The following is a 57,671-nucleotide window of genomic DNA, read 5'->3' on the forward strand; positions in this document are numbered from 1 at the left end:
TGTGCGACTTCTCGTCGTCCCTAAATGGGACTCTGTCGAAGTGACTATCTCCAGTCATTTCGACTGCTAAGGAGAAATCACACAAGTAGCTCAACGAAGTTTTGAAAGTTATCCGCGATGTAACTACCACTATGAACATGAAATATAGGATACCAAAATTAAAACCAAAACCTGTGCGACTTCTCTATCGTTGAGAAAAAGCAACTCATGTCGAAGTGACTGCACGATTCATTATTGTAATCCAATTAAACAATCTGATTATTCAAGGATTCCCACCTAGGATTAAAAGCTGAAATAAGAGTATTCTTCTTATCCCTTCGCCACTTTTTAATTTCCTTTTCCCTCCCTATGGCATCTTTTGGGTTTTCAAAACCTTCGTAATACACCAAATAAATGCAGTTATATTTGCCCGCAAAAGATTTCTTGGAATTTTGACTATCGAAATAGTGCTGGGATAACCTACGCTGTATATTATTGGTCACTCCTATATAGAGGGTTGTACGATGTTCGTTTGTGGTTATATATACAAAATGATTGTAAAACAATTAGAAGCTCGTGTTAGTGTTACCCAAATTTAGTTCATTATTCATAATTATTCGATAAACTCCTCATAGCAAAATGACCTCCCCTGTCATTTCGAATGAGCGATAGCGAGGAGAAACCGAAGGTTCACGAATACCCCTTAAATAAAATGTCATGAGCTAAATCGCACTGATAGCTCGACTTGAACTTGAATTATGCGCTGCAATTCACTCCTAACAACAATAATGAAAATGTGCCCAAACCATAACCAATATGTGCGACTTCTAGTCGTCCCGAAATGGGACTCTGTCGAAGTGACTATCTCCAGTCATTTCGAATGAGCGATAGCGACAAGAAATCTCACTTGTAACTAAACCAAAACATCAATTGTGTGCATAAATTTTCAGCATTGAACTATAAAAAATATGCATTGATTAAAACCATTGTATGTGCGACTTCTCGTCGTCCCAAAAAGGGACTCTGTCGAAGTGACTACTACAGTCATTTCGAACGAAGGTGAGAAACCGAAGGTTCACGAATACCCATGAAATAAAATGTCATGAGCTAAATCGCATTAGAAGCTAACGTGAATTTGAATTGTGTGCTTAACTTCAACCACAATTTGAAATATAAACTGGCCAAAACCAAGCATGTGCAACTTTCAATCATTGGGAAAAAGCAACTCATGTCCAAGTGAATGCCCCAGTCCTTCCCTATCCATGTAACAAATCCTCCCTATCTTCGTCAAACAGAGAACGTATTCCCGTCGGAATTTTAAAGAATAGTATGGACATTGCATTGTTGATTATTGGATTTGTTTTAATGTTCGTTGGCGTATTGGGAAGTTTTCTACCGGTACTTCCGGGAACGCCTATAAGTTGGGTAGGCCTACTCCTCCTCTACCTTACCAAAGCCATTCCTGATGATTGGGTCTTTTTGGGAATAACCTTGGCCATTGCCATTTTGGTCTTTACCCTGGACTACATTATTCCGGTTTGGGGAACCAAAAAATTCGGGGGAAGCAAATGGGGTATGATAGGTACCACAATTGGACTTTTGGCAGCCCTAATATTTCCTGTTCTAGGGTTTTCAGGCATCATTGTTTGGCCCTTTTTAGGGGCATTAGTGGGAGAGCTTATTAACAAAGCAGACCAAAAAACGGCCCTAAAGGCCGCCTTTGGTTCTTTTTTAGGGTTTTTAACCGGTACCTTCCTGAAATTTATGGTCGCCATAATGTATTTAGGCCTATTTATATTTAAAGCTTGGGAATATAAATCGGACTTATTTCCTTTTTTTAATTAACCTGCATTTCTACATCCATGTTACTTTCTCCTGCCACGGGCCTTTGCTGACCACCGGAATTTCTTCATCATAATAGCCCATATAGAAAAAGCCTAGGCATACCTCTCCAGAGTTCAGCTCAAAAAAATCGTCCATATATTTAATCAGCCCCGGGGAGCTCCAATAGCTACCTATGCCGATCTCTGTACAACAGAGCCACATATTTTGTACCGCCATGGCGGTTGCTGCAACCTCTTCCCATTCTGGTAAACTCTCTTGGGGATCTCGTTGCATACATATTGCTATAACAGCCCCAGCTTTTTTAGGATTTTGAATCAACTTTTCTACCTTGAACTGCTTGGGTTTGGGGTCGGTTTCCATATATTTTAAAGAAAGGAACAAGCCTAATTTTTCTTTAGTCTCTCCCTGTAGCACGCGGAAACGCCAAGGTTCCGTTTTTTTATGGGTTGGTGCAAAGTTGGCAGCCTCCAAGACCTTCTCTATAGACTCCTTGCTAATGGGTTTGTCATTATATTGTGCCGGAAAAACCGAGCGGCGCCTCTTAATTATATCAAAAATCATAATCTCTCTGTTTAAATATTACAAACTAAGGTTTTAAATCCCCTAGCGCGATTGGTTTAACAATAAATTAATACAATGCCGCAGGGCAGGGTTCCTATTATCCTCCTTCCAACAAACGAATAGCACTGCTCTTTGAGGAATGTTCTTTAGCTCAATAAACTTCACCTTCATCTGAAACCCGTATTGTAAGGAAGTGGGTATTATGGCTATACCCAAATTATTCTCCACCAGCTTAAAAATAGTCTGGGCATGCACAGATTTATGGGAAACCTTGGGGGTAAATCCGGCATCTTCACAAATGCTCATGACTGTATCAAAGTACAACGGACTATAATCTTGGGCGAAAAGAATAAAATTCTCTTCCGCCAATTGCCCTACATCCCGGAATTCCCTGGTCAATAATGGATATAGTTCCGGCAAAACAACAGAAAAAGTATCGGTATAGACCGGTTGAAGATTCAATCCTTCAGGTACTCTGGCCGTACGTACAAACCCCATATCCAATTTATCCTTTACAATGGCATTGATCTGGGCATTGTTGGACAACTCCTCCAAATTGGTCTGGATTCCCGGAAATCTATCCTTTAACTTTATCAAAAGATCGGGAATCACTTCTTGCATGGCAGAACCCAAAAAACCTATTCGGACTTCTCCAAAATTGCCATCCCGAATGTGCCTCAACTGCTTTTTGGTAACTTCCAAATGATTTAAGATGAACTCAATTTCACTTTTCAGATATTCCCCCGCTGCTGTCAGGGCTACTTTCTTTTTCGTCCGAATAAATAGCTTTACGTCCAATATCTCCTCCATTTGCTTAATCTGTCGGCTTAAGCCAGGTTGGGAAATACATAATTTTTCGGCAGCCTTTCTGTAATGTAACTCTTCTGCTACCGCTAAGAAATATTTAAAATGTCGGAGCTCCAATTGATAACCCATGGTTATTAAGTGTGTATATTAATAGTATTGGTGATTATCAAACTTAATCAATAAATTTATATTGATAAAAATAATCCCATGACTACTTCAAAAAAAATATTTTTTTTCGGGGAAGATCATCTAACTGCAGGTCTAGCTCTGGGCCTTACTAGGGGAACGATCCATGGACAAATCTCAGAAAAGGCAAGAAAAAAAATTCGGGCCAGTTATGAAGTCGTGGCCCATATAGTGGACCAAGGCCAACCTGTTTACGGCATCAATACCGGATTTGGCCCCTTATGTACCACCAAAATCTCCAAAACCGAAACCAAAATATTACAGACCAATATACTTCAAAGTCACAGTGTGGGGGTTGGACAACCTATTGAAAACGAAATTGCCAAATTAATGCTTGTTTTAAAGGCCCATTCCTTGGCACAAGGTTATTCTGGCATTGCAGAAACTACCATCGACCGAATAATCTGGCACATAGACAATGATGCCATTCCAATAGTACCCTCCCAAGGTTCGGTAGGAGCATCTGGTGACCTTGCTCCCTTATCCCATTTATTTTTACCACTAATAGGATTAGGAAAAGTCAGGTATATAAGAAAGGTAATTTCCACAGCGCAACTCCATAGAATTTATGGTCTTGAACCCTTGGAATTGGGCCCCAAAGAGGGACTAGCGCTAATAAACGGCACCCAATTTATTGCTGCCCACGCCGTAATGGTCATAGACAAAATGCACGCTTGTCTTACCCACGCCGATATTATTGGCGCTATGATGATCGAAGGGCTTCAAGGAAGTGTAAAACCCTTTTTTAAGAAACTACATGACCTGCGGCCATTTAAAGGAAATATTCATGTGGCGACGAGAATCCGTTTCCTATTGGAAGATTCCGAAATAATGCAAGACCATATCGATTGTGAACGGGTACAAGATCCCTATTCACTTAGGTGCATACCTCAAGTACACGGTGCTTCCAGAAATGCTTGGTTACATTTAAAGGAACTGTTGGAGGTAGAATTGAATTCAGTTACAGACAACCCCATAATCATAAACGAGGAACTAACTATCAGTGGAGGTAATTTTCACGGACAGCCTTTGGCCATGGCCTTGGATTATGCCTGCCTGGCCGCCTCCGAACTGGGAAACATCTCGGACCGCCGCATTTATTTGGCTTTGGAAGGCAACAGTCAAGGAGTGCCCAAATTATTGATGAAAGATACCGGAATCAATTCGGGTTATATGATCCTACAATATACCACGGCGGCTTTGGCCAGTGAAAACAAGGGATTGTGTTTTCCCGCCAGTGCCGATAGCATCCCCACCTCCTTAGGACAGGAAGACCATGTAAGCATGGGATCTATCAGTAGTAGAAAAGCCCTGCAGGTCCTGGAAAACGTGGAAAAAATCTTGGCCATAGAACTCCTTACAGCAGCACAGGCCTTTGAATTTAGAAAACCCATGAAATCCGGAGTATTATTGGACGAAGTCCATAAAGAAATTCGTAAAAAAGTGGCCTTTGCCCTTAAGGACAGGGTGTTTTCAGAGGATATTGAAAAAGGAATAGATATAATCAAAGGCCGCAGTGTTATCAGGACTGTGCAAAAAACCATGAAGCGGAACAAACTGAAAATGAACAGTCCGTATGAAATGGAATTTGAAGAATATTAGATTGCAGGTAGCGGGCCTCGGCAATTGGACTTTAGAAATAAGACAAAAATGAAAAAATACACCCTAATAGGACCTTTCAAGCAAATCTTGACGATGAGTGGAATGCCCCTTAAGGGTTCCTTGATGGACGAGCAATTGAACATAATAGAAAATGGAGGCATTATTATGGCTGATGAAAAAATATATGCAGTGGGACCTTATTCGCAAGTATCAGAAGAAGGAAATAACCTAAATGCAGAGAATTTACTCATCCTTTCCGATATGGTATGCATTCCAGGATTTATTGATTCCCACACCCACATATGCTTCGGAGGCAGCCGGGCCAATGACTATGCCCTTCGCAATTCCGGTAAAACTTATCTAGAGATTGCCAAAGCTGGTGGCGGAATCTGGGATACCGTTACCGAGACAAGAAAAGCGACAACTTCCTCTCTAATTGAGGGTGTAAAAACAAGGGCGGACCGACATTTGACCCATGGAGTGACCACCATAGAAGTAAAAAGTGGCTACGGACTTTCGATACAGGAGGAACTAAAAATGTTAAGGGCCATTGCATTGGCCAACGAACAATGCCAGTCCGACCTGATCCCTACCTGTTTGGCGGCACATATGGTACCTAAAGACTACAATGCAAGTCCAGCCGATTATCTCCTGGAAATAAGCACTTCACTATTTCCAATTCTAAAAAAGGAACAGTTAGCCAATAGGATCGATGCCTTTATAGAGGAAGGCGCCTTTTCCCCAACTTCAATAGCTCCCTATTTTGATAGTGCCAAAGAAATGGGCTTTGACATCACCGTACATGCCGATCAATTTTCTACAGGTGGAAGTGCCGTGGCGGTAAAATATGGTGCTATCAGTGCGGATCACTTGGAAGATAGTGGAGAAAAAGAAATTCAGCTTTTGGCCAATAGCAATGTAGTGGCAACCGCCTTGCCCGGCGCTTCCATAGGGTTGGGATGCCACTATGCGCCTGCTCGAAAATTGTTGGATGCTGGAGCCGCCGTGGCGATTGCCAGTGATTGGAATCCAGGATCTGCCCCCATGGGAAACCTATTGGTCCAAGCTGCAATTCTGGGCACCTTTGAAAAACTGACCAATGCCGAAGTACTGGCCGGGATTACCTATAGGGCTGCAGCAGCTTTGGGCTTAAGGGATCGTGGCAAAATTGAAACCGGACTTTTGGCCGATCTTATTGCTTTTCCTACCAAGAATTATAACGAAATTCTTTACCAACAAGGCATGTTGCTACCCTCCTTAGTTTGGAAAAAAGGAAGATTGGCTGTAGATGTATAAAACCTCAAAAAATGAATGGAACGATGACGACCGAGAATTTTAAAGCTCAAATATTACAGGGTATTCCAAAAGAATTACCAGTAAAAAGAAACTATCCGGAGAATACAAATAGGGCTCCCAAACGCAGGGACATCCTTTCCTTGGAAGAAAAAAAATTGGCCATCAGGAATGCCCTACGATATTTCCCCGTAGACTGGCACGAAACCTTAGGCAAGGAATTTGTAGAGGAATTGAATACGCTGGGCAGAATATATATGTACCGATTTAAACCAGATTACGCAATATACGCCAGACCCATCAATGCGTATCCGGCAAGAACTGCCCAAGCGGCCAGTATTATGCTAATGATTCAAAATAATTTGGATCCAAAGGTAGCACAACATCCCGAAGAACTCATAACCTATGGTGGTAATGGGGCTGTTTTTCAGAATTGGGCACAGTATCTAATTACAATGCAGTATTTAGCTTCTATGACCAATGAACAAACCCTGCATATTTATTCCGGGCATCCCATGGGACTATTTCCCTCTTCCAAAGAGGCCCCAAGAGTGGTAGTAACCAATGGCATGATGATTCCCAACTATTCCAAGCAAGAAGACTGGGAGAAATATAATGCCCTGGGAGTGACCCAGTACGGGCAAATGACCGCAGGCTCCTACATGTACATTGGTCCGCAAGGAATAGTTCACGGTACCACTATTACCGTACTTAATGCCTTTAGGAAAGTCTTGAAAAATGACGAATCAGCCAAAGGAAAAATATTCCTCACCTCTGGTCTAGGGGGTATGAGCGGAGCCCAGCCCAAGGCCGGAAATATTGCCGGCTGTATTACCATATGTGCGGAGGTAAACAAAATTGCCGCACAAAAAAGATACCAGCAAGCTTGGGTAGATGAGCTTTTGGAAGACTTGGACCAGTTGGTACAACGAACTAGAAAGGCCATCCAACAACAAGAAGTTGTTTCCCTGGCCTACATTGGTAACATTGTTGACGTATGGGAAAGCTTTTACCAGGAAAACATATTCATTCATTTGGGATCCGATCAGACCTCCCTTCATAATCCGTGGTCCGGGGGGTATTATCCGGTAGGGCTTACTTTTGAAGAATCCAATAATTTGATGCGCGATAATCCTGAAGTTTTTAGACAAAAAGTACAAGCTTCGTTAAGAAGACAGGTTGAGGCCATTAACAAACACACCGCCAATGGGACTTACTTTTTTGATTATGGCAATGCTTTTTTATTGGAAGCATCTAGAGCGGGTGCGGATATAATGGACAGTAATGGCAAAGATTTTAGATACTCGTCTTATGTCCAAGACATCCTAGGCCCTATGTGTTTCGATTACGGATTCGGGCCCTTTAGATGGGTATGCTCATCAGGGGACCCTAAGGATTTGCAAATAACCGATGATCTTGCACTTCAAATTTTAAAAGAAATTAGCGCTAATGCACCTTCAGAAATCCAGCAACAAATACAGGACAATATAAAATGGATACGGGAAGCCGCTTCCAATAATTTGGTAGTAGGCTCACAGGCGCGCATACTATATGCAGATGCAGAAGGAAGGACCAAAATTGCCGAGGCCTTTAACAACGCCATCAAGTCGGGAAAAATAACTTCACCTATAGTTTTGGGAAGAGACCACCATGACGTGGGCGGTACGGATTCCCCTTATAGGGAAACCAGCAATATTTATGACGGCAGCAGGCTTACCGCAGATATGGCAATCCAAAATGTTATTGGCGATAGTTTTAGGGGTGCCACTTGGGTATCCATTCACAACGGTGGTGGTGTAGGTTGGGGCGAGGTTATCAATGGAGGTTTTGGATTGGTTCTAGACGGTTCCACAGATGCCTCAAGACGTTTAAAAAGCATGCTTTTTTACGATGTAAACAATGGTATATCCAGAAGAAGTTGGGCCAGAAACAAGGAAGCAATATTTGCCCTAAAACGAGAAATGGCACGTTCTCCAGAATTAAAGGTAACCTTGCCCAATTTAGTGGAAGATGACATAATCAACGATTTGTTCAATTATTGATATCTGGATCAACAAAAATTGATGCTAAGGAATTGTTAAGGGAAGGTTTTCCTTTACCCAAACAAGATTACTTTTTGCTCGTTCAAATGCCGGGTCAATTTGCAATGCTTTGGTTAAAGCCGCTATGGCTTCTTTACGCTTCTTCAAGGCCATATAGGCACTTCCTATATTATTATAGGCAAATTTATTTTCTGCGTCCAATTCTAGTGCTTTCTCTGCTGCAAGAATACAATTTTCATATAGTTGATGATTATAATAGTCCAAACTTAAATCAATATAATTTTCAACAGAAGGTGTTTTTTCTGCCAACTCTTCAGCTAATTTTAACGAATACATCTCTATGTTTTTATTAGTCAAATAGAAGTTGGAGAATGAATCTTCGGGTGCGATTTCCAAAGTTTCTTTAACCAAAGAATCCAATTTTTCATAATCGCCCAAACTGTTATATATTTTCATTAATAAATGTCTAGTTTTCAAATCGAGTTTACTTAATGAAAATGCTATTTCTGCATTGGATAAGGCCTCCTGTAAGCGACTTTTATCAAAGAGAAATTGGGCATAATAGTGGTAGACTCGAGGATTCTTGGGCCCGTATTCAATTGCTTTTTTATAATTGATTTCAGCTTCATCCGGTTTATTCATTGCTTTATTAACTATGGCGAGGTTTGTATATAAAGTGGAATAATAAGGAGTATAGATAAGGGCTTTTGTAAAATAATCCAAAGCTATATCGTATTTACCTATTGCCATTTGAGTTAAACCATAGTGCATTAGTCCCCTCCCGTTTTGTGGGCTTTTAATAGTTACATCTTTCCATAGGCTTTCTTCCGACAGCCATACTCTATTTCGTTGCCTTGTTCCTATCATAAGAGCAAATAGAATAATAATTCCTAACAGTATTACGCCGTATTTGTAAATAGGCTTTCTATTTACAGTTGATTGACGGTTGATTATAAAAACCCCAATTGACCATGCAACACTTAGAGATAATCCTACAAAAGGAAAAAACATACGATGGTCATTTGTAACCTCAGCAAGCGGAACAAAACTCGAAGTAGGTATCAGAGAAATAAAAAACCAAATAATACCAAAAGCTATGGGTTTGGTCTCTTCTTTTTTTGATGTCTTGAATGCTATGACGATCATAGCAAAAACAAAAGCAAGGCCAGCATAAATCCGTTCATCAAACAGATTTGAAAATGCCAACCAGTCAGTGTCTGCAGATAAGTTAGTTGGAATGAAGAAGGTAAAGAAGTAACGGAATAAAACCCAAGGTTGTGTAATCAAATAATTTAATATTGAAGTTCCCCCTGGTTCAAATGCTGAATTTTGCATTTTTACAACAAAAAGACCCAAAAGGCCACAAACGATAAAAGCTGGCAATGTTTGAAGAAATGCTTTCTTGATAACAGCTATTCCTTTTTTGCTAAAAATTTCGAACAAAGAATTTTTCGACTCAAAAAGCAACACGTAGAAAAATAAAATCGGAGCGAACATCGTGGCGGGTTCCTTGATAAATATTCCGATTGCTACTGGAATTAAATACAAAAACCATTTTCGTTTTCCAGGATAGACAACATACACATAGAATGCCAAAACCACACTCAGCGTAGATAAAGAATCGCCCCGCTGATAGATATAATTTATAGTTTCCGCAATTGCCGGATGAAGTCCGTACAAAGCCACGGCAAAAAGGGCAAAATAATCAGACCATTGGTGTTGGGTGGCTTTGATCAAAATTTTTCTGAACAGAAAAAACATGAATATTAATTGAACTAAAAACCATAGAAATGTACTCAAGTGAAAATAAAAAGGGTTGTATCCTTTCCCTAGGTAATAATCAATCGCCAAAGATGTCATTGTAAGTGGCCTGTATGTTTGATGGGTAACCAAAGTGGAAGAGGTAGTGGCGTCTTTGAAAAAAGATGGAACATGTTTTAGGTCCTGTACATACGGATTATCTACTATTTGATTAAAGTCATCAAATACAAAACCATTGTCAAAGTGGTTTGTGTAGGTGAGTGTTACTGCAATTAATATTAGCAATAAAATTAATAAACTTTGTATCTTTTTATTCATGAAAACCTATATTGTCAGTAAACGATAAAAATGTGCCATATGATATTATCTTAGGATTCTTTTTTCCTTAGCACGGTTATAAAGTGTAAATCTCTACCAAATATTAAATTAAATGGAAAAGGATAAATAGGAATTTTACAGTTTAGAGTTTCAATTTCAATTCCTAAATCATTGAAAGTAGCTTTCCAAAAATCTAGATTTTTAAAATTGTAAATAACTTTGACACCATGAGGTGCGTTTCCAATCCAATCCATAAATTTTAATATGCCAAAATCAAGGGCATTATTATAGTGATGGTCTTTAATAATAATATACTTTCTACTTACTCTTGACGCTTCGACAATTAATTCTTTAATATTTGTTGTATGGTGTAAAACATCTACAAATAGAGTAGCATCAAACTCATTATTAGCATGAGGAATTGTTTTACCATCAAATATTTTAAAGGGTATAGCACAACTTTCACGCGAAAAAACATCTAGACCCTCTATTGTAATGTTTTTTTTCTTGTCTAAAATCAATTTAGAAATAGTTCCATCACCGCAGCCAATATCCAATACTCTAATATTATCTGGAATTTGCGCCGCTATTTGATTAGAAAGCACATCTATTCTTCGTAAGAATACATATTTGTTGTGTAATTTTTTGAATAGTTCAAGCATGTTTTTTTGTTAATATTTAAATTTTAATACTGTTAGATTCGACACATGGGTCAATTAATTTACCTCGTCTAAAAATTTAATCTTCTGGATAGTTCCGATAATACTTGAAAGGAAGCTCAAAAAAATTGTTTGAATGCCTATAATTATCATCACTATAGATGGAATCAAAGTTCTGAACGATGCACTGAGATCGGTTATGCGTCCATAATCTTCCTGCCGCCAGTTCATAAATAAATTTAAACTCATTATAAAACCTAAGATGAATATGAATAAACCTAGAAGTAGGCCTTTTTCAAGGTTAAAAAATTTAAATAGATTCAAGAACTTTTTTTCAACTGGAATCAAACCTTGATTGATTGCATAAATTCTACTTAGAAAGGAGAAACTCAGTATCTGATAACTTAATATTATTCCAGCCCCACAATAGGTCAATGTATGTAAATCAAATGTCAATTTCTTGGCATGGATGGGATTGATGCCTATTATTACAAATAGTATTGTTGAAATTAAAAACAAGATCAATCCTGGGTAAAAGAACAACCATTTTGGGCTGTACATCAATAAAAATTTCAAATGCCTCCAACCGTCTCTCCACGTTCTTAAATGGGGAGGTCTGCTTCTACCATCTTTCGATAATATTGTTGGCACTTCTGTAATTTTTAATTTAAAAATGCTTGCCTTGACAATCATTTCAGAAGCGAATTCCATTCCTGTGGTCCTCAGTTCAAGTTTTTGAATACTTTCTTTTCTGAATCCTCTTAATCCGCAATGAAAATCCTTTATTTTAATTTTAAAAAAAAGCCGTCCAATGAATGAAAGAACCGGATTACCTAGGTATTTGTGTAAAAAAGGCATCGCACCTTTTTCAATGCCCCCTTTGAACCTATTGCCCATCACTAAATCATTCCCCTCTCTTAATTTTAAAACAAATGGCATCAGGTTAGAAAAATCATAGCTGTCATCGGCATCTCCCATAATTATAAATTCGCCTTTTGAACCTTTAATTGCCCCCATTAATGCAGCCCCATACCCTTTTTCATCAATATATACCACGTGAGCACCATTCCTCTGGGCTATTTCAATTGAACCATCTGTACTTCCATTATCGCCAATTACCACTTCGCCGGATACATTGTTTTCTTTTAAGAAATTTCGTGCCTTATTTATACATATTTCTATCGTTTCCGCTTCATCTAAACAAGGAATCACTATTGATAATTCTACATTTTTATTTGACTCGGTCATAGATCCTCTTTTTTGAAAGTTTGATACAATTTATTTTGGTTGCTAAGATGAATAGATTCCTTCTTAATTAAAAATTATCGGGTTCAAATAGTTCAAAAACTAACAAATTTTATGGTGAATTTTTTTAATAAATTGCAAAGCATGTAGTGTGTTCTGTTGATTCATAATCTTTGCCCTATAAATCTGGCCAACGGCCTGTAAAATATCATGTTTATACAAATAGAAAGCTATTTGCGCATTTGATTGTGTCATCTTTCCAATTAGCACTAAAATTCATTTAATAGTTGGACTAGTCCAATACTCGGTATTTAAAATCCAATATTCAATCATCTACAGTCTCATTCAGAAAATGAAGATTTTTATCAGCAGTTTCTATATCCGAACTCTTTCTGAAACCATAATATGGAGCCAAAATTATGACCGGAAATCCAGTCTTCCATCTGCTATCCAATATTACCTCAGCTATAATCAAGTTTTACGCAACGCTAAGATTAAGGATAAATTTAGACCTTATTTCAAGTGAAAACCGCAAAAAAATTCATCTTCCCTTTTTTCCTTTTTGAATTGTTCGACTTGACCAAAACTCAAAATAACAAATAAATTTTCGACAAACAAAGCGGCGACTTACAATCATTGATGAAAGAGGCTAGTTTCAAAAACCCATCGACTCAATTTATCGTCCTATTGACCTTGTACGAGAAAAGCATATTCCTTTCTAAAAATCCAATTCTGAATTTAGGAGATTTATAGAGACCTAGAGAGTCTCAATTTCGTCTATTAAAAAACTATTGAATCCTTTGAACACTCATTGAAACTCAAACCCAGATGAACATGGGCCAATAATATTTTTATGGAGTTATTTACGGGAGGAACTAAATAATTTTGGAAAACAAACGATTGCCATAGATATTCTATATTACATTACTTCCATAAATACCTTTGCCCCTACAGGAACCATAATGATCGTTACCCTGTCCATTATATTGGGATTTCAACTTATCCTTCAAGCTATCCAATACGACATTATAAATGCGCCAAAAGCGCAATAAAAAACCGCCAAGTATCTTAAAAAATACTTGTTCACATTTGTGCGCAAGAAAGGGAAAAACACTAATATTGATATAGGAGTTTTCACACTTATCAATCGCTTTGTTCCGTTCATTATCGACCTGGAACAAATTCATCGGTTAGTTAGGCCATCAACCTATAAAATTCAATAAGAATGCACACCTATTCCAAAACCGACTCATTGCTCTGGACAGGCCGCAAGTCTGGTCAACAATTCTACCTACATGAAAAAGTTGTTTTCATAGAACTTAATTATGATAAATTTCCCAGTATCAATACACCGGCTTGGGCAATATTGGGTTATGCCTGCGATGAGGGCGTTAAAAGGAATGAAGGGCGAATTGGTGCCGTCCTTGGCCCAGATGCCATAAGAAAGCAACTGGCCAAGCTGCCCAATCACCTGTCAGAAAGCACTTTATTAATGGATGTGGGAACCATAGATTGTAAAGACGGGGATTTAAAAAAAACACAAACGGTTTTGGCGCGTACCGTTACACAAATACTAATGCAAAATACATTCCCAATTGTTATTGGAGGCGGACATGATATTGCCTTTGGCCATTACAACGGAATAAAAAAATATCTAGAAGCGGAAGGCGGGAAAAAAACCATTGGCATCATCAATTTTGATGCCCATTTTGACCTTCGTCAAAACGAATCCAACAATAATTCCGGAACACCTTTTTATCAAATTGCCCAAGAATGCAAACTGGACAAGTCCAGATTTAAATATATGTGTTTGGGGATTCGTGAAGATGCCAATAGTAAAATCCTATTTGAAACCGCAAAGGAATTGGGGGTTTCCTTTATTGAAAAAAAACACTTCAATCTTTTACATTTCAATAAAATAAAGAAGGGGATAGAGGATTTTATAGCAGACGTAGACCACATCTATACAACTATTGATATGGACGGGTTTTCTTCGGCCTATGCTCCTGGTGTTAGTGCTGCCTCTCCAATGGGCTTTTCCCCGGAAATGGTTTTGGAATGCTTGAAAATTATTATCGATTCCAAAAAGATGATAAGTCTGGATATTGCTGAAATGAATCCTACTTATGACATTGACCAACAAACGGCAAAATTGGCAGCCTCGTTAATTCATTTTGTAATCCACAACTACCACTAATACCCAAATTTTTAGAATTTATTTCTAATTTCAACATAGCAACGGCATTATTCCAACCATGATCGGTAATACTTGCCATCATCAATATCCATAGCTGCCTTGGTTATTTGCAAAGGTCTAAAAGTGTCTATCATTACAGCCAACTCCTCAGTTTTGGATTTTCCTATACTAGCCTCATAAGTCCCTGGATGTGGCCCGTGGGGAATACCCGCCGGATGCAATGAAATATATCCCTTATCTATATTCTTACGGCTCATAAAATCGCCATCCACATAATATAACACCTCATCGGAATCTATATTGGAATGATTATATGGGGCAGGTATGGACTGGGGGTGATAGTCGTACAAGCGCGGAACGAAGGAACAGACTACAAAGGCGGTAGTTTCAAAAGTCTGATGCACAGGAGGTGGTTGGTGTACGCGTCCTGTAATGGGTTCAAAATTATGTATGGAAAAGCCATAAGGATAATTGTACCCATCCCAACCTACCACGTCAAAAGGGTGCGAGGCGTAAACCAAATGGTGCAATTGTCCCTGTTTTTTTACTTTGATCACAAAATCGCCCAACTCATCATGGGTTTGTAAATTCTGCGGAAGTTTGAAATCCCGCTCACAAAAAGGCGAATGTTCCAAGTGCTGTCCAAACCAGTTCCTATATCTTTTCGGCGTGTAAATTGGATGATATGATTCGGCAATCAACAACCTATTCTCCTCACTATCAAAGCTAATTTGGTAGATCATTCCGCGGGGAATAACAAGATAATCCCCATACTCGAACTTTATTTCCCCCAACATAGTTTTCAAAACTCCTGTGCCTTTGTGAATAAACATCAATTCATCGGCATCCGCATTTTTATAAAAATATTCGGTCATGGATTTTTTGGGTGCTGCAAGCGAGACATGTACATCCGAATTGAATAACATAACTGTTCTACTTTCCAAAAAATCGTTCATGGGCTTCACTTCAAAACCTTTGAACAATCTGGACTTTATATTATAGGATACCATAGCTTTAGGGGAAAAGTCAAAGAACTTGCCAACTTCCTTTACCATTGTAGGTCTATGCAGATGGTACAAAAGAGATGACATACCGTCAAAGCCAATAGTTCCGAACAGTTGTTCATAATGTAAACTGCCGTCCTTTTTCTTAAAAATAGTATGTCTTTTGGGGGGAATTTTACCTAAATTATGATATAAGGGCATAACAGTAACGTTATTAATGATTCCTTACTAAAAATACGATAAAATAAGGAGTATCTAAAATTATAGCTTCAATTAAGGAGCGGATAAAGGATAGACAACAGCCGTGCTAAACAAATAGTTCTGAAAATAGGGCTGTTCTAAACGATGGTAAGGGAAGTAGAATGTTAAAAGGCTTTAACTCCAACACTATGAAAACAAAAAAAGCCTCCCAATATGGAAAGCCTTTCATCGGTTCTTGTCGGTCCAAATTTACATCTGAACGGTTCGACAAATACAACCTTGCCCCAATTTACATTGAGACACAACACAACACGACAAAGATAATAAAGGTTTTTAGATTTTCACTGTTTGGAAGATCTTATTTGGACAATCATCCCATCGCCTATTCTAATTTGGTTAGAGTACAAAATTGAATCCTGATTCTTCCAGTCTTTTGTACTTTTCATAATCGAACCTATATAAAAAAGCTCCCTTTTTTGAGGTAGATTTATCCTTTTCATCCAATTTTATAAGCAAATTGAAGGATAATAATTTCTTTCTAAAATTGCGATCATCCAATTTGTTCTGATAAATGGCCTCGTATAATGATTGAAGCTGTGGAATAGTAAATTTTTCCGGTAGGAGTTCAAATCCGATAGGTCTAAGTGTGGTTTTCTGCTTTAATCGCTCCAAAGCATCAGCGATCATTACGTTGTGGTCAAGGACCAAATCCGGGATATCTTCCAATGCAAACCATTTGGCACCATGCAATTCCACCTGCTCCCTATCATAATCGCTAATTCTTATCAGGGCGTATTGGGCAATGGAAATACATCTTGCCCCTGAATCCCTGTCAACATCGCTATACACCTTTAGCTCTTCCAAAAAAATATTTTCCAAGCCTGTAAACTGGAGTAGCACACGCCTCGCAGCATCGGAAACACTCTCCTCCTCATCCACAAAACTGCCGATTAAGGACCATTCCCCCTTAAATGGGTCTATTCTTCTCCTAAAGACCAGAAGCTTCAATATGCCTTCATCAAAACCAAAAACAATGCAATCTGTTGCCACAAGTATTTTAGGCTGCGCAATATAAGTCCGTCTATTCTCCAAAGCCTTCATTTCATCTATAATTCACTAAAATATCAAAAATAAATTTCATATCAACAAAAGCCCATATTTTATACCCCATAAACCTAAACATAAAAAACAATGATATGAGGCCATAGTCAAAAATGATTTTATTCAATAAAAACCAGTAATTACCTCAATATATTTAGCAGTCATTTAACATCAAATCTCCTTGATTATAAATAACTTGTAATAAAAATATGAGAAATATAGCTATGTTTTGGGTGGCCGCAACAACGATGGTTTTAATTTCTCTTACCATCATGGCCGCAATGAACTTTCCTTTTAATTGGATTTTTTATATTACAGTCCTAGGACAGATAATGCTTGTATATATGGTTTTTAAGGTACTTACGGACAATTATACCACGGACAAGACCTTTGAGGACTTTTATGAAGATCATCCGATAAAAAATGAAATTAGTTAGAGGTTGATACTTCCCTGCCTTTTTTACTGTTGGGCGGAGTTCCCATACCCAATTCCGGTATTACCAATAATGGTATTTGGGTGTGAAAAGCCAAACGTTTAATGACAGGTTCACGGGTCATTTTCTCCATATAGCTGTGCTGATAATTGAGCATGGCCAACAAATGAATGTCCAATTCATTTGCAAAAACTTCCAAGGTCTGGGAAACGGAATTTAATTCTGAAATCGTATGAACGTAATGTTCTACCTCACCTATGTACTTCCTTAACATATTTAGGTTGAATTGCTGTACCTCCGTAAGGGATTTAATCTCGTATTGTACATGTACAATCCTAATGGCCGCCTTAAAGGATTTTGCCATTTCCAATAATGGCCTGAGTTCGGAAGTTGTATAAAAACGGTTAAAATCTGTTGCAAAAGCGATTTCCGAGGGAGTTCTAAACTTAAAATGTTGTGGTATGGCGAGAACTGGGCAGTTCTTTATCGATTTTATTATTCTAACGGTATTGCTTCCCATGAACACCTCCTCCAATCCGGATGCGCCCTTGGTTCCTGTAACCACTAAATCTATTTGATGGGTTTCTATAATATTCTTTATTTCATCTACCAAGAGACTAAAGGAGGAAATGGTTACAAACCTATGTTTGGGATTGTGATATGTTTTCTGAATCTGCTCCAATAGCTGCTCCAAACCTTTTTCAGAATTGGACTTTACTACATCCTCACAAGCTTTCCCAACGGCACCTGTCGCCATAAATCTACTATGGGCAATAGTGGGTGTATAAGTATTTAAAATATAGAACTCGCACTCCTGATGCTTATAAAGTGAAATTGCATATTTGGTTGCATTCCAAGCATTGGGAGAAAAATCTGTAGGCAATAATATCTTTTTCAAACTGGTCTAAATTTTATAATTGCCTTTGTGGAGGCATAAACTACAGCGTAAAATTATAGCAAGTTAAAAACCTGTACTATGACATTTATCAGCTTTTGGGTATGGTAGCGAATAGTTGAAAAAAGCGGATATATGCAAGATAAAAAGCAGCTTACAGTGGAATTACAACATAAAGAAGAATAATAAAAATGAAGAATTACCCAAATTCGGATATTAGTAGGTCCAGGTTACGCGGAATACCATTATGGCAACAGCTAGAAATATGGCAAAATTGGAATCAAGCCCCTTTTGCAACATCATTAAGGCCCTGTCTATTGGCAATGGCCACTTTTTTTCCAGATGCCTTTATCAAACCCAATTTTTTGAATTCAGAAATAATACGGATTGCAGATTCTGTCGCTGTACCAACTACATTGGCAATATCTTCCCTTGATAATGTTAGGGCCAAATAGCCATTTTGATCCTCGCCAAAATTTGTCTCCAAATAAATAAAAGCTTCCGCTATCCTTTGTTTAACTGTTTTTTGGGACATATTAACTATAACATCATCTGCCTCCTTTAGATCATGGGCTATGTGTCTCAGAACTTCCACGGCAAAATTGGGATTGCTATTTAAGGTATCTACAATAGCATCCTTAGGAATAAAACATACCTCCATATCATTTACTGCAATGGCACTTAAGTTGGCCACTTCTTCGGTAATTACGGAACGCTGACCCAAAACGGCACCTTTTGTTGCCAGTTTTACTATTTGATCTTTTCCGTTGGGGCTTAATTTGGATAATTTGGAAACTCCACCCTTTACACAATATACACCATTGAGCTTATCTCCTTCCCCGAAAATGATTTCCCCTTTTTTTAAAAATTTGGTAGTTTTAGTATCTGAAACCCTCTTCAACTCCTCCTTGTTCATTGCGCGTAAGGAATTGAATTGGCGAATAATACAATTTTCACATCTGCCCATTTATTTATTATTACCTGATGTGACAAATTTAAAGGTTATATCTTGGGAAAAAACTGACAATTGTCATGTTTTAGATTGGCAATCATGGCCATCTTTGCAACCAGGTATTAAGCAAATATTCTATGGATAAAGAAACTTGCTATCATTGTGGTGACGATTGCGGGAGAACTCCCATAAATCACAATGATAAAAACTTCTGTTGTGTTGGCTGCAAAACTGTCTATGAGATTTTTGCCAATAACGACTTATCCTACTATTATGACCTACAGTCTGCAGCGGGCGCCTCACCAAAGGAAATTGAGGGTAAGTACGACTTTCTGGAATCCAAAAACATTATAGAAAAACTTATAGAGTTTAACGATAATGGGACCCAAATTATAAATCTATATATACCGCATATACATTGTAGTTCCTGTATTTGGATATTGGAAAACTTAAATAAACTAAATACCGGCATCACCAGTTCTCAGGTAGACTTTCCTAAAAAGACCGTAAGGGTTACCTATAATTCCGATAAGATTACCCTTAAGGAATTGGTGCTCCTAATGTCCAGAATTGGATATGAACCCTACATTTCGTTAGACGACTACGACAAAAAGAAAAAAGGCACAGACCGTAGTTTATCCTATAAATTGGGAATTGCCGGCTTTGCCTTCGGAAACGTCATGTTTCTTTCCTTCCCTGAATATTTTGAGGTCGGGGAATTTTGGTTGGAACAATTTAAAGGTATTTTTAGATGGCTAATGTTTGCATTTTCCCTACCTGTGGTATTCTATGCCGCACAGGATTATTTTATTTCTGCTTATAAGGGTTTAAGATCAAAATTTTTAAATATTGATATCCCCATTGCCCTAGGTATTCTGGTTTTATTCCTAAGGAGTACCGTTGAAATTATTTTCGATTGGGGGTCCGGCTTTTTTGATAGCCTAACAGGATTGGTATTCTTTTTACTTCTAGGCAAATTTTTTCAGCAAAAAACATATTCCTACCTTTCTTTTGAACGGGATTATAAATCCTATTTCCCCATTGCGGTGACTAGAATTACCAGTAAAAACACCGAGGAGAACACTCAGGTATACGACATAAAAAGTGGGGATAGGCTCCTAATAAGAAGTGGGGAGTTAATTCCTGTGGATGCTATTTTGATAAATGGAAATGCAAGAATAGATTACAGTTTTGTTACCGGTGAATCGGAACCTGTAGACAAAAAATCCGGCGATAAAGTTTATGCCGGTGGACGACAACTGAGTAGCGCTATTGAAATTGAGACCTTAAAATCTGTTTCCCAAAGCTACCTTACCCAACTTTGGAGCAATGCCGTTTTTCAACAGGATAAATCCGGAAGTTTTCAAACCTTGACCGATAGCATAGGCAAAAGATTTACTATTGCCGTCTTGACGATAGCCTTTGTCTCAGCATTTATTTGGTTAATTATAGACCCCAGCAAAACCGTAAATGTCTTTACCGCAGTACTCATTATTGCATGTCCTTGCGCCATTGCCTTGGCAGCCCCTTTTACCTTGGGCAATATGCTGCGGATTTTTGGGCGGAATAGATTTTATTTAAGAGATACACAGACTATTGAACAATTGGCGCAGATCGATACTGCTATTTTCGACAAAACAGGTACTATTACTACTGCTGAAAAGGGACATGTATACTATGAAGGGGTGGAATTGACCAGCGAAGAAGAATCTCTGTTAAAAAATACCTTACGTTCATCCAACCACCCGTTGAGCAGAAAGCTTTATGAAATGTTGGCGGAACAAAACATTGTGCCCTTAGAAGAATATGAAGAATATTTAGGACAGGGAATTAAAGGTTCAACCATTTCGGATAGCGTTAAAATTGGTTCGGCTGCCTTTGTCGGCAATACTCAAACAGACAATACCGAAAACACCTCGGTACACTTTAGCTCCAACGACCAATACAAGGGCTGTTTTATTTTTCAGAACCAATATCGGGATGGGGTGGCGGAAACCTTCCAAACAATGTCCCAAGATCTGGAATTGGCGATCCTATCAGGCGACAACGCTGGTGAAAAATCCAACCTTACTAAATTATTACCCCAGGGAACACCACTATATTTTAATCAAAAACCGGACAGCAAGCTCCAATTCATTAAGTCGCTCCAAGATCAAAATAAAAAGGTGATGATGGTAGGTGACGGACTAAACGATGCCGGAGCTTTGGCACAAAGCAATGTAGGCATAGCCATATCAGAAAACGTGAATGTTTTTTCACCCGCTTGTGATGGTATTCTGGATGCTAAAAATTTCAAATTCCTATACCAGTATATTTTAGCCTCAAGGAAAGCCATTAAGATCATAAAACTAAGTTTTATCCTTTCTTTATTGTACAATGTAGTGGGGTTATATTTTGCAGTTACCGGACAATTGGAGCCCGTTATCGCAGCCATTCTAATGCCGCTAAGTTCCATCACTATTGTACTTTTTACCACACTTGCCACAAACAGATTGGGAAGTAAGCTGGGAAGGGATTAATCCACGGGCGAACCGTGGCAGACTGAACACAGTTTATAAACAAACCTCAACAAATAAAAAGGCAACTGTTTTAAACAGTTGCCTTTTACTTATACATTATCCGTAATGCATTAGGTTAAAGAAAGCTTCCTCCCTTATTTCTGTTGCTCCAAATACGCTACCAACGAAGCCATTTCCTCGTAACTTAGGGCATTTACCAGCCCAGATGGCATCATAGAGGATTCAAGTTCCTTTCTTTCAGCGATATCGGATTTGTTAAGTTGGGTTGCCGTACCTACAATATTTCTTAGGGTGAGATCGGAAGCGGATTCCTGGGTTACAAACCCAACATAATTATCGCCTCCCTTGGTCTGCATCTGCACTGTTGAAAACCCTTGGGAAATGGAAGCATTTGGTTTCAGAATAGATTCGGCGATCTGCTCCCTGTTCATTATAGAACCTATTTGCCCCATAAACGGACCTTTCATTACCTCACCTGAAGCTACGCTATGACAAGTAAAACATGCCTGTGTTTTAAATATTTGCTTGCCTTTTTCCGGATCACCCTTAATATTTTTAAGTGCGATCATAATATCCTCAATGGAAGCCTCACCAATCTGTCCTTTTTTATTTTTGATCTTTTCAAGGTCTACCGCCGGCATATCTTCCTTGGGAGCGGTTATTTCCACTGTACCAAAATCATCAATCGCCAATCGGTACTTGCTGTTAAGTTCTGCATATAATTCCTTTTCTTCTTCTGAAGTTTTTTCCCATTCACCTTTTAAAAAGGAACGGATTACAGGCGTATAATCCCATTCTACCGTTTTATAGTATGGACCATGGGTATCCGGACGGGTACTCCACCACCAAGAAGTATCGTAAGGCGCCTCTTTGTGATAAGCACGCGCCAAGGTATTTATGATCTTATTCTTAAAAAGGGAATCATCTGTTTTTTCATAAGCCTTTATCAAACCATCCACGGCTTCTGGACTATGCATATATCGCAATGCCCACAAGGCCAAATCCTTTCGATCGGTATTTAAAGCGCTTACGCATGCATCCACTGCATTTAATTTAACCAAGGTTTTCACCGCCAAATGTGGAACAATAATTTCCGCATTTGGTCTTGCATGAGGTCCTTCTGTACCCATCCCAGGGGCTTGAAAGGAATTTGGAACCGCAATTTCCATTAAAGACTTGGCTACTTCCTTTTTACCCAATCTTCCCAAACCAACAATTGCTGCCGCCCTTACTCGGTCAGAATTGGATTTCAGTGCATTTAAGAATGGTTCTGTAGGCACTTTCTCAATTGTACCCAACCGATCTGATAATGCCCTTAGGGCAAATTCCTGAACTAGTGAATCTTCTGTCAGGGACACCAAACGGTTTATTCCACCCGCACTCGCTAATTGGGCAAAAGTGAATATAGCCGCGGAACGTACTTCCAATGGCAAAGTACTGTCTTCCACCAATTGCCATACTTTATCGGCCCCTTTACCTCTTTTCAGCAATTCGTATTGGGCACTTAGACGTGTCTTGGCATTATCTGCCTTTAATAAATCTACCAAACTACCAGTCCAGAAAAAATCCGCTATATTCGGAAATGGCTCGTAATTATAGTCTTCAGGTGTAACTCTTACCACATAGCCTTTATCAGGACTTCCAGAATAACCTGCGCCATCCCAAGCCGATAGATACATAGCTCCGGCCGCATCTACATCCACATCGGTTATTTGTGGCAGTTGTATAAACTCCTCTTCATCCTGAACAAAACTGGCCTTATTTTCAGTAAGCCTATGAAACTACAAATAGCTTCTACCCCAATCAGCCATCATTGGAACATTATTATATTTTTCCGGCCAACGGTTGTCGTTCATATAAAGTGATCCGGTCCCCGAACCTCCACCGACATCTACCAATGCGGGAAGAATCTCTTCGGTAAAATGCTTAAAGAGAACAGGGTATCCATATTCCCCGGATTGTATCTGATGGATGAATCTTATGTTCCATCCACCACCATCATTGGTATTGCCCCTAGTGTAGATATTCATGAACGGGTCAATGGCCACGTCGTAAATATTTCGTAATCCATGGGTATAAACTTCCATTTCGGTTCCATCCGGACGAACCCTAACAACTCCTCCGCCCAACATGGTCAATTGGGTTCCATCGCGATCTGTAGCATTATGGAAACCAAAATCACCTACGGCAATATATATCCATCCGTCTATTCCCATTTGAATACCGTTGGTGGCATGATCCGTTCCTCTCTCCTGTAGATATTTGGAATTACTTAGGTTCTTTATTAAAACTTTGGCGGGGCCATCGGCCACCCCATCCTTGTCCAAATCCTCAAACACCACCAAATCCATATTAAAGGCTTTTCCAGTTTCTGGAGAAAAGGTAGTGTGCAACACAAAAACTTGATCACCTATTGCCAAAATACCACGCGGGTTATCTACCTGAGCAAATTCAGTGTGGGAATCCATAATACCATCATGGTTACAATCTACCAACCGCTTTATAAACCCCTTGTTTATTTCCTTGCCTAGGGAGCCCATCATATCTACCCCTACAAAGACCTCCCCTGTGGCAGCTACGGCCATACAGGCAGGACTTGGAGTTAGGTCAGAACCGGAGAACCCAGTTATTTTCAAATCCTTTGGCCAATTTAAAACCTGAGCCAAAGAATCCGATGAAGGATAATTTATTGCCTGAGCCAAAGAATCCGATGAAGGATAATTTATTGCCTCGGTACTTGGAGTACATGGGGCCTCCTCATGTTTACAACTTAAAACAATCAAACTTGAAAATAAAATTAAGCCTGCCTTTTTAAACATATTCTATGAAGTTAAAATTTATTATTACGCTCTAGATTGAAAATTTTGGCCAAGGATTGCCGAATTTTCAACAGAGCTGGGCAAAACTAAAAATCTTTCACATAATTCCTTGTTTAAAATGAATTATTAGGGCCTAAAACACAAAATTTTGGATTAATCCCATTTTATTGGCTTCCTCACTAAAACAAACCTATTAATTATGAAATCCCTTCTTAAATGAATCATGCGATGAATTCACCACAAAAAGTTGAGGATATTGAAGAAAATGTAAAATTAATATGCTCTGGACGAGAAGAACTTTCAATATTTTATCAAAACCTGACAAATGTCATATTATACCATAATCCCCATGTTTAGTTTTACGCCCAAATTCAGGTAGGTATGAGTGTAATTTATTTATTGTTGTCATTGAGTATTATTGTAGCCGTCATATTTTTTGCGGCTTTTATTATTGCCACTAAGAATGGTCAATATGATGATTCCTATACCCCATCCGTTCGCATGCTTTTTGAAGATGAACTCGTAAAAAGTACTACTGCGGACACCGAAAAAATATCTAACCAAAAAAGTGAAAGTCAAAAATTGTAATTATGGAAGTACAACAGTTTTATTACGATAACAAAATCGTAAAAAAATTCCTTTATGCAACTATGTTTTGGGGAATTGTAGGAATGTCGGTAGGTTTATTGCTTGCCTTTATGTTTCTTTTTCCAAATTTAACCGATGGAATATCTTGGTTGAGTTTTGGCCGTTTAAGGCCCTTACATACCAACGCAGTTATTTTTGCCTTTGTGGGAAATGCCATTTTTGCTGGCGTTTATTATTCTACCCAACGTTTATTAAAGGCGAGAATGTTCAGCGATGCCCTAAGTAATTTTAATTTCTGGGGATGGCAAGCTATCATAGTTGCAGCGGCAATTACCCTGCCTTTGGGATACTCTTCATCCAAAGAATATGCAGAGCTGGAATGGCCTATAGATTTAGCCATTGCCGTGGTCTGGGTGGCCTTTGGCTGGAACCTCATCGGCACAATGTTAAAGAGAAGACAGCGTCATTTATACGTGGCAATTTGGTTTTATCTGGCAACATTTGTAACAGTTGCAGTACTTCATATCTTTAATAGTCTTGCCCTTCCCGTTAGTGCCTTCAAAAGTTATTCGGTATATGCAGGCGTACAGGATGCCTTGGTGCAATGGTGGTACGGACACAATGCCGTGGCATTCTTCCTCACCACACCTTTCTTGGGATTAATGTATTACTTTGTACCCAAAGCGGCCAATAGGCCTGTATACTCCTATAGATTATCTATCGTACATTTTTGGTCCTTGATATTTATTTACATCTGGGCCGGACCTCACCACTTATTATATTCCACTTTACCTGAATGGGCCCAAAATTTAGGGGTAGCCTTTTCAATAATGCTGATCGCACCATCCTGGGGAGGTATGATCAATGGACTACTGACTTTGCGTGGAGCCTGGGATAAGGTAAGAACAGACCCGGTTTTAAAGTTTATGGTGGTTGCCATTACAGGTTACGGTATGGCCACTTTTGAAGGTCCAATGCTATCCCTTAAAAATGTAAATGCCATAGCACATTTTAGCGACTGGATCATTGCCCACGTTCACGTGGGAGCCTTAGCTTGGAACGGATTCTTGACTTTCGGGATGATCTACTGGATGGTTCCAAAAATGTTCAAGACAAGATTACACTCAATACCCATGGCCAATTTCCATTTCTGGATAGGTACCCTAGGAATTATACTATATGCACTTCCAATGTATGTTGCAGGCTTTACCCAAGCCTTAATGTGGAAAGAATTTAACCCAGACGGCACCCTGGCTTACGGTAACTTCTTGGAGACAGTAAATGAAATTATCCCCATGTACTGGATGCGTGCCATTGGAGGTACCATGTACATTATTGGAGCAATAGTCATGATTTACAACGTAGTTGTTACAATTAAACAAGGTACCCAAGTAGAGGATGAATTGGCCGAAGCTGCTGCCTTGACCACTGTATCCAAAAAAAGAACAGTTGGAGAAACTTTCCACACTTGGTTGGAGCGCAAACCTATTCAATTGACCATATTGGCTACAATAGCCATTTTGATCGGGGGAATAATCCAAATAGTACCCACCATTCTGGTAAAATCGAACATTCCGACAATAACAAGCGTTAAACCCTATACCCCTCTTGAATTGGAAGGGAGAGATCTTTATATAAGGGAGGGCTGTGTTGGCTGTCACTCCCAAATGATCAGGCCTTTCCGAAGTGAGGTGGAGCGTTATGGCGAGTACTCCAAAGCTGGAGAATATGTATATGACCATCCCTTCCTATGGGGAAGCAAACGCACAGGTCCAGATCTTATGAGGATAGGTGGAAAATATTCGGACAACTGGCACTTGAACCATATGTACGACCCACAAAGCACCTCATCAGGCTCTATTATGCCCTCCTATTCATGGTTGGTGCGCAATAGGCACGATAGAGGTAACATTCAGACCAAAATGGAGACCATGGTTACCCTGGGAGTACCATATTCCGAGGAGGAGATCTCAAATGCCCCACAATCGATGGATAATCAAGCGGCCAAAATAGAAAAAAATCTATATTCCGACCCCGATTTTGCCAAAGGGTATGAAGAGGACAAAAAATATGCCGCCGAAAACGGGGAAGAATTCATAGAAATGAAGGATAGGGAAATTGTAGCTATGATTGCCTATCTGCAACGTTTGGGTACGGACATAAAAATAAAGGAAACCGACGAAATAATTTCACAAAACAAATAAGTCATGCTAAAATTTGTAAAAGGCTATATGGAAAGTATAGATGGCGTTGCCACCTACCCCATGATATCGCTGCTAATCTTCTTTTTGTTTTTCACCATTCTTTTCTGGTGGGTATTTACTGCCTCTAAAGAACATATCAAGGAAGTAAGCGAAATACCATTAGAAACAGAAAACCAAACTAAAGAAGAATTATTATGAAAAATATGTCACCTTGGTGGATAAGAATCCCGGTAATCTTTTTCCTAATCTTCGGATTGATGGAGTATTTTATTGACTCCGGGGACAAACCAGCATTTATTGAATACCCTATCACCCTTCTTTTTATGTTGATGGTGTTGTTCATTTTGATAGGAATTGAATTGATTCTTAAATCTGTGGAAAACGTAATGTTCCAAACATTATCCCCTGAAGCACAAAATCGCTATTTAGAAACCAAATCGAAGCAATGGGAGTGGAAATGGGGTAAGGAATTCTGGGAAAAAATGACCGGAAACAAACCTATAGAGGAAGAAAAGGAAATTATCCTAGACCACAATTACGACGGTATCCGCGAATTGGACAACAATCTTCCACCTTGGTGGGTGTATATGTTCTATGCCACCATAATTTTCGGTGTGGTTTACCTCGCCCGTTTCCACGTATTTAATGATTACACCCAGAACATGGAATATGAACAGGAAGTAGCTGAAGCCATGATTGCCATTGAAGAATACAAAAAAACGGCCAAGGGCTTGGTTGACGCCAGCACCGTGGAACTTTTGACCGAGGCTTCCGACATTAAGGCCGGGGCTATTATATATAGCTCCAGTTGTGTAGCCTGCCATATGCCGGATGGCGGTGGAGGCATAGGCCCTAATCTTACGGACGAACATTGGATCTTGGGCGGTGGAATCAAAAACGTTTTCCATACCATTTCTGAAGGCGGTAGGGACGGTAAGGGAATGATAGCTTGGAAACAGACCCTTAAACCAGTCGAAATAGCGCAAGTGGCCAGCTTTATACTTAGTGAAATAAACGGCAAGGAACCTGCCAATCCAAAGGCCGCTGAGGGAAAAATCTGGTCCGGGGAGTAGATTCCTAACACACCTTATTGAACACATTTTAACGCATACCCAAAATTCCAAAAAAGCATTACATATAAATGGCACAGGACCAGGACAATTTTAGGGATTCCATAGGAACTATAAATGAGGATGGGAAAAGGGCTTGGATTTTTCCAAAAAAACCAAGTGGAAAGTTTTATGAATATCGCAAATATGTAAGTTATGTTCTTTTGGCCTTTCTTTTTCTGGCGCCATTTTTAAAAATAAATGGAAATCAGTTCTTAATGTTCAATGTTCTCGAAAGGCGTTTCAACATATTTGGATTTCCATTTTGGCCACAGGATTTTCATCTTTTTGTAATTTCGATGATAATCGGGGTAATATTCATAGCCCTGTTTACCGTTGCTTTTGGGCGTATTTTTTGCGGTTGGATGTGCCCCCAAACCATCTTCATGGAAATGGTCTTTAGGAGGATAGAATTTTGGATCGATGGCGACCGAGGTGCCCAAATACGCCTAAGTAAACAACCTTGGAATGCTGAAAAAATTAGAAAACGAGGCCTTAAATTAATTGTTTTCTTCATTATTTCCTTTTTGATCGCCAATGTTTTCTTGGCTTATTTAATAGGCAGTGACCGCTTAATGCAATACATCACGGATGGACCCTTACAACATGTAAGCACTCTAGTATCCCTTTTAATTTTTACTGCGGTATTCTATTTTGTATTTGCCTGGTTCAGGGAACAAGTATGTATCATAGCTTGCCCATATGGGAGGATGCAAGGAGTACTACTCGACAATAAATCTATTGTGGTTGCATATGACCATAAACGTGGGGAAGCGGAAAATGGAAGGAAAAAGTTTAGAAAAGGAGAGGATAGAAATGCGCTCGGAAATGGCGACTGTATTGATTGTTTTCAATGCGTAAACGTCTGCCCAACTGGTATAGATATAAGAAATGGAACTCAACTGGAATGCATCAATTGTACCGCGTGTATTGATGAATGCGATACCATAATGGAAAAGGTAAACCTTCCCAAAGGACTTATACGTTATGCCAGTGAAGACAACATTGAAAAAAAGTCAAAGTTTACATTTACCCCTAGGCTCAAAGGGTATACCGCAGTACTTGTTATACTCACTGGAATATTGATTGGCATGTTGTTTTTGAGAAATGAGGTAGAAGCCAATATCTTAAGACTGCCTGGACAATTATACGAGCACAAGGAAGGCAATATTATTAGCAATGTTTACACTTATAAGTTAGTAAATAAAACTACCAAGGTCATTAACGACGTGAGTTTTAAACTGTTGTCGCACAAAGGGACAATCAACTTAGTTAGGCATGAACATTTTATAGTGCCTGCACAAGAAATGGCGGAAGGAACCTTATTTGTTGAAATAAATAATTCGGCTTTGGAAGGTGACAAGAACAAATTAAGGATTGGAGTCTATAGTGGGGAAGAATTAATTGAAACGGCCACCGCCAGATTTTTAGCCCCCAGAAGCTATAAGTAAATTAAAACACTGGGACAATGGTCATAAAAGATCAAATCCAATTGGATTTTCCTTTGGAAACCAAAACTAAAAACATTAGCTATGAAAATTAATTGGGGAACTGGAATAGTACTAGCCTTCATCGGATTTATAAGTTTTATCTTATTTTTTGTAGTCCGCATGAGCATGGACCACAAAGCCAATCATGATCTGGTAACCGAGAATTATTACAGAGCGGAATTGGGATATCAGAATGAAATTGATGCCGAAAATAATGCCCATGCCAAAGAAGTTGATCTTAAATTGGAAACAACGGACAAAGGTTTAAAATTAGTATTCCCAAAAAACTTGGATCTAGAAAATATTAAAGGTACAGTGTCCCTTTACAGGCCATCTAACAAGCACGTGGATTTTGACTTACCTGTAAGTTTATCCCAAGACTATTTGCTCATACCTGACAAACGTTTGTTGGATGGTCGCTGGGACATTAAAGTATACTGGGAATACAAAGGCGAAATCTACTTGTTCAAGAAAAAAATAACCTATCACGATAATAAATAAAAACAAAAGTACTACCCAAAACTATGTTGTTATCTGCCTTTATTATGGGACTAATGGGAAGCTTTCACTGCGTAGGAATGTGCGGTCCTATTGCCTTTATGTTACCGGTAGACCACAATAACCCCGCTAAAAAATTATTGCAGGTTTTTCTATACCATTTGGGCAGGCTTACTTCCTACAGTATTCTTGGTCTAATTTTTGGATTTTTGGGCAAAGGACTTTATGTATTTGGAATACAGCAAAGGCTTTCGATCATAATTGGGGTCCTGATGATTACTGTAATACTTATTCCCTATAAAACTTTTAGCAAGTACAATTTCTCCAAACCTATATATTCCCTTTTGTCCAAAGTAAAAAGCCGACTTGGAAAAGAATTAAAGAAAAAGAGTCCAGATACATTTTTAACCATTGGCCTCCTTAACGGACTACTTCCTTGTGGGTTGGTTTATATGGCCCTCTTTGGTAGTATCGCCACGGCCAGCCCATGGCTCGGAGTGCTATTCATGTTCTTATTTGGAGTGGGAACCATTCCCTTGATGACCTCTGCTGTTTACTTTGGCAGTGTATTGAAAGGCCGTGCCAAAAAATCCGTTCAACAACTGATTCCTGTTTTCGTAGTCCTAATAGGGCTATTGTTTATATTAAGGGGTATGGGACTTGGAATTCCCTATATTTCTCCGGAGCCCGTTATAGAGATGGCTACCAGTACTCTGGATTGCCATTAAAAGCCCCTTCCACTAATCTTAAATCAGATTTGTAGTACTTGTAAAAATAGTGTAATTTTCTAGTGCATTGGAATCCCTGTTCCTAAACATTTGGGATTAAATTGGACAATGTACAAGTGCAACCGGACCTTAAGCAACAACCAATGAAAAGAGTTATACTTATCTGTTATCTTATTTTAAATGCAACCTTATTATTTTCCCAAGGGGAAAAGGTCAACATAATAGTCTTTGGTGCCCATCCTGATGATTGTGATATTGACACAGGTGGCACAGCCATTTTACTTGCAAAACTGGGCCACAATGTAAAATTTGTTTCCCTCACCAATGGTGACGCCGGTCATTATGCCATGGGCGGTGGGGAACTTGCCAAAATAAGGATTGCAGAGGCCAAGGAAGCAGGTAAACGATTTGGGGTGGAATATACGGTATTGGACAACCATGATGGGGAATTGATGCCAACTTTGGAAAATCGTCTAAAGGTGATACGTGAAATTAGAAAATGGAATGCCGATGTGGTCATTGCCCCACGACCCAATGACTACCATCCGGACCACAGGTATACGGGTGTTTTGGTGCAAGACGCAGCTTATATGGTCATAGTACCCAATGTGGCCCCCGAAGTACCACCTCTCCAAAAAAATCCGGTCTTCCTATACTCTGAAGATGGTTTTCAAAAACCTAGTCCTTTTAAACCTGATATCCCCGTAATTATCGATGCTGTTTTTGATCCAAAAATTTACGCCATGTCGGCACACAAATCCCAGTTCTTTGAATGGCTTCCCTGGACCGCCGGCAATTTGGAAAAAGTACCCAAGGATGATAAGGGCAGATTGGAAATGTTGGCCAATTGGAGGTCTCAAGCTCCCAATGAAGCCCTATTGAAATGCGCTGAAAAATGGTACGGCAATAAAGCTTCCTACGCTAAACATATAGAGGGATTTGAAATATGCGAGTACGGTAAGCAACCCACAGATCAGGAAATAATGATGCTATTCCCCATGCTTATAAGATAGTATGGAATGCAGTTTTATGGATGTTTGACTAGTCCAGTATCTTTTTGGCATTTTCGTTATACACCTTTTTCAAAACTTCATCACTAAGTCCCAAACCGTTAAAGGACCAGTGATAAGATGAGATATTTTTATCGTAAAAATGCTCGTCCTCGGTTTCTAAAATTCGAAATGTCAATTCGTACATTTCTGGGTCATTGCCCATATCCGTACCATAAACTAATTTGTCCTGATACTTTTCATAAAAACGTTTTGTATAACGGGGAACGGCAGCAGTTTCAGCAAATCTGGCCGATATATCGGCGTACATATTATCATATTTACCCAACAACCTTCCAAGAATTTCCAAATCATGGCTACAATTAGCAAAGTGACAAGCTATAAAAGTAGTCTTCGGATTTTCCCTAACCGCATTTTCTAGGGTAGCAATTAATTGCCCGTGGGTCAACAACCCCTCCTTTTGAGTATCTATGCGCCATTTGTAAGCGTTCATCAGCCCATCATTATGAACATCCATGGGTTCGTACATCCACATGGGATCAGCAACATGAATGCTAACAGGCATGCCAAGTTCCCCACATTTTTCCCACAGAGCCTTCATCCTCTCATCATCTGCATGCATTCCTTTTGTCGGAGTGGGTTTGGAGTAAAAGAAACCAAGACCTTTATCGCCCAATTCGCCAACTCCCCTAGCTCCCATCTTGTAGCATCTTTCCAATTCCTTTACAGCGTTTTTACTCCATCCCTTTTCATTGTAACCCGTAAAATCGAAACCGCACCAAAGTTCAAATCTGTCCCCATATTTGGAGTAAAGGTTTACAATACTATCAAAGGACTTCCCGGTTTGGTAGGTAAGTATAATGGATTTTGCAATCCCAAATTTGTCCATTGTCTTTACCCATTCCCTTATTTCCAGTTCTGATTTGGGATTGGGATGCGAATGAAAATCCACCACAGGAAATTTAGCTTTGGCTATTTTGGTCTTTGGAATATTGTAAATGGATACAGGGTCGTAATCCTTTAATAACATATCTTCCTGCGCTCTAACAGTATTGGAAATAAAAACAACCGAAAAAAAAATGATGGCATAAACTTTCATATTGAGGATTTTTTGGTATAAGTTGATAATGACAAACCCATATCGCTCAAATATAACGATTTAAGCCATACTTGGTACCACTAATTCAACACGACAAAAATCAAAACCAAGGTAATTAAATTAGGTTCAAAGTTTCATTAACCCTAATACTTTTACCGAAGTCGTTAAATTTTAAAAGTGATAACAGGTATTTTGGAATGATTGGTCACATCCTCCCCTATACTACCCATAAGAAAGTGGGAAAGTCCTTTTCTTCCATGTGTGGGCAAACCTATTAAATCGGCATTCCTACCTTCACTAAAACTAAGTATTCCCCTTTCTACGGTATAGTCATTATATATCTCGACCTCCAAACTCGCTTTCGCCAAATGTAGAAACTTATTAATTTTTTTGAAGGCATCTTTTGTGCTCAAGAAATTATCTCCTGGAGTATTAATATTTACCAAAATCAATTCTGCATCAAGCTTATCTGCCAATTTTTTTGCCTTATGAAAGGCTTCCAGGTTTTCCTCCTCAAAATCACAGGCAAATACAAATCTCTTCACCTCGAAACCCTCAATATAATCCTTGATTACTAGGACCGGAATATTGGAATTTCTTACCATTTTTTCAGCATTGGAACCCACAAAAATTTCTTTGATTCCATCGGTCCCTTGAGAACCCATTACAATTAGATCAGCATCATGCTTTTCTGCAATGGCATTCACTTCGCTATACACCTTATGGTGTTTAACAATAGGCGTAGTCTTGATGCCCTTTAAGTATGGTTTATCCAAAAATGATTCAAACCTTTTTTCTGCCAGTTTTATTAAAAAAACAGCTTGTTCGTAATGCGCCTGCTCATTGGATGAAACAAGAGCCGCCGACAATTCCAGCATATGCAGAACGAAAATCTCAGAGCCATATTTTGTAGCGATGGAAGCTGCGGTTTTTAATGCATTTTCGGATTGTTCTGAAAAATCTACGGGTACTATAATTTTTTTCATCTGTTTATATTTATTAATAATTTTAAACTAGAAATTAAATATTGAGCCCGAACCTTAGATTACCTAAACAGGCGTATGAAACAGCTAGATAGTCATTGAAAACAATCTTGTATCAGGCGCTTTACGATGCAGGAACAAATCGAATGCCATACATACATTACGCACAAAGGGCCTTCCCTTTTCGGTAACATAAATACTGTCTGAAGATATTTCCACCAACCCATCCAAAGCCATTTCACTTAGCTTATCCCTTACGACATCCAACTCGCTGAACACTTCATGTTGATTTTCCCAACTAGTCTTAAATCTACACATTAAATTTAAGATATGCTTCCGAATAATCTTGTCTTCCTTGGTTAAAATATGTCCTCTATAAATTGGAATAATATTATTTTCAACAAGATGGCTGTACTCTTCCAGGTTTTTTACATTTTGGGCAAAGCTATCCCAACTATCACTAATACTGGAAACTCCCAAACCGATCATTACACGTGTTTTAGAAGCAGTATAGCCCATAAAATTTCTATGTAACGTCCCATTATCCATGGCTTTATAGAGCGTATCCGTCTTTAGTGAAAAATGATCCATCCCTATTTCGGAATAACCAACCTCACCCAACAACGCCTTTCCCATTTCATACTGCTCCCGCTTTTCCTCAGCAGTAGGCAGGTCTGAATCTTTATACCCTCTTTGTCCATTTCCCTTCAACCAAGGGACATGTGCATAACTATAGAAGGCCAAACGGTCTGGCATTAACTCCTTGGTCTTTAAGATTGTTTGGGCAACATCGTCTTTGGATTGGAAGGGCAAACCAAAAATAATATCATGTCCTACCGAAGTATACCCAATTTCCCTAGCCCATTCGGTAACATTTTTTACGTTGGCAAAAGGTTGCAACCTATGAATGGCAAGCTGAACTTTTTTATTATAATCCTGAACTCCATAACTCACTCTTCTAAAACCTACATTGTAAAGGGCCTGCAGGTGTTCCTTGGTGGTGTTGTTTGGATGTCCTTCAAAGCTAAATTCATAATTCTCCGCACGGGCGGCAGTTTTAAAAATGCCATTAACAAGTCGGGTTAAATTTTCAGGGGAGAAAAATGTTGGGGTTCCCCCTCCCAGATGGAGTTCCTTTATTCTTGGTTTTGTATTGAACAAATCGCAATAAAGCTTCCACTCCTTTAAGACATTGCTTATATATGGATTTTCAACTTCATGTCTCTTGGTTATTCTTTTATGGCAGCCACAAAATGTACAAAGGCTTTCACAGAAAGGCAAATGAATGTAGAGACTAATTCCTTGGTCCTCATTACTTTCATTAAAACTATCGATTAAAGTAGATTTCCATTGAAGACCAGAAAAAGATTCCAAATCCCAATAGGGAACAGTAGGGTAACTGGTATAACGGGGGCCAGGAATATTATATTTTTGGACCAAATTGGACATAAGCAGTTTTTGTATGAGATTGCAACAAAAATACCATGATGGGGATTATTAAAATATGACACTTATCAGGTTTCCTCATAGGTCATAAAAGTTTTGTCCCGCTTTCACTCAATATAAAAACCTAAATACTCTTCTTCCCTTCATAAAATAGAATGTCCGAATACGAGAAAACCGTTAAAATCCATACAATTCAAAACTAATATTTTAAATAATGCGTTCTAGAAGTCACTTTATGATAAAAACTATATTTTTGTAAACTTAAAAACAACCAATTATGACATTACTTTTAATGGCCGCCGGTAGCGGTAGCCGATATGGAAAACTTAAACAATTTGATGATTTGGGCCCAAAGGAAGAATTTCTAATGGAATTTAGTCTATATGATGCCCTTAAAAATGGTTTTGACCATATAGTTGCCATTACTAAAAAAGAAAATGTTGACTACTTAAGGGATCATTTATCCAGCAGATTGCCTAAAAATGTAAAATTGGATGTTTTGGCCCAAGAAATCACCGATCTTCCAGAAGGAGTAAGTTTTACTGGAGACAGGGCAAAACCATGGGGTACAGCACATGCTGTTTGGACAGCAAGAAATGTAATTGACAAACCCTTTGCCATAATTAATGCCGATGATTACTACGGAAAAAACGCCTTTGAAAGTGCAGCCAGCTTTATTAAAAACAATGGAAGCCAAGAGACCTTTGGTCTTATTGCCTACATTCTAAAAAATACATTATCGGAACACGGTTCAGTTTCCAGAGGTGTCTGCAAGTCAGAAAATGGAAAACTTACCTCCATAAACGAACATACTAAAATAGAAGCCCAAGATAATGTGATTATAGATACGGATTCAGACACCAAATTTACTGGGGAAGAATTGGTAAGCATGAACTTTTGGGTTTGTCAACCTTCCATTTTTCCATTTATTACGGAATACCTGAAAGAATTTATCGGAAATGAGGACAATATTGCCAAAGGAGAAATATACCTTCCATTCGCCATAAAAGAAATGATCAATAGCAACCTGATAGATGTGGATGTAATTCCTTCAGCCAGTCAATGGTTTGGAGTCACTTACGCCAGCGATAAGGAAATGGCAGTTTCCGAATTACAGCGCATGACAGATAATAAAGAATATACCTCACCTCTTTGGGACAATGTTCAGATCAACTAATTCATGATTAAAGAAAAAACAGTTGAGCTCAACGAGCTTTTGGAAAATTTCTCCATAGAAAAGAAAACCTATCAGTTCCAAGGGATTAACCAGGGTTACATTAATGACACCTATTTAGTATTGGACAACAATTACCCGTTGTATATTCTTCAACGGGTAAACCACAATGTTTTTAAGGATGTACATGGTCTAATGGGCAATATTGCAAATGCTTTTGAATTTCTACAGGACAAAGACTATACCGCCATTGATCTATTAAAAACCGAAACGGGAAGTTCATATTACAAACAGGAAAAAACAGGCTATTGGAGGTTAATGACCTATATTAACAACACCACCGCCTATGACAATGCCACCAACACAGCTATTGCGTTCCAAGCCGGTAAGGTGGTCGGAAAATTCCATCAATTGTTAGCAGATGCACCATTAGAAAGTTATGTGGATACCATACCACAATTCCATGATCTTTCCTTACGGCACAATCAATTCGAGGAATCCCTTATATCCGCAAAAAAGGAAAAATTGGAAACATCGGAAGCAGCCATCGTTTTTGCCAAGGAAACACTGGAAAAACTAAAAATATTGGACAATTCCAAGTTACCAGAACGAGTTTGCCACAACGACACCAAATTAAACAACATCCTTTTCTCCAAGGAAGATAATACGGCTCTCTGCCTTATAGACTTGGACACTATTATGAAAGGGTATTTTTATTTTGATTTTGGCGATGCCATAAGAACAGTTGCCAATACGGCAGCTGAAGATGAACAAGATCATGACAAAATTACTTTTGAGAGGCCATTGTTTGAAGCCTTCGTAAAGGGCTTGGAGAGCAACGGTGCCTTTTTATACAAGGAAGAAATAGACCTACTTGCCTGGGGAGCCGTATTTATGCCCTTTATACATGGTTTAAGGGCCCTAACAGACTACTTGAACGACAATATTTATTACAAGGTATCTTACGAAAACCAAAATCTGGACCGCTGTCTTAGTTTGTTCGATTTTTCCAATAAGGCACTTCAGGAAATAGAATACATGACCCAAGTGGTAAAGGAGGGCTTAACACCCATAGATTAATTTTATTTGGACACAGGGAACAATTAAACGCTCTTGGTGGAATCCCTCACGATTAAACTGGTTTTAATGACCTTTGTAATATTAGCGGTGTTTTTATTGTTCTCAATCCTTTCAATGAGCACTTTAGCCGCCGTTTCACCAATAAAGGTTCCATGCTGACTCACCGCAGTGAGTGCTGGTGTTACGTAACGCGACAATTTGCCATTGGTAAATCCAACCACGGAAATGTCTTCCGGTACTCTATATCCCCTCGCTTTGACCAATCTCAGGACCTCTACCGCCGTAATTTCATCCAAAGCCATTATACCGTCAATAGGCTTATAATTCAGCATGAAGGTCAAGAGGACCTCAAGATCGTCTTTCTTGCCAACCCTTAGAATTAATTTGTCATCATAAGGGATTCCGGCTTCCCTCAAGGCTTTTTTATATCCATCTACCCTTAATCCACCAACGCTTGAATGGTCGATTGCCGTAACCAATGCAACCGTTTTGCAACCGAGATTTAAAAAATATTTAGTGGTTTTATAGCCCGCCTCAAAATCATCTACTATAACCTTATCACATAAGATCTCATCAGAAACCCGATCGAACATAACCAAGGGAACCTGTTCATCCAATATATTCTGGAAATGTCCTAGCTTATTTTTAAACTGAGTTTCCTCTGCCATGGACACTATTAGACCATCAACCGTACCCCCTCCTAGGAATTCCAAAGTTGCCACTTCCTTTTCATAGGACTCATCACTGATGCAGCTAAGTAGAATATAGCCACGTTCGTTAGCTACTTTTTCTATCCCTGAAAACACTTGTGTAAAAAAATAATTGAGAATATTGGGCACCACTACCCCAATGGTTTTGGTCTTCTTTTGCAGTAGACTTAAGGCTACCTTATTGGGCCTATATTTATGTTCCTTAGCGTAGGTTTGAATCTTAAACTTCAACTCCTGGCTAATTTCATGGCTATCATTGATAGCCTTGGAAACCGTTGAAATGGAAACATCAAAAAATTGGGCAATCTCCTTTAGGGTTATTTTTTTCATAAATCTAAAATATGGCCAGAATTATGGTAATGTTATCCAAGGACCGAAAAATGCCTTTTAAATTATATCAATAACTTGAGTAAAATTTTGGGGCTTTAACAACTCCATATTCCGCAAGAAGAATCATCTGCCTTTAATATTACAATTATCTACTTTTCTTTAAAATTTCCTCTTATTTCCGACAAAACGGATTGTAGGTTTTCAAACACCATTTTATTCTCGAATCTAATGACTGAAAAACCCAATTCGATTAAATATACAGTTCTTTTTTCATCATATTCCATAGCGCTAGGATTTTGATGTACACCACCATCAACCTCTATGATCAATTTATCTGATGCCAAATAAAAATCCACAATATAGTTTCCAATACTATGCTGCTTAACAAATTTTTTATCATCAAGTTGTTTTGCCCTGATATGCTTCCAAAGAAATGCCTCTGCCGGCGTTAGGTTCTTTCTTAACTCCTTTCTAGATTCAAGTAGCTCTTTCCTGTTATGGATACACATCTTCTTCATTGTTGGCTCTTATTAAAGCTCCCCTCTTTACTAAAGAGGGGTGTCCAACGTGTTGGACGGGGAGATTTAGCCTGAAAATTAAATTCAGGTTTATTTACTAAAACATAATATCTTGATCCCTCCGTCTTCGCTAAAGCGAATCCACCTCCCTTTACATAAAGGGAGGAGCCAAAAATCAACTAAATGATTATATCTGCAAAATATATATTTTTACTTCAAATTCAAATATAATAGTTGTTGAACTAGCTTATATTATTATATGTATTGATTGATGATGTTCTCGAACAACTCTTGTTTCCCACTCTGTAATTGCAATTCCCCATTTTCTTGGGCCATTTTATACAGTGCCTCCAAATTAAGTTTTCCGTTCTCGAAGTCTTTTCCTTTTCCGGAATCGAAAGAGCTATATCTTTCCGCCAGCATTTTTTCATAAGCAGAGGAAGAAATAATTTTATCAGCGGTAATCAACGCCCTTGCAAAGGTATCGGCCCCTCCAATATGTGCATGGAAAACATCGTCCATATCCGTAGAGTTTCTTCTTATTTTGGCATCAAAATTTACTCCACCACCTTGCAGTCCTCCTGCTTTTAAGAAAACCAACATGGCTTCGGTAGTTTCTTGAATATTATTTGGAAACTGATCCGTATCCCATCCATTTTGGTAATCCCCCCGATTGGCATCTATACTGCCCAACATTCCAGCTTTGGCTGCTACAGCCAATTCGTGCTGAAAAGTGTGCTGTGCCAAAGTAGCATGATTTACCTCTATGTTTATTTTAAAATCCTTTTCCAAGCCATATTCACGAAGGAACCCTATGGCAGTGGCCGTATCAAAATCGTATTGGTGTTTGGATGGTTCCATAGGCTTGGGCTCTATAAAAAAGGTCCCTTTAAAACCTTGGGCCCTTGCATAATCCCTAGCCATTCCCAAGAATTGGGCCATATGGTCCAGTTCGCGGCCCATATCTGTATTTAGTAGAGACATATAACCTTCCCTTCCTCCCCAGAAAACATAATTCTCCCCGCCTAGGGCAATGGTAGCATCCAAGGCCAATTTTATCTGACCCCCTGCTCTTGCCACAACATTAAAATCCGGGTTGGTAGCAGCACCGTTCATATAGCGCGGATTGGAAAAACAATTTGCTGTACCCCAAAGCACCTTGATGCCGGAATCCGCTTTCTTCTCCTTTAGGTAATCCGTGATTATGGATAAACGCTTTTCCGATTCAGCAAAAGTAGCCCCCTCTTGAATAAGATCAAAATCATGGAAACAAAAATAATCAAAACCCATTTTGCTGATAAATTCAAAAGCGGCATCCGCCTTATCTTTTGCTGCCTGTACTGGATCTGATGCTTGGTCCCATGCAAAATTTTGAGTCCCAGGTCCAAAAGGATCTGCTCCTTGTCCACAGAAGGTATGCCAATAGGCAATGGCGAACCTAAAATGTTCCCGCATAGTTTTACCAGCAACTACCTGATCTGGATTGTAATATTTAAATGCCAAAGGATTATCAGATTCCTTTCCTTCAAATTTAATGTCTCCGATACCTTTAAAATATTCCTTGTTTCCTATTATTGCCATCTCTTTATTTTTTATTATTTAATGATTAGTTCCAATTCTTTTTTCCAATTTTCATATGCCTTTTGATAAGCGCTTTTATCCTTCAACGGACTAAAGGTCCTAACATGGTCGTTATTGGTTATATACCTTCCAAATTTTTCAAATCCCCCTTCTTGGATTCCAGCGGCACGTGCTGCACCAATTGCCCCTGTAGTATTGTAAATTTCAATTTCCTGTGATACTAGAGTTGCTACGGTATTGGAGAAAATTTCAGATCGAAATAAATTGTCATTTCCAGCTCGCATTACCTGAATGGATATTCCGTCCGATTTCAGAATTTCCATGCCATAGACAAAGGAGAAGGCAATGCCTTCCAGAGCGGCCCTACAAATATGTGCCTTGTTATGATTATTTAGATTTATGTTCACAAGTCTGGTTCCTACCTCCCTATTATTCAACATGCGCTCTGCCCCGTTACCAAAAGGAATTAAACACACTCCGTCCGAGCCAACCGAAATTTCGGCTGCCAAAGTATTCATTGCCTCATATGAGTCCACATCCAAATTATTCAACAGCCAACGGTATTGGATTCCAGCTCCATTGATGTTTAATAATTTACCAACTCTTGGCGTTTTTTGGGAATAGTTTACGTGTGCAAAATTGTTCACCCTAGTACTCTCCTTACCAGAAAGATTATCCGTAACAGCGTATACCACCCCTGACGTACCGCCAGTTGCAGCTACCTCTCCGGGATTGAATACGTTCAAAGCCAAGGCATTATTGGGCTGATCCCCCGCCCTATAAAGTATAGGAGTACCAGGGGCCAAGCCGCTTTCTTCAGCACCTTGCTCATCGATTTTCGATTGAAGGCCAAAAGTATCTACAATATCCGGAATAAAAGACTTGGGAATACCATAATGCTCCAACAACAGATCGGCCACTGAATCCTGCTCAAAATCCCATAGGATTCCTTCCGATAACCCAGAAATAGTGGTATTTATAATATTTGAAAAACGATAGGCTATATAATCACCTGGCAACATCAACTTATCCGCCAACCGGTAGAGATCAGGTTCGTTTTCCTTTACCCATTTTAATTTGGAAGCCGTAAAGTTTGCTGGCGAATTCAACAAATGAGCCTTACATATTTCCTCTCCTATTTCGCTATAAGCTTTTCGACCTATTTCAACAGCACGACTATCGCACCAAATAATGGACTTCCGAACGGGCTCTCCCTGCTTATCCACCAATACCAAACCATGCATCTGGTAGGCAATACCAACTCCCTTTATTTGTTCTTCCCCTACTCGGTACTTTTGTTTAATTTTTTTAATGCCGCTACAGACATATCCCCACCACTCTTTGGGATCTTGTTCTGCCCAGCCATTTTTTAAGGCAATCATTTCCATTTCCGTTTCCGGTTCCTGCACCACCCCAATACTTTTTCCTGTAGCCACCTCCACTAAGGCCACCTTAATTGAAGAGCTGCCAATATCCAAACCCAAATAATACATATGTCTCAAAATTTTATAGGATATATTCCCAATATGGAAATCCTAGAAGATATAATCAAATATATTAAAATCTATATCATGACTAACATGTTGACTTACCGATAATGTAAAAAGGAAAGTAGGGACCTATAAAAATATTAAACAAGTATAATGTGCTAACTATTTAAAATTCAATTAGTTATAAATATTTCGTGACATCACGAAACTTTTCGAAAACGATTTCGTAGAATTAGGGAATCAAAGTTGACCTTCACCAAACAATCCTATGTGATTATTTTTCAGACTATTGGCAAATTTATTCCTTTTTCTTACTTACCAGACCTTTGGTGAACTCGTTCAATGTTTCTACTTTTTCCTCGAAGTCACCTTTTATGGTTTTTCGGAATTCGTTTAAATTCTGCACCAGATCATCTATATTCTCGGGTATTACGTCTTCAAAGAATTGCCGTAAGCGTTTGGCAGTAGTGGGCGATTTCCCGTTGGTGGAGATGGCTACTTTTACATTGCCCTTGGTTACTATCCCGCCCATATAAAAATCACAAAAAGGAGGATTATCGGCAACGTTCACAAGGATATGCCTTTCCCGGCAATCGTGATAGACCTGTTCGTTTACAATAACTTTATCGGTGGTGGCAATAACCATATGGCGCCCTTCCAAATAACTTTTGTCATACACATCCTTGGTTATCTTAACCTGATGTTTTTTAGCTAGTTCCAATGTTTCAGGTAAAAATTCCGGTGCCAACATTTCTACTTGGGCATTAGGGCTGGATTTAAGCATAAAAGTCAATTTTTCCAGACCAACATTTCCTCCCCCTACAATCAAAATATTGAGCTGGGATACTTTTAAAAAAACGGGGTACAATTCATTCCTTTCCATATTGCCTCTTGTTTTATTCCAATACACTTACACTTTACCTCATTTGCTTTTCCCAATAAAAAAAGCCATCCATTCAAAGATAAGACACAAAATGATAGACCCTCTTTCATTTTGGTTAGATTTTACAATACATCAAGGTCATTTTGTTAATTCAACGGAATATCATGTTCATTTTTTTATTGCCATGTTTAAAAGTGCCACTATGACACCCTAGTTTATGTTACATAAATTTATTTCCTAAATCAAAAACGGCAGCCCCAATAAAGCAAATTATTGCTTCAGGACCGCCGCACCGATATTCCAATCCCATATGGGACTATAGTTTTTCTATTACACTCTTATTTGCCCATTGCCATGGACATAATATTTATTGGTTACCAATTGCTCCAAGCCCAATGGGCCCCTATGATGTAATTTATCCGTACTAATGGCCAGTTCGGCTCCAACACCCATTTGTCCGCCATCGGTAAACCTAGTGGAGGCATTGTGGTATACGGCAGCACTGTCTACCTGATCCATAAACTCTTTGGCCACATCACTGTTTTGGGTCATTATGGTAGCCGAATGCCCTCCTGAATATTTGTTGATCATTTGAACTGCCCCTTCCAAATCCTCTGCAGCCCCTAAAACACACTTCATTGCCAAAAACTCTTCATACCAAATATCTTCGTCCTCTATTTTAGAGCTTTCTGGTAGCACCCCAGCTACCTTATTATCCACTAAAACAGAAACTCCACGCTCACTTAGGATGGTCTTAAGCTCATTAATTCTACTAGAGAAATCATCAATATTAACATCGACCAAAATTTTATCCAGCGCATTGCAGGCCGAAATCTTATCGGTTTTAGCGTTGAGGATTACCTCCAAGCTTTGTGCCCAATCCGCATCTTTGTCTACATATAGAAAATTATTCCCCCTTCCACTGACCAATACAGCACATTTGGCATGTTCCTTTACAAAGGCGATCAATCGCTCTCCTCCTCGGGGTACTATTAGGTCCAGCTTTTCGGTAGGATTCCTTAAAAATTCCTGAGTTTCTTCCCTGTTCATATGAAGCAATTGGATCCAGTCGTTATCCAAATTATTTTCTTCAAGTGCCTGATGCCAGCATTTTTCCAATACAACATTACTGTGGACAGCTTCCTTTCCTCCTTTCAACAAAATCTTATTATTGGCCTTAAAGGCCAATACAGCAGCTTCAATAGTGACATCCGGTCTAGATTCATAAATGATCATAATGGTTCCAAAAGGTGCTGTTTTGTTTTCAATTTTCAATCCGTTATCAAGTACTTGTTCGGATTTTATTTTACCCACTGGATCTTCCTGTTGAAGGACCTCTGAAATGGCCCCGATCATTCCGTCCACTTTTTTTTCATCTACAATGAGTCTATCGTACATTGCCCTGTCCTCTTTATCAAAAAGATCAAGGTCTTTTTTATTTGCTGCTATAATTTCAGGTTTTTTGCTTTCCAAAATGTCCATCATGGATCGCAACACCTTATTTTTTATTTCTGTATCTAATAATTTCATTCTTTTTAATTTTTTTTGCCAATGTTATACCGAAATCTTGGTACCCACGCTTTTCCCTTCCACGATATCCAGTATAACCCGCTTTCTTTTACCATTGGCTATATAAGTTGGAATATTCTTGGAAGCGGTCTGTTTAGCGATATGAAGTTTGGACCCCATGCCCCCTCTACCTTCGGCTTCTCCTTTATCAATGGATTTTATATATTGTTCCACATTCTGATCTACGCTAACATTCTTTATCACTTCCGTATCCTTATCATCCGGATGTCCGGTATACAGTCCCTCCGTATCTGTCAGGATAATTAATTTATCAGCCTTTGTCAGTTCTGCAACCAGGCTGGCCAACTCATCGTTGTCCGAAAACATAGAATTGGTAAGTGTAACGGCATCATCCTCATTGGCAATTGGCACAACTCCTTCTGCCAACAAACCCTCATAACAATTGATCATATTATCACGATGGTTTCCCGGGTTAAAATCCCGTTTTGTAGCCAATACTTGGGCACATTTCATTCCATAATCTTGAAATATGTTATAGTAATGCCGCATCATCCTAGGTTGCCCTATAGCCGAATAAACCTGTCGCCTAGTTGCCTTATCCGTAATTTGGCTTTCGCCCATCACCTCCATTCCGGCAATGACCGATCCTGAAGAGACCAAAACAGACATTATATTGCGTTCATACAATTCAGCTATCTGTTGAACCAAATGATCAAGAACAGGCTTAACGATCCTGTTGTCCTTGTTGGTCATAACATTGGTTCCTACTTTTATAACTACTCTCTGTTTATACATATCTTATTTTTCATTTCCCAGCTCCACTGCCCGGTTAAAGGCGGAATAGGCTGCTTCTTTTATAAGTTCCTTTACATTATTGTCTTCCATAGAATCCAATGCTGCCCTAGTTGTCCCTCCTTTAGACGCAACTCTTTCCATCCAGGAATTGGGAGAAAGATCGGATTGATTGAATAGTTCTACGGCTCCTTCGAAGGTGTGACTTACCAACATCTTGCTATCATTGCCCGAAAAGCCCATTTTTAAGGCCGCTTCCATCATACTTTGCATAAAATAGAAAACATATGCAGGTCCACTTCCTGAAATTCCAGTGGAGGCATCAATAAAATTTTCGGAACTCACTAAAATGGATTTCCCAGTGGTATCCAATAAATTTTCAATAGTCAATAATTCTATTCTAGATACCTCTTCAGAAGCCGTATACGATGTAACACCCTTCCCTATCTGCGCAGGCAAGTTCGGCATTGCCCGGACAATTTTATGAATCCCTAGACCTTCTTGAATCGATTTTATGGTTACCCCGGCCATAATTGAAATAACAATTTGTCCTTCATTGACAAGGTCTTTCATCTTCCTAAATAAATCCCCACTGTGGTAAGGTTTCACGGCTATGAAAATAAGATCTGCCTTAGGTACACAATCCTCTAAATTTTCGTGTACTTCAAAATGTAAAATCTTCTTTAAGGACAAGGTCTTTTCTTGGGAACTGTCCAAAATCATTAAATTTCTTTTTTTAAGTAGTTTTGATTTTGACATGGCCTCTGCGTAGGTCAATCCCATGTTCCCCGCCCCAATTACTAATACTTTCATGTATTGTTTTTAAGTTATACTTTATTTACACCCTATTTGGAACAATAACCGTGCGATTACCCTTTTAACGATATAGAGTTTAACTGTTGATATGGTATTATCATAGTTAAAACTTATACCCAGGCGCGAGCCTCTGCTATAGCTAGGATGGAAGCATTTAAAATAAATTGGATAAATATCGGTTTTGGCCACTGGACATGCTTTATGCCATTTTTAGTACCTGACAAAATGGTGCAATTGAGCAGAAACACAATTGAAAACCAACCAAATAGTGGAATTGGCATGTCTAAAAAACCTTAACTCGTGAACGACTTAATTCTAGATGATATAATAATGTAGTCATCCCCAAGCCTAGGAAACAGTCCAAGGATAAAAATATTTAGTGCAAAAAGTAAATCTTTAACATGGTGACCTCCTCATTGAATTCATTGGAAACTCCGTGAGGTATTGATCCGTCAAAATACAAAAGATCACCTTTTTCCAATAGGACCTTATCTTTCTTAAGCAAGTAATTAACCTTTCCGCCGAGAACATAGATCAATTCATTGGCATTCGTAGAAATGGGTTTCCGATATGCTCCAGCGGCTACATTAACAATATAGACCCTAATACTACTATCGGAAGAAGTACTGGAGAGTAAATGGGTATATTCCAGATTAACGGAATCTTCCCGATCTTCCTTGGTCCCCATACCATTTTTGATTACTATATAATCTCCGGAAACACTGGATGACAGGTCCAGCTCTGACAGATCTATGCTAAGAGTCTGCATTATTTTTAAGAGTACTGGGAGGGATGGTGTAGTTCTTAAATTTTCGATCTTGGAAATAAGCCCAGCACTAACGCCGGTCCTTTTCGCGACTTGTTGCAATGTTAAATCTCTTTTTTGACGGGCCAATTTTAATTGTCTGCCAATATTTATAAGAATATCATCCATTTAGCTGCTGTTGGTCATTGGCCAGCAAAGCACTAGCCGTAATATGTATTTCAATGCAAAAATAAGCAATTATTTTAGGCAAAACCATGCGCGAAATTTTAATTGATAATAGCTGCCATTGGATTGAGAACTATTCTTTCAACCTGATAATAGTGCACCGATACTTTTCCAAAACACTTTAAATTTGTAGTTGGAACAAAATGATTTTGGAAATAATAGTTGTTATTGCCCTCGATAGGCTTAATCCGTACTTTGCTGGTGCCACTTTATAGCTGCCAATCCACCTCCAATGAAGGACATGATAACGAAAAAGTAAAATAGATTGTCCCAACCGTAATATTCGTTAATTGCCACTACTATAAAGCCTGAGAACATCTTTCCCACAGACCCCATACCATTAATGATACCGGCAGCCATTGCGGCTCCTTTGGTACCGCCAACATCCATTGACCCCGCAGTGCAAATAAGGGAATCGGGCCCGTAAGTGGCAATCCCAATAAGGGCTATACTGATTATTGTCGCTATTTTTCCGTATGGTACCATATAGGGATGGGCTAGGCATGCAAGGCCCAATCCTATCATCATAACGGCTACTGTACTGAATCTATTTGATTTAAAAATCTTGTCCGAGCTGTAGCCCGCTAGGATGACCCCAAAAAAGCCTATCAGCTCATATACCGAAGACATATAACCAGCATCACTTACATCATAATGCAACGCCTTCTCCAAATACACGAGCAACCAGAAAAGAAAAGCATATCTGGTCATTTTAAGGATCATATAGCAACTGGAATAGACCCATAGGGTACTTTTCCTTAGCAACAGCCCGAATATTTTAAGCTTCTATGCCTTGGCACCATCATCAAATTCATACTTATTTTCAACGATTTTGGGCAGGCCAACATCTTCCGGATTGCTTCTGGCAAAAAGAAGGTACAGAATGGCAATTATAACAAGTATTAGAGAAGGGAAAATAAAACCTCTTTTCCAGCCCAGATATGATAGGAAATCCATATCGAATGCAACATAAGTGGCAAAAAAAATGGTAGCTAGAAAGCCCCTGGTAACGTAACAGGTAGACCACCACCACATGGCTATTCCGCGTTCCGTTCTTCTAAACCAAGGGGTCATATTCTTTATTAATCCCCTCCAACCCGTGGATTGGCCATAACCATTGGCCGCTATCAAGAAAACAATCACACCTGCGGAAAAGGTCATCTATAGAAATAAGTTTCCAATTGCAGCCAAAAACAATCCAAAAGTGACCACTTTTCTGGGTCCAAAAGTATCCGATAAGTACCCCTTTACAAATTGCCCAATGGTATAAATTAAACTGTACACAAAATTATAGAAGCGTAATCGGAGTTGTCCAGGCCCAGACCCTTTTCCATGGAACTCCAGGTGACCGACAAGTTTTTCCTCCCGAAATAAAATCCGGCATAGACGAGCCAGGTGAGGACAAATATTCTTTTCCTCGAATACTTCTGATTAGCCGTTAAACCCAAGGTTCGACTTTAAACTTTATTATTGATCGTAGACATTTAAGAAACTATAATCTGTTATTGGAATTAGGCTTTAATAAAACCTATATTCACAAGGTATTCCTTTAAGACCTTTAGAAAATTTTGAATATCGGTATAATCTATTTGCCCAATATTGGATATCCTGAAAGTGTCATAATTATTAACCTTACCTGGGTATATGGTAAATCCTCTTTCGAAGAAAAAATCGTGCATTTCCTCAAAATCATATTTATCATTCTTAGGTTCTATGATGGAAGTGATTATTTTTGAATGATGTTCCTTATCTATTAAATATTCCAACCCCATTTCCCCTATACCACTAAGTAATGTTTCCCAAGATTTGGCATATCTGGCATAACGTTTCTCAATAGTTTCTTCCTTGGTTTCTATTATGGCTTGTTTTAAGGCATAAAACGTTTGAACTGGAGGGGTAAATCTTGTTTGATGTGTTTTTTCGAAATAGGCGTATTGCGCATATAAGTTAAGATATAAGTTCCGCATTGGAATGGATTCCGTTGCCGACAAAGCCTTTTTATTACATATGGCGAATCCTATTCCGGCCATTCCCTGAATATTCTTATTGGAGCTTGCGGCCAAATAATCTATATTCATAGCTGTCATGTTTACCGGTATAGCGGCAAAACCGCTCATGGAATCCACAATGAAGCTTATATTATAGGTGCCACATAATTTTCCTACCGTCGTAATATCATTCAGTAGACCTGTAGTGGTTTCATGGTGGATTATGGCCAAATGGGTCAATCCCTTTTCCGCCTTAATCACCTCCTCAAGGGCATTAAGATCTATTGGCTCTATCGATGAGGATTCAAAAACCACGGTATCCAATTTATAGATCTTGGTGATCTGACACATGCGCTTGCCATAGGCGCCATTATCTATGATTAGAATACGCCCATTTTCAGGCACTACAGAACTCAATATGGCCTCAACAGTTGCCGTGCCCGAACCGCCAAACATTACTGTGGCATATTCCTTGGGATCACCCACAAATTTGGTTATTTCAGTGGCACAATATTCCATTAGATCACCGAACTCTTTTTCCCTGGGACAAATATCGGTAACTACCTGAGCCATTTTTACGGTGTCCGTTGTTGTTGCAGGACCTGGGTTCAGCAACACATTTCTTTTAATTTGCATTTAGTTATTTTTTCAATTAAGATTTAGACTTACTTAAATAATGTTTTGAAAATTTTAAAATATAATCCTAGGCAATATCCCATGGCAAGGAATAGGTCTTAACATAGGTATATCCTTTCATTGTCTCGATAACCCCTTCCTTATACCCTAAGCCGGAATCCTTAACTCCTCCAAAAGGTGTCCATTCCAATCGATAACTGGGCGCTTCGTTTACATTAACCGTACCCGTATCCAACTCGGTAATTACCCGTTGAATGGATGGCCAATGGTTACTTACTACACCCCCCGATAGGCCATATGGAGTATCATTTGCGATTTCTATAGCCTCGTCCAAAGTTTTAAACCGAATTATTGGAGCAACGGGACCAAAGGTCTCTTTAGCAACCACTTCGTGGGCATTTTTCACATGATCCAATACAGTAGGGGCATAAAGTGCACCTTCCCGCTTATGTCCCGCCAATAATACGGCACCATTATCTATTGCGTTTTGGACACGGGCCTGCATTTCCATGGCAGATTCTTCAGTGATAACAGTACCCATGTCATTATCGGCATTATAGGGATCACCATATTTTAAGGCTTTTACCCTTGTAGCCAATTTGGAGGCATAGGTATCCGCAATACTTTCATGAACCAAAATCCTTCTAATGGCCGTACAGCGCTGAGCCGAATTCTTAAAAGTCCCGGACATGGTTACCTCTACTGCCTCATCTATATCGGCATCTTCGAGAATTAACAAAGCTGAACTTCCTCCAAGTTCCAACACCAGTTTTTTGTACCCGGCTTTGGAGGCTATTATTTTCCCCACTTTACTACCTCCTGTAAAAGATACCATAGTAATTTCCGGATGTATTGTCATCATTTCAGCTGTTGCCTGTACATCGGCACCATTGACCACATTCAACATATTTGGCGGAAGACCACAATCCAACGCCAGTTGGGCAAAATAATATGCGGAAAGCGGGGTTTTTTCAGAAGGTTTTAACACCACTGTATTATTCGTAGCGATTGCGGGAGCTATTTTATGAACTACCTGGTTCATGGGATGATTAAAGGGCGTAATACAGCTGATCAACCCCAAGGGAACACGAGTCGTATAAATTCTTCTAGGTTTACCGTTTTTTGAAACATCGCATGGAAACACTTGAGAGTCATCGTCCAATGCCTTCATAGCAGAAAATCGCAACACATCTGAAACCCTACTGGCTTCATAACGGGTATCCTTTAAACAAAGTCCCGTTTCATCAGTAATCATGTTGCTAACCTCATCAACCAGTTCTTCAAGGGCATTTGCAATTTTATTCAATATATCATAGCGCTCATAACGCGTAAGGGTCATCTTGGTATTTTTGGTATCCGTTAAAACCTTATCCAAGGTTTTAGTATCTATGGATGACACCCTACCCACCTGTTTCCTGGTAAATGGATTATAAATATCGATCCATTCACCACTTTTCACCTGTTTTCCATTGATTATACTTCCAAATTCGATCATAGCAGTGTTTTAAATGGTTTAATTAGAAAATCCGTTACTCAAAAAGTGGAACAGATCAAAGTTTCTACTGGTACCGGATGCCAATTTATCACTGTATTCGGCGTTCAATTTCTTGTTGAATATCATTGGAACCTCTTGACAGTGCTCCCCACCATGTGAGCGCAAACCTTCCTTCACCTTGTCCAGTTCGTGCCAATCGGGGGTTCTTCCAATAGTAGTGGCAGAATCTGCCAATACTACCAAATCTCCTATTCGATCACCGGGTAATTCAAATTCTTCCACAGCCTCCTTATTGGTCAGCACTTTTTCAATTCCGTCTAGAGACAACAAATATTCTTTGGCCGCCTTTAACTGTGATTTATCCTCCAAATACAGCGTACCATAGCCACCCAAGGCCCCGTGATGTACTACATAAGGATCTGTGATAGGTAAAATTACCCTCGATTTAATATTTTGCGCATCCAGAAGTTGTTCTATAAACTGAACTTTGGGACTGCCATCCGGATTGGTCTTGGCTTGCATTCCATGATCGGCGGTTACACCGATAATAGCTCCCAACTTATCCAACTCGCCCAGCCAAAGGTCAATTTTCGATAAAAAATCGTTGGCATCAGCACTTCCAGGGGCATATTTATGTTGCACAAAATCTGTTGTAGTCAGATACATAACATCAAAATGCTCCCTCTTCAACAACTTGGCTCCGGCCTCAATACAATAAACAGAAATATAAGGGTCATAGATTCCAGGTCTTTCCTTCCCCATTAGGCCATCCTCGACATTTTCTATGCCGTTTTCCTGTAAGGTTGCCTGATTGGCAAATTCCGCAGAAAAGCAAATGCCGTCCAGATTATGGGCCAGCATCTTCCGTAATTTATCCTTAGCGGTAACCACGGCAACCTTTCTACCATTTTTACTCAGTTCAGATAGGATTGTAGGTACTTTTAGATACTTTGGGTCGTTCATCATAACCTCCTCTTGCAGCTCTGTATCCCAATAAAAATTTCCACAAATTCCGTTGACTTTTGGGGTAACCCCAGTTACAATAGCCATATTATTTGGGTTGGTAAAAGATGGGATTACACTTTTCACCATTCCCATAGAACCATCCTTTATAAAACGTTGCAAATTAGGCATCACTTCTTTGGCGCCTTCATAATACGGATAAGAGGTTCCATCCATACATATTCCAATAATGGTCTGCTTTTGTTTTGGGTAACTTCTGTCGTTAATGTTCATGTTTAAGAATAACTTTTGTGTTGAATATATATTTTTCACTAAAGTACAAAAATTTTACATATAGTATAATTATTGAAAATAGATTTAATGAATGTTTTAATAGAAGTATAAAACACAAATAACCATCATAAATCAACTAAATCACAAAACGAGCAGATAACTATGTATTAAATTAAGGTCAATAAAAATGACACAAGGTCCTATATTACTGGGCCCACGAATTAGCAACTGAAAAGCCCATAACGTTAAATACAAAAAGTCCCCATCACAAAAGAGCAACAGGGACTTGGAGAAATTAGATAATTATGGTTCTTAATCGATCAAGCCGAATACTCTTGGCAGCCACAAAGACAGTTCCGGCACAAAGGTTAGCATCAACAATACGGCAGTCATCGCCGCCAATAAGGGCAATAAAGGCTTAATCACTTTCGTCACCGGCACTTTTGCGACACCACTACCCACAAAGAGCAGCGTACCCACGGGAGGGGTACATATACCAATACATAAATTAAGAACGATTACCATTCCAAATTGAACTGGATGCATCCCCAAAGCCATTACTACAGGCAAAAATATAGGTGTGAAAATAAGTACCGCCGGGGTCATATCCATAAAGGTACCCACAACCAGTAAGGTGATATTAATAAACAGTAGCACCAACAACGGGTTCTTAACAGATTCCAAAAGGAAGCCTGTTAATGACTGCGGAATTGATTCGAAAGAGAACAACCAGGACATGGCCATGGAAGTTGAAATCAAAAACATAACAATAGCTGTGGTCTTGGCACTCCTTAGCAGGATTGGCTTAAAATCACTAAACTTCAACTCCTTGTTTACAAATCCGAGTAAAACGGCGTAAACAACAGCTATGGCCGCTGCTTCTGTGGCCGTAAAAATTCCGGCTACAATTCCACCAACTACGATTACCAATAGGGTAAGACTAAGAATAGCGTTTTTAAAATCGTGGAACAGCTTTTTAAAGCTCACTCTTTCTTCCTTTGGCAAACCTTTTTTTCTGGCATACAAATAGACCATAAACATAATGGCCAGTCCCACCAATAATCCTGGTATATAACCTGCAATAAATAATGCAGCTACCGAAGCGGTACCTCCACTGGCCAAGGCAAAAATTATTAATACATTACTGGGTGGAATTAAAAGCCCGGTGGTTGATGCACTTATATTTACAGCAGCACTAAACTCCCTGGGATACCCATCCTTTGCCATTTTCTCTGTCAAGGTACTCCCAATGGCAGAGGCAGCCGCAATGGCAGACCCGGATATGGCCCCGAACAACATAGCGGAAATTATATTAACGTATGCCAATCCACCGGGCAAACTTCCGATAAGTGATTTTGCAAAGTCGATCAAACGATTGGCAATGCCTCCCCGGTTCATAATTTCCCCGGCCAAAATAAAGAAGGGGATGGCCAACAATGCAAAATTATCGATGCCTGTTGTCATTCTCTGACTAACAGTGGTCGTAGCTGGCATATAAGCTATATTGATCAGTAGGGTAATCGTTGTCGATATACCGATAGCATATGCCACAGGTACTCCATAGGCCAACAAGCCCATAAAACTAATAAACAATACTATAATACTTATGGTTTCAATACTCATTGTTGTTGGCGTTAAAGGTTATTTTAATGTGATAAACGGAAAAGAAAATGATCATAAGGCCGCTAATTGGCACTATGGCATAAACATACCCAAGTGGCACTAACAATGCCGGGGACAACTGTCCCAACTTTAAGGTGGTGTAAACCAAATTACCTCCTCCAATAACCATAATGATCAAAGCAAAAACCGCCATTACCACCTGTATTATCCTATGTCTCCTTTTTTGTTTGTCAACGGGAAGTTTGGACAATAAAAAATCCATGGATAGATGTCCTTCCTTCTGTCCATTAATATAGGCAGCACCCAATACCGTTAACCAGATCAAAGAAAATCTGGCGAATTCCTCCGTGAACGAGCTGGATTGACCCACTACATACCTGGAGACAACCTGCCATACCACGTCAAGCACCAATAAACTAAAAATAAGCACTAAAAATCCCTCAATGGCCTTATTCAATATTCTATATGTAGTTTGCATTATTGATTGTTAATTTGGTCGATTATTTTTTTCATCTTTGGATCCTTCATCAATTCTTCCAAAATTGGCTTCGTCTTTTCAACAAAAGGACTTTTATCTGGATTATAGATTTCAACATTGGCCTCTTTTAAGATTTTTAAACCCTCCTCCACGTTTTCTTTCCAATATACTTTTTGTTTCTTCACACTTTCATCTGCCGCCTCCTGCAACCATTTTTTTTCAGTATCGCTAAAGGTTTCCCAAAACTTGGTACCCACTACTACTACGTCCGGTACCATACTATGTTCGTCCAGCGTATAGAATTTGCACACCTCATAGTGATTGGAAGTTACAAAGGAAGGAATATTGTTCTCCGCACCATCTACTACCCTTTGTTGAAGAGCGGTATAGAGTTCCCCATAGGCCATTGGAGTAGCGGAACCACCAAGATCGTTTACCATGTTTACGGCCATTTGATCGTTCATAACCCTGATCTTTTTTCCCTTTAAATCCTCAGGGGTTTTTATAAAACCGTCCAAAGTATAAAAGCTTCTACTACCAGCATCATAAAAACAGAGGCCACGAAGCAGAAATTCACTGCCGCCTTCCAAAAGTTCCTGTCCTATATGACCCTCCAATACATTGAACATATGCTCGCTGTCCCTAAATAAATAAGGCACCCCCAAGACTCTATATTCCGGTGCAAAGCTGGACATGGCGGCCGCACTTACTTTTGTCATGGCCACACTACCGATCTGCAGCAATTCCAAAACTTCCCTCTCCGTACCCAATTGGCCATCTGGAAATATTTTGATCTGCAACTTCCCGCCTGATTTTTCATTAAGGGCCTCTTGCATGGCCACGATCCCTTTATGGACAGGATGGGTGATAGGCAAGGAATGGGCAAAAAATAAAGTTTTGTGATTTGTTATATCAGAACAAGAGTATAAACCTAAACACGCCAAAATTCCAATGGCAACAATAAATTTTCTTCCTAGGGTTTTATAATCCCGCATATACATTTTATTTATTTGGACGTTAACGTTAACGCAATTATCATTTATTTTTAATTTCCAAACCTTAAAAATACTCTTTTTTTGAACTTTAGCAACAATTCCTTACAATTCTAGCCAAATGATTGCGCCTTCCATAAATAACGCCCCCTCTATTTTAGATATTCATTATATAGCCTTTGTAAGCATTTCCCTAATCCCCTTTTCCAGGCCATAGAGCTGGGCCATACCTATGGCTCTGCCAATGAGGGAGTATCCAGAGTAGAACTCATCCTTTCTTTTCTTATCATCCAACAATACATGGCCATGATCCGGCCTAATGGGAATTGCCACCTCTCCAAGACCACTATTTTGCCTTCTAAGTTGCTCCTTAACAATAGCCTCCATCAACTTGGGCATGGGTATGGATCCGTCTAAATGTGCCGCTTCATAAAACCTACCATCCTTCTCCCTAGAAACATTTCTTATATGCAAAAAGTGAATTTGTGGCCCAAAATCACGAATGATCCCCACAAGGTCGTTGGTATCAACAGCCCCTAAAGATCCTGAGCAAAATGTTAATCCATTACTCGGAGACGGGACACAAGCCAGTATAAATTTTAAATCTTCGTAGGTCGAAGCAATACGAGGAATCCCAAATACAGGAAATGGCGGATCATCTGGATGCAATGCCAATTTTACACCCAACTTTTCGGCCTCCGGAATAACTGCTTTTAAAAAATATGCTAGATTTTCCCTAAGGTCCGATTTTTCAATCTTACTGACTTCCTCTAGGGTAGACCTAAAATCAGCTAGGGCAATGGCCTCTTTAGAACCAGGCATCCCGGCCAAGATGGCACTTTTTAGCCGTTCCCGCTCTTGCTGGCCCAGTGTATTATAATAATGTTCGGCCTTTTGGACCATTGCCTCGCCATATACTACTGCCGCCCTGTTCCTTTTTAGGGCGAACAAATCAAAAGCGGCAATGGCAACTGGATCATACAACAAACTTATGGCCCCGGTCGGAAGCTCATAATTTAAATTGGTACGGGTCCAATCTATCAATTGCATAAAATTATAGCAGACCACCTTAATGTTGTTTTCTGCCAAATTGCGGAGGGTCTCAATATAATTCTGTATATAGATATCCCTTTCCGGAAGACCATATTTAATAGCCTTATGGACATTAACACTCTCCACTACGGACCATTCCAAGCCGTTGGACTCTATTTCCTTTTGGACTCCCCTTATAACTTCAGAAGACCAAACCTCTCCAATGGACACTTGGTGGCATGCCGTAACTACGCCATCCACTCCCAGCTCCTTGATATCCTTTAAGGATACTCCAAAACCAGGTCCGAACCACCGCAGTGTCTTCTTTAAGTATTGCATGGGTTATACTCCGGAAAAGGAACTAAATCCGCCGTCGATTTCATAGATACTTCCAGTAACAAATGAGGAAGCATCACTAAGTAGATAGTGTACCATTCCGTTAAGTTCGGAGGCGTCACCAAAACGTCCCATGGGGGTGTTAGTGATGATTTTTTCTCCCCTATCCGTGAAGGAACCATCTTCATTGGTCAAAAGTCTTTTATTTTGATTTCCGATGAAAAACCCCGGAGCAATGGCATTTACCCTAATCTTATCACTAAATTTTGAGGAAAGTTCATTGGCCATCCACTTGGTGAAAATATCCACCCCAGCCTTGGCCATGGAATACCCCAACACTCGTGAAATGGTCTGTTTGGCCGCCATAGATGATACATTTACTATG

The 57,671-nt window shown here is 39.2% G+C and carries 50 protein-coding genes and 1 pseudogene (1 of these 51 running past the window's edge); 17 read left to right on the top strand and 34 right to left on the bottom strand.

What is annotated here, in order from left to right:
- Positions 1-245: 245 nt before the first annotated feature.
- Positions 246-545: a GIY-YIG nuclease family protein gene (locus MWU78_RS10585; protein ID WP_246997702.1), complete on the bottom strand. Its 300-nt coding sequence runs from the start codon at positions 543-545 to the stop codon at positions 246-248.
- 763 nt (positions 546-1,308) lie between these two features.
- On the opposite strand from MWU78_RS10585, the gene MWU78_RS10590 reads away from it, so the two are divergent.
- The gene (locus tag MWU78_RS10590) at positions 1,309-1,824 is read left to right on the top strand and encodes a DUF456 domain-containing protein (RefSeq protein WP_246997704.1); all 516 of its coding nucleotides are present in this window, start codon (positions 1,309-1,311) and stop codon (positions 1,822-1,824) included.
- A 9-nt stretch (positions 1,825-1,833) separates the two neighbouring features.
- On the opposite strand, the gene MWU78_RS10595 is transcribed toward MWU78_RS10590, so the two are convergent.
- Both MWU78_RS10595 and MWU78_RS10600 read right to left on the bottom strand, forming a co-directional pair.
- The gene (locus tag MWU78_RS10595) at positions 1,834-2,385 is read right to left on the bottom strand and encodes a nitroreductase (RefSeq protein ID WP_246997706.1); all 552 of its coding nucleotides are present in this window, start codon (positions 2,383-2,385) and stop codon (positions 1,834-1,836) included.
- A 42-nt stretch (positions 2,386-2,427) separates the two neighbouring features.
- Positions 2,428-3,321, bottom strand: coding sequence for a LysR family transcriptional regulator (locus MWU78_RS10600; RefSeq protein ID WP_246997707.1), 894 nt, complete (start codon positions 3,319-3,321; stop codon positions 2,428-2,430).
- A gap of 78 nt (positions 3,322-3,399) precedes the next feature.
- Between MWU78_RS10600 and hutH the strand changes: the two genes are divergently transcribed.
- Genes hutH through MWU78_RS10615 form a run of 3 tightly spaced genes read left to right on the top strand, consistent with a single transcriptional unit; the run spans position 3,400 to position 8,315 of the window.
- Positions 3,400-4,980, top strand: coding sequence for a histidine ammonia-lyase (hutH, locus tag MWU78_RS10605; protein WP_246997708.1), 1,581 nt, complete (start codon positions 3,400-3,402; stop codon positions 4,978-4,980).
- Between the two features lie 48 nt (positions 4,981-5,028).
- Positions 5,029-6,276 carry an imidazolonepropionase gene (hutI, locus tag MWU78_RS10610; RefSeq protein ID WP_246997709.1) on the top strand — a complete coding sequence of 416 codons (1,248 nt, stop codon included), beginning with the start codon at positions 5,029-5,031 and terminating at the stop codon, positions 6,274-6,276.
- A gap of 11 nt (positions 6,277-6,287) precedes the next feature.
- Positions 6,288-8,315: a urocanate hydratase gene (locus MWU78_RS10615; RefSeq protein ID WP_246997710.1), complete on the top strand. Its 2,028-nt coding sequence runs from the start codon at positions 6,288-6,290 to the stop codon at positions 8,313-8,315.
- A gap of 24 nt (positions 8,316-8,339) precedes the next feature.
- Here MWU78_RS10615 and MWU78_RS10620 read toward each other — a convergent pair whose 3' ends face one another.
- The 3 genes from MWU78_RS10620 to MWU78_RS10630 are packed head-to-tail and all read right to left on the bottom strand — an operon-like array spanning position 8,340 to position 12,301.
- Complete coding sequence (locus MWU78_RS10620) at positions 8,340-10,394, bottom strand: tetratricopeptide repeat protein (protein ID WP_246997711.1); 2,055 nt, start codon at positions 10,392-10,394, stop codon at positions 8,340-8,342.
- Positions 10,395-10,444: 50 nt separating this feature from the next.
- Positions 10,445-11,056: a class I SAM-dependent methyltransferase gene (locus tag MWU78_RS10625; RefSeq protein ID WP_246997712.1), complete on the bottom strand. Its 612-nt coding sequence runs from the start codon at positions 11,054-11,056 to the stop codon at positions 10,445-10,447.
- A gap of 54 nt (positions 11,057-11,110) precedes the next feature.
- Positions 11,111-12,301 carry a glycosyltransferase family 2 protein gene (locus MWU78_RS10630; RefSeq protein WP_246997713.1) on the bottom strand — a complete coding sequence of 397 codons (1,191 nt, stop codon included), beginning with the start codon at positions 12,299-12,301 and terminating at the stop codon, positions 11,111-11,113.
- 1,222 nt (positions 12,302-13,523) lie between these two features.
- Between MWU78_RS10630 and hutG the strand changes: the two genes are divergently transcribed.
- A complete protein-coding gene (gene hutG / locus MWU78_RS10635) occupies positions 13,524-14,495 on the top strand; it encodes a formimidoylglutamase (protein WP_246997714.1) in 972 nt (323 codons plus the stop codon).
- A gap of 47 nt (positions 14,496-14,542) precedes the next feature.
- Here hutG and MWU78_RS10640 read toward each other — a convergent pair whose 3' ends face one another.
- Together MWU78_RS10640 and MWU78_RS10645 are read right to left on the bottom strand one after the other, a co-directional pair.
- Positions 14,543-15,700 carry a homogentisate 1,2-dioxygenase gene (locus tag MWU78_RS10640; RefSeq protein ID WP_246997715.1) on the bottom strand — a complete coding sequence of 386 codons (1,158 nt, stop codon included), beginning with the start codon at positions 15,698-15,700 and terminating at the stop codon, positions 14,543-14,545.
- Between the two features lie 396 nt (positions 15,701-16,096).
- Positions 16,097-16,801 (bottom strand): NUDIX domain-containing protein, encoded by a 705-nt coding sequence (locus MWU78_RS10645; RefSeq protein WP_246997716.1) that lies wholly within the window; start codon positions 16,799-16,801, stop codon positions 16,097-16,099.
- A gap of 209 nt (positions 16,802-17,010) precedes the next feature.
- Here MWU78_RS10645 and MWU78_RS10650 point away from each other — a divergent pair, with 209 nt between their 5' ends.
- Positions 17,011-17,238, top strand: a complete 228-nt coding sequence (locus tag MWU78_RS10650) for a hypothetical protein (RefSeq protein ID WP_246997717.1) — start codon at positions 17,011-17,013, stop codon at positions 17,236-17,238.
- Here the strand turns inward: MWU78_RS10650 and MWU78_RS10655 are convergent.
- Together MWU78_RS10655 and MWU78_RS10660 are read right to left on the bottom strand one after the other, a co-directional pair.
- A complete protein-coding gene (locus tag MWU78_RS10655) occupies positions 17,231-18,133 on the bottom strand; it encodes a universal stress protein (protein ID WP_246997718.1) in 903 nt (300 codons plus the stop codon). The two genes, MWU78_RS10650 and MWU78_RS10655, sit on opposite strands and share 8 nt — an antisense overlap.
- A 277-nt stretch (positions 18,134-18,410) precedes the next feature.
- Positions 18,411-19,046: a Crp/Fnr family transcriptional regulator gene (locus MWU78_RS10660; protein WP_246997719.1), complete on the bottom strand. Its 636-nt coding sequence runs from the start codon at positions 19,044-19,046 to the stop codon at positions 18,411-18,413.
- Positions 19,047-19,219: 173 nt separating this feature from the next.
- On the opposite strand from MWU78_RS10660, the gene MWU78_RS10665 reads away from it, so the two are divergent.
- Positions 19,220-21,601, top strand: coding sequence for a heavy metal translocating P-type ATPase metal-binding domain-containing protein (locus MWU78_RS10665; RefSeq protein WP_246997720.1), 2,382 nt, complete (start codon positions 19,220-19,222; stop codon positions 21,599-21,601).
- A 134-nt stretch (positions 21,602-21,735) separates the two neighbouring features.
- On the opposite strand, the gene MWU78_RS22570 is transcribed toward MWU78_RS10665, so the two are convergent.
- Both MWU78_RS22570 and MWU78_RS10675 read right to left on the bottom strand, forming a co-directional pair.
- Entirely contained in the window at positions 21,736-23,304 is a 1,569-nt protein-coding gene (locus MWU78_RS22570; RefSeq protein WP_246997721.1) for a c-type cytochrome, read from the bottom strand.
- 78 nt (positions 23,305-23,382) lie between these two features.
- The gene (locus tag MWU78_RS10675) at positions 23,383-24,420 is read right to left on the bottom strand and encodes a PQQ-dependent sugar dehydrogenase (protein ID WP_246997722.1); all 1,038 of its coding nucleotides are present in this window, start codon (positions 24,418-24,420) and stop codon (positions 23,383-23,385) included.
- Positions 24,421-24,801: 381 nt separating this feature from the next.
- Here MWU78_RS10675 and ccoS point away from each other — a divergent pair, with 381 nt between their 5' ends.
- The 8 genes from ccoS to MWU78_RS10715 all read left to right on the top strand — a co-directional run bounded on the left by ccoS (position 24,802) and on the right by MWU78_RS10715 (position 32,050).
- Positions 24,802-25,008 (top strand): cbb3-type cytochrome oxidase assembly protein CcoS, encoded by a 207-nt coding sequence (gene ccoS, locus MWU78_RS10680; RefSeq protein WP_246997723.1) that lies wholly within the window; start codon positions 24,802-24,804, stop codon positions 25,006-25,008.
- 2 nt (positions 25,009-25,010) lie between these two features.
- Positions 25,011-27,212: a cytochrome-c oxidase, cbb3-type subunit I gene (gene ccoN, locus MWU78_RS10685; protein ID WP_246997724.1), complete on the top strand. Its 2,202-nt coding sequence runs from the start codon at positions 25,011-25,013 to the stop codon at positions 27,210-27,212.
- Positions 27,213-27,215: 3 nt separating this feature from the next.
- Complete coding sequence (locus MWU78_RS10690) at positions 27,216-27,410, top strand: CcoQ/FixQ family Cbb3-type cytochrome c oxidase assembly chaperone (protein ID WP_246997725.1); 195 nt, start codon at positions 27,216-27,218, stop codon at positions 27,408-27,410.
- Complete coding sequence (locus MWU78_RS10695; RefSeq protein ID WP_246997726.1) at positions 27,407-28,285, top strand: cbb3-type cytochrome c oxidase N-terminal domain-containing protein; 879 nt, start codon at positions 27,407-27,409, stop codon at positions 28,283-28,285. Before MWU78_RS10690 ends, MWU78_RS10695 begins: the two co-directional genes overlap by 4 nt.
- A gap of 68 nt (positions 28,286-28,353) precedes the next feature.
- On the top strand, positions 28,354-29,772 hold the full coding sequence (gene ccoG, locus MWU78_RS10700; protein WP_246997727.1) for a cytochrome c oxidase accessory protein CcoG: 1,419 nt from the start codon (positions 28,354-28,356) through the stop codon (positions 29,770-29,772).
- 81 nt (positions 29,773-29,853) lie between these two features.
- The gene (locus MWU78_RS10705; protein WP_246997728.1) at positions 29,854-30,312 is read left to right on the top strand and encodes a FixH family protein; all 459 of its coding nucleotides are present in this window, start codon (positions 29,854-29,856) and stop codon (positions 30,310-30,312) included.
- Between the two features lie 23 nt (positions 30,313-30,335).
- The gene (locus MWU78_RS10710; RefSeq protein ID WP_246997729.1) at positions 30,336-31,037 is read left to right on the top strand and encodes a sulfite exporter TauE/SafE family protein; all 702 of its coding nucleotides are present in this window, start codon (positions 30,336-30,338) and stop codon (positions 31,035-31,037) included.
- Between the two features lie 143 nt (positions 31,038-31,180).
- Positions 31,181-32,050 (top strand): PIG-L family deacetylase, encoded by an 870-nt coding sequence (locus MWU78_RS10715; RefSeq protein ID WP_246997730.1) that lies wholly within the window; start codon positions 31,181-31,183, stop codon positions 32,048-32,050.
- A gap of 28 nt (positions 32,051-32,078) precedes the next feature.
- On the opposite strand, the gene MWU78_RS10720 is transcribed toward MWU78_RS10715, so the two are convergent.
- The 3 genes from MWU78_RS10720 to hemN form a co-directional block, all read right to left on the bottom strand.
- Entirely contained in the window at positions 32,079-33,146 is a 1,068-nt protein-coding gene (locus MWU78_RS10720) for an amidohydrolase family protein (RefSeq protein WP_246997731.1), read from the bottom strand.
- 164 nt (positions 33,147-33,310) lie between these two features.
- The gene (locus MWU78_RS10725; RefSeq protein ID WP_246997732.1) at positions 33,311-34,132 is read right to left on the bottom strand and encodes a universal stress protein; all 822 of its coding nucleotides are present in this window, start codon (positions 34,130-34,132) and stop codon (positions 33,311-33,313) included.
- 84 nt (positions 34,133-34,216) lie between these two features.
- Positions 34,217-35,578: an oxygen-independent coproporphyrinogen III oxidase gene (hemN, locus tag MWU78_RS10730; protein ID WP_246997733.1), complete on the bottom strand. Its 1,362-nt coding sequence runs from the start codon at positions 35,576-35,578 to the stop codon at positions 34,217-34,219.
- A gap of 274 nt (positions 35,579-35,852) precedes the next feature.
- On the opposite strand from hemN, the gene MWU78_RS10735 reads away from it, so the two are divergent.
- Together MWU78_RS10735 and MWU78_RS10740 are read left to right on the top strand one after the other, a co-directional pair.
- Positions 35,853-36,752: a sugar phosphate nucleotidyltransferase gene (locus tag MWU78_RS10735; RefSeq protein ID WP_246997734.1), complete on the top strand. Its 900-nt coding sequence runs from the start codon at positions 35,853-35,855 to the stop codon at positions 36,750-36,752.
- A 3-nt stretch (positions 36,753-36,755) separates the two neighbouring features.
- On the top strand, positions 36,756-37,829 hold the full coding sequence (locus MWU78_RS10740) for an aminoglycoside phosphotransferase family protein (RefSeq protein WP_246997735.1): 1,074 nt from the start codon (positions 36,756-36,758) through the stop codon (positions 37,827-37,829).
- Positions 37,830-37,852: 23 nt separating this feature from the next.
- Here the strand turns inward: MWU78_RS10740 and MWU78_RS10745 are convergent, their stop codons facing one another.
- From MWU78_RS10745 to MWU78_RS10835, 19 genes and pseudogenes are all read right to left on the bottom strand, one after another.
- Entirely contained in the window at positions 37,853-38,869 is a 1,017-nt protein-coding gene (locus MWU78_RS10745) for a LacI family DNA-binding transcriptional regulator (protein ID WP_246997736.1), read from the bottom strand.
- Between the two features lie 149 nt (positions 38,870-39,018).
- Positions 39,019-39,387: a DUF559 domain-containing protein gene (locus MWU78_RS10750; RefSeq protein WP_246997737.1), complete on the bottom strand. Its 369-nt coding sequence runs from the start codon at positions 39,385-39,387 to the stop codon at positions 39,019-39,021.
- Positions 39,388-39,642: 255 nt separating this feature from the next.
- Positions 39,643-40,968, bottom strand: coding sequence for a xylose isomerase (gene xylA / locus MWU78_RS10755; protein ID WP_246997738.1), 1,326 nt, complete (start codon positions 40,966-40,968; stop codon positions 39,643-39,645).
- 14 nt (positions 40,969-40,982) lie between these two features.
- A complete protein-coding gene (locus MWU78_RS10760) occupies positions 40,983-42,461 on the bottom strand; it encodes an FGGY family carbohydrate kinase (protein ID WP_246997739.1) in 1,479 nt (492 codons plus the stop codon).
- 295 nt (positions 42,462-42,756) lie between these two features.
- Positions 42,757-43,341, bottom strand: a complete 585-nt coding sequence (locus tag MWU78_RS10765) for a bifunctional precorrin-2 dehydrogenase/sirohydrochlorin ferrochelatase (RefSeq protein ID WP_246997740.1) — start codon at positions 43,339-43,341, stop codon at positions 42,757-42,759.
- A 330-nt stretch (positions 43,342-43,671) separates the two neighbouring features.
- Positions 43,672-44,874: pseudogene (locus MWU78_RS10770) on the bottom strand (glutamate-5-semialdehyde dehydrogenase); the annotation flags it as partial.
- Positions 44,875-44,895: 21 nt separating this feature from the next.
- Positions 44,896-45,666 carry a glutamate 5-kinase gene (gene proB / locus MWU78_RS10775; RefSeq protein ID WP_246997742.1) on the bottom strand — a complete coding sequence of 257 codons (771 nt, stop codon included), beginning with the start codon at positions 45,664-45,666 and terminating at the stop codon, positions 44,896-44,898.
- A gap of 3 nt (positions 45,667-45,669) precedes the next feature.
- Positions 45,670-46,476 (bottom strand): pyrroline-5-carboxylate reductase, encoded by an 807-nt coding sequence (gene proC / locus MWU78_RS10780; RefSeq protein ID WP_246997743.1) that lies wholly within the window; start codon positions 46,474-46,476, stop codon positions 45,670-45,672.
- A 379-nt stretch (positions 46,477-46,855) separates the two neighbouring features.
- Positions 46,856-47,413 carry a helix-turn-helix domain-containing protein gene (locus MWU78_RS10785; RefSeq protein WP_246997744.1) on the bottom strand — a complete coding sequence of 186 codons (558 nt, stop codon included), beginning with the start codon at positions 47,411-47,413 and terminating at the stop codon, positions 46,856-46,858.
- Between the two features lie 240 nt (positions 47,414-47,653).
- The gene (locus tag MWU78_RS10790; protein WP_246997853.1) at positions 47,654-48,193 is read right to left on the bottom strand and encodes an MFS transporter; all 540 of its coding nucleotides are present in this window, start codon (positions 48,191-48,193) and stop codon (positions 47,654-47,656) included.
- Between the two features lie 63 nt (positions 48,194-48,256).
- Complete coding sequence (locus MWU78_RS10795; RefSeq protein WP_246997745.1) at positions 48,257-48,631, bottom strand: hypothetical protein; 375 nt, start codon at positions 48,629-48,631, stop codon at positions 48,257-48,259.
- A 350-nt stretch (positions 48,632-48,981) separates the two neighbouring features.
- Complete coding sequence (locus MWU78_RS10800; RefSeq protein ID WP_246997746.1) at positions 48,982-50,094, bottom strand: 2-aminoethylphosphonate aminotransferase; 1,113 nt, start codon at positions 50,092-50,094, stop codon at positions 48,982-48,984.
- Between the two features lie 67 nt (positions 50,095-50,161).
- Positions 50,162-51,589 (bottom strand): aldehyde dehydrogenase family protein, encoded by a 1,428-nt coding sequence (locus MWU78_RS10805; RefSeq protein ID WP_246997747.1) that lies wholly within the window; start codon positions 51,587-51,589, stop codon positions 50,162-50,164.
- Positions 51,590-51,607: 18 nt separating this feature from the next.
- Positions 51,608-52,825, bottom strand: a complete 1,218-nt coding sequence (gene phnA / locus MWU78_RS10810) for a phosphonoacetate hydrolase (protein WP_246997748.1) — start codon at positions 52,823-52,825, stop codon at positions 51,608-51,610.
- Between the two features lie 312 nt (positions 52,826-53,137).
- Positions 53,138-54,448, bottom strand: coding sequence for a TRAP transporter large permease (locus MWU78_RS10815; protein ID WP_246997749.1), 1,311 nt, complete (start codon positions 54,446-54,448; stop codon positions 53,138-53,140).
- Entirely contained in the window at positions 54,438-54,926 is a 489-nt protein-coding gene (locus MWU78_RS10820; RefSeq protein WP_246997750.1) for a TRAP transporter small permease, read from the bottom strand. Before MWU78_RS10820 ends, MWU78_RS10815 begins: the two co-directional genes overlap by 11 nt.
- Positions 54,926-55,921 carry a TRAP transporter substrate-binding protein gene (locus MWU78_RS10825; RefSeq protein ID WP_246997751.1) on the bottom strand — a complete coding sequence of 332 codons (996 nt, stop codon included), beginning with the start codon at positions 55,919-55,921 and terminating at the stop codon, positions 54,926-54,928. Before MWU78_RS10825 ends, MWU78_RS10820 begins: the two co-directional genes overlap by 1 nt.
- Before the next feature lie 165 nt (positions 55,922-56,086).
- Positions 56,087-57,289, bottom strand: a complete 1,203-nt coding sequence (gene uxuA, locus MWU78_RS10830) for a mannonate dehydratase (RefSeq protein ID WP_246997752.1) — start codon at positions 57,287-57,289, stop codon at positions 56,087-56,089.
- A gap of 3 nt (positions 57,290-57,292) precedes the next feature.
- Positions 57,293-57,671: the 3' end of an SDR family oxidoreductase gene (locus MWU78_RS10835; protein ID WP_246997753.1), read on the bottom strand. It continues 440 nt past the right edge of the window; 379 of the gene's 819 nt are visible here — the last part of the coding sequence; its start codon lies beyond the right edge, outside the window; the stop codon is at positions 57,293-57,295.

The organism is Arenibacter sp. F26102 (assembly GCF_023015865.1).
GTDB lineage: Bacteria > Bacteroidota > Bacteroidia > Flavobacteriales > Flavobacteriaceae > Arenibacter.

Bases quoted from the DNA above. Each gene is read 5' to 3' on its own strand.
- hutH (WP_246997708.1), top strand. From the start codon at position 3,400: ATGACTACTTCAAAAAAAATATTTTTTTTCGGGGAAGATCATCTAACT.
- MWU78_RS10695 (WP_246997726.1), top strand. From the start codon at position 27,407: ATGAAAAATATGTCACCTTGGTGGATAAGAATCCCGGTAATCTTTTTC.
- MWU78_RS10690 (WP_246997725.1), top strand. From the start codon at position 27,216: ATGCTAAAATTTGTAAAAGGCTATATGGAAAGTATAGATGGCGTTGCC.
- ccoN (WP_246997724.1), top strand. From the start codon at position 25,011: ATGGAAGTACAACAGTTTTATTACGATAACAAAATCGTAAAAAAATTC.
- hutG (WP_246997714.1), top strand. From the start codon at position 13,524: ATGCACACCTATTCCAAAACCGACTCATTGCTCTGGACAGGCCGCAAG.
- MWU78_RS10720 (WP_246997731.1), bottom strand. From the start codon at position 33,146: ATGAAAGTTTATGCCATCATTTTTTTTTCGGTTGTTTTTATTTCCAAT.
- MWU78_RS10625 (WP_246997712.1), bottom strand. From the start codon at position 11,056: ATGCTTGAACTATTCAAAAAATTACACAACAAATATGTATTCTTACGA.
- MWU78_RS10760 (WP_246997739.1), bottom strand. From the start codon at position 42,461: ATGTATTATTTGGGTTTGGATATTGGCAGCTCTTCAATTAAGGTGGCC.
- hemN (WP_246997733.1), bottom strand. From the start codon at position 35,578: ATGTCCAATTTGGTCCAAAAATATAATATTCCTGGCCCCCGTTATACC.
- MWU78_RS10595 (WP_246997706.1), bottom strand. From the start codon at position 2,385: ATGATTTTTGATATAATTAAGAGGCGCCGCTCGGTTTTTCCGGCACAA.
- MWU78_RS10710 (WP_246997729.1), top strand. From the start codon at position 30,336: ATGTTGTTATCTGCCTTTATTATGGGACTAATGGGAAGCTTTCACTGC.
- MWU78_RS10640 (WP_246997715.1), bottom strand. From the start codon at position 15,700: ATGCCCTTATATCATAATTTAGGTAAAATTCCCCCCAAAAGACATACT.
- proB (WP_246997742.1), bottom strand. From the start codon at position 45,666: ATGTATAAACAGAGAGTAGTTATAAAAGTAGGAACCAATGTTATGACC.
- MWU78_RS10620 (WP_246997711.1), bottom strand. From the start codon at position 10,394: ATGAATAAAAAGATACAAAGTTTATTAATTTTATTGCTAATATTAATT.
- MWU78_RS10825 (WP_246997751.1), bottom strand. From the start codon at position 55,921: ATGCGGGATTATAAAACCCTAGGAAGAAAATTTATTGTTGCCATTGGA.
- xylA (WP_246997738.1), bottom strand. From the start codon at position 40,968: ATGGCAATAATAGGAAACAAGGAATATTTTAAAGGTATCGGAGACATT.
- MWU78_RS10650 (WP_246997717.1), top strand. From the start codon at position 17,011: ATGAGAAATATAGCTATGTTTTGGGTGGCCGCAACAACGATGGTTTTA.
- MWU78_RS10740 (WP_246997735.1), top strand. From the start codon at position 36,756: ATGATTAAAGAAAAAACAGTTGAGCTCAACGAGCTTTTGGAAAATTTC.
- MWU78_RS10590 (WP_246997704.1), top strand. From the start codon at position 1,309: ATGGACATTGCATTGTTGATTATTGGATTTGTTTTAATGTTCGTTGGC.
- MWU78_RS10815 (WP_246997749.1), bottom strand. From the start codon at position 54,448: ATGAGTATTGAAACCATAAGTATTATAGTATTGTTTATTAGTTTTATG.
- proC (WP_246997743.1), bottom strand. From the start codon at position 46,476: ATGAAAGTATTAGTAATTGGGGCGGGGAACATGGGATTGACCTACGCA.
- MWU78_RS10800 (WP_246997746.1), bottom strand. From the start codon at position 50,094: ATGCAAATTAAAAGAAATGTGTTGCTGAACCCAGGTCCTGCAACAACA.
- MWU78_RS10805 (WP_246997747.1), bottom strand. From the start codon at position 51,589: ATGATCGAATTTGGAAGTATAATCAATGGAAAACAGGTGAAAAGTGGT.
- MWU78_RS10820 (WP_246997750.1), bottom strand. From the start codon at position 54,926: ATGCAAACTACATATAGAATATTGAATAAGGCCATTGAGGGATTTTTA.
- MWU78_RS10600 (WP_246997707.1), bottom strand. From the start codon at position 3,321: ATGGGTTATCAATTGGAGCTCCGACATTTTAAATATTTCTTAGCGGTA.
- hutI (WP_246997709.1), top strand. From the start codon at position 5,029: ATGAAAAAATACACCCTAATAGGACCTTTCAAGCAAATCTTGACGATG.
- MWU78_RS10725 (WP_246997732.1), bottom strand. From the start codon at position 34,132: ATGAAAAAAATTATAGTACCCGTAGATTTTTCAGAACAATCCGAAAAT.
- MWU78_RS10675 (WP_246997722.1), bottom strand. From the start codon at position 24,420: ATGTTTAAAAAGGCAGGCTTAATTTTATTTTCAAGTTTGATTGTTTTA.
- MWU78_RS10630 (WP_246997713.1), bottom strand. From the start codon at position 12,301: ATGACCGAGTCAAATAAAAATGTAGAATTATCAATAGTGATTCCTTGT.
- MWU78_RS10715 (WP_246997730.1), top strand. From the start codon at position 31,181: ATGAAAAGAGTTATACTTATCTGTTATCTTATTTTAAATGCAACCTTA.
- MWU78_RS10750 (WP_246997737.1), bottom strand. From the start codon at position 39,387: ATGAAGAAGATGTGTATCCATAACAGGAAAGAGCTACTTGAATCTAGA.
- MWU78_RS10705 (WP_246997728.1), top strand. From the start codon at position 29,854: ATGAAAATTAATTGGGGAACTGGAATAGTACTAGCCTTCATCGGATTT.
- MWU78_RS10790 (WP_246997853.1), bottom strand. From the start codon at position 48,193: ATGATCCTTAAAATGACCAGATATGCTTTTCTTTTCTGGTTGCTCGTG.
- MWU78_RS10785 (WP_246997744.1), bottom strand. From the start codon at position 47,413: ATGGATGATATTCTTATAAATATTGGCAGACAATTAAAATTGGCCCGT.
- MWU78_RS10745 (WP_246997736.1), bottom strand. From the start codon at position 38,869: ATGAAAAAAATAACCCTAAAGGAGATTGCCCAATTTTTTGATGTTTCC.
- MWU78_RS10665 (WP_246997720.1), top strand. From the start codon at position 19,220: ATGGATAAAGAAACTTGCTATCATTGTGGTGACGATTGCGGGAGAACT.
- MWU78_RS10765 (WP_246997740.1), bottom strand. From the start codon at position 43,341: ATGGAAAGGAATGAATTGTACCCCGTTTTTTTAAAAGTATCCCAGCTC.
- MWU78_RS10645 (WP_246997716.1), bottom strand. From the start codon at position 16,801: ATGAAGGCTTTGGAGAATAGACGGACTTATATTGCGCAGCCTAAAATA.
- ccoG (WP_246997727.1), top strand. From the start codon at position 28,354: ATGGCACAGGACCAGGACAATTTTAGGGATTCCATAGGAACTATAAAT.
- MWU78_RS10615 (WP_246997710.1), top strand. From the start codon at position 6,288: ATGAATGGAACGATGACGACCGAGAATTTTAAAGCTCAAATATTACAG.
- uxuA (WP_246997752.1), bottom strand. From the start codon at position 57,289: ATGCAATACTTAAAGAAGACACTGCGGTGGTTCGGACCTGGTTTTGGA.
- MWU78_RS10660 (WP_246997719.1), bottom strand. From the start codon at position 19,046: ATGAACAAGGAGGAGTTGAAGAGGGTTTCAGATACTAAAACTACCAAA.
- ccoS (WP_246997723.1), top strand. From the start codon at position 24,802: ATGAGTGTAATTTATTTATTGTTGTCATTGAGTATTATTGTAGCCGTC.
- MWU78_RS10735 (WP_246997734.1), top strand. From the start codon at position 35,853: ATGACATTACTTTTAATGGCCGCCGGTAGCGGTAGCCGATATGGAAAA.
- MWU78_RS10795 (WP_246997745.1), bottom strand. From the start codon at position 48,631: ATGACCTTTTCCGCAGGTGTGATTGTTTTCTTGATAGCGGCCAATGGT.
- phnA (WP_246997748.1), bottom strand. From the start codon at position 52,825: ATGAACATTAACGACAGAAGTTACCCAAAACAAAAGCAGACCATTATT.